55 protein-coding genes, 1 pseudogene and 1 other annotated feature (2 of these 57 cut by a window edge) are annotated in these 57,671 nt (G+C 36.7%); of the genes and pseudogenes, 36 read left to right on the plus strand and 20 right to left on the minus strand.

What is annotated here, in order from left to right; translation table 11 throughout:
* Both ACFSCX_RS01840 and ACFSCX_RS01845 read left to right on the plus strand, forming a co-directional pair.
* Positions 1–52 carry the end of a BMP family ABC transporter substrate-binding protein gene (locus ACFSCX_RS01840; RefSeq protein ID WP_377926398.1) on the plus strand. 905 nt of this gene lie to the left of the window's left edge, so 52 of the gene's 957 nt are visible here — the last part of the coding sequence; the start codon falls outside the window, past its left edge; it ends in the stop codon at positions 50–52.
* 11 nt (positions 53–63) lie between these two features.
* Positions 64–246, plus strand: coding sequence for a ComZ family protein (locus ACFSCX_RS01845; RefSeq protein WP_377926399.1), 183 nt, complete (start codon positions 64–66; stop codon positions 244–246).
* Between the two features lie 22 nt (positions 247–268).
* Here ACFSCX_RS01845 and ACFSCX_RS01850 read toward each other — a convergent pair whose 3' ends face one another.
* Complete coding sequence (locus ACFSCX_RS01850; protein ID WP_377926400.1) at positions 269–529, minus strand: hypothetical protein; 261 nt, start codon at positions 527–529, stop codon at positions 269–271.
* A 293-nt stretch (positions 530–822) separates the two neighbouring features.
* Here ACFSCX_RS01850 and ACFSCX_RS01855 point away from each other — a divergent pair, with 293 nt between their 5' ends.
* From ACFSCX_RS01855 to ACFSCX_RS01900, 10 genes are all read left to right on the plus strand, one after another.
* Positions 823–1,755 carry a beta-ketoacyl-ACP synthase III gene (locus ACFSCX_RS01855; protein ID WP_377926401.1) on the plus strand — a complete coding sequence of 311 codons (933 nt, stop codon included), beginning with the start codon at positions 823–825 and terminating at the stop codon, positions 1,753–1,755.
* Between the two features lie 51 nt (positions 1,756–1,806).
* Positions 1,807–3,045 carry a beta-ketoacyl-ACP synthase II gene (fabF, locus tag ACFSCX_RS01860; protein ID WP_377926402.1) on the plus strand — a complete coding sequence of 413 codons (1,239 nt, stop codon included), beginning with the start codon at positions 1,807–1,809 and terminating at the stop codon, positions 3,043–3,045.
* 104 nt (positions 3,046–3,149) lie between these two features.
* Positions 3,150–3,935, plus strand: coding sequence for a DUF2268 domain-containing putative Zn-dependent protease (locus ACFSCX_RS01865; RefSeq protein WP_377926403.1), 786 nt, complete (start codon positions 3,150–3,152; stop codon positions 3,933–3,935).
* Between the two features lie 255 nt (positions 3,936–4,190).
* Positions 4,191–5,219, plus strand: coding sequence for an ABC transporter ATP-binding protein (locus ACFSCX_RS01870; protein ID WP_377926404.1), 1,029 nt, complete (start codon positions 4,191–4,193; stop codon positions 5,217–5,219).
* Complete coding sequence (locus tag ACFSCX_RS01875; protein WP_377926405.1) at positions 5,216–6,208, plus strand: ABC transporter ATP-binding protein; 993 nt, start codon at positions 5,216–5,218, stop codon at positions 6,206–6,208. The genes ACFSCX_RS01870 and ACFSCX_RS01875 overlap by 4 nt, the downstream gene beginning before the upstream one ends.
* 77 nt (positions 6,209–6,285) lie before the next feature.
* Positions 6,286–8,052: an oligopeptide ABC transporter substrate-binding protein gene (opp4A, locus tag ACFSCX_RS01880; protein ID WP_377926406.1), complete on the plus strand. Its 1,767-nt coding sequence runs from the start codon at positions 6,286–6,288 to the stop codon at positions 8,050–8,052.
* Positions 8,053–8,087: 35 nt separating this feature from the next.
* Entirely contained in the window at positions 8,088–9,053 is a 966-nt protein-coding gene (gene opp4B, locus ACFSCX_RS01885; RefSeq protein ID WP_377926407.1) for an oligopeptide ABC transporter permease, read from the plus strand.
* 10 nt (positions 9,054–9,063) lie between these two features.
* Entirely contained in the window at positions 9,064–9,984 is a 921-nt protein-coding gene (gene opp4C, locus ACFSCX_RS01890) for an oligopeptide ABC transporter permease (protein WP_377926408.1), read from the plus strand.
* Between the two features lie 403 nt (positions 9,985–10,387).
* The gene (locus ACFSCX_RS01895) at positions 10,388–10,597 is read left to right on the plus strand and encodes a hypothetical protein (protein WP_377926409.1); all 210 of its coding nucleotides are present in this window, start codon (positions 10,388–10,390) and stop codon (positions 10,595–10,597) included.
* A 116-nt stretch (positions 10,598–10,713) separates the two neighbouring features.
* On the plus strand, positions 10,714–11,469 hold the full coding sequence (locus tag ACFSCX_RS01900) for a YjbA family protein (RefSeq protein WP_377926410.1): 756 nt from the start codon (positions 10,714–10,716) through the stop codon (positions 11,467–11,469).
* Positions 11,470–11,499: 30 nt separating this feature from the next.
* Here the strand turns inward: ACFSCX_RS01900 and ACFSCX_RS01905 are convergent, their stop codons facing one another.
* From ACFSCX_RS01905 to ACFSCX_RS01920, 4 genes and pseudogenes are all read right to left on the minus strand, one after another.
* Positions 11,500–12,456: a methyl-accepting chemotaxis protein gene (locus ACFSCX_RS01905; protein WP_377927051.1), complete on the minus strand. Its 957-nt coding sequence runs from the start codon at positions 12,454–12,456 to the stop codon at positions 11,500–11,502.
* Positions 12,451–13,431 (minus strand): annotated as a pseudogene (locus ACFSCX_RS01910) (cache domain-containing sensor histidine kinase); the annotation flags it as partial. The gene ACFSCX_RS01905 and the pseudogene ACFSCX_RS01910, both read right to left, overlap by 6 nt.
* Before the next feature lie 435 nt (positions 13,432–13,866).
* Positions 13,867–14,853, minus strand: coding sequence for a tryptophan--tRNA ligase (trpS, locus tag ACFSCX_RS01915; RefSeq protein ID WP_377926411.1), 987 nt, complete (start codon positions 14,851–14,853; stop codon positions 13,867–13,869).
* A gap of 56 nt (positions 14,854–14,909) precedes the next feature.
* Positions 14,910–15,153: a binding site (T-box leader), on the minus strand.
* A 41-nt stretch (positions 15,154–15,194) separates the two neighbouring features.
* Entirely contained in the window at positions 15,195–15,578 is a 384-nt protein-coding gene (locus ACFSCX_RS01920; protein ID WP_377926412.1) for a DUF3899 domain-containing protein, read from the minus strand.
* A gap of 392 nt (positions 15,579–15,970) precedes the next feature.
* On the opposite strand from ACFSCX_RS01920, the gene ACFSCX_RS01925 reads away from it, so the two are divergent.
* The 5 genes from ACFSCX_RS01925 to ACFSCX_RS01945 all read left to right on the plus strand — a co-directional run bounded on the left by ACFSCX_RS01925 (position 15,971) and on the right by ACFSCX_RS01945 (position 21,765).
* Positions 15,971–17,656, plus strand: a complete 1,686-nt coding sequence (locus ACFSCX_RS01925; protein ID WP_377926413.1) for a peptide ABC transporter substrate-binding protein — start codon at positions 15,971–15,973, stop codon at positions 17,654–17,656.
* 138 nt (positions 17,657–17,794) lie between these two features.
* The gene (gene opp3b / locus ACFSCX_RS01930) at positions 17,795–18,724 is read left to right on the plus strand and encodes an oligopeptide ABC transporter permease (protein ID WP_377926414.1); all 930 of its coding nucleotides are present in this window, start codon (positions 17,795–17,797) and stop codon (positions 18,722–18,724) included.
* On the plus strand, positions 18,724–19,740 hold the full coding sequence (gene opp3C / locus ACFSCX_RS01935) for an oligopeptide ABC transporter permease (protein WP_377926415.1): 1,017 nt from the start codon (positions 18,724–18,726) through the stop codon (positions 19,738–19,740). The genes opp3b and opp3C overlap by 1 nt, the downstream gene beginning before the upstream one ends.
* A 20-nt stretch (positions 19,741–19,760) precedes the next feature.
* A complete protein-coding gene (locus ACFSCX_RS01940) occupies positions 19,761–20,837 on the plus strand; it encodes an ABC transporter ATP-binding protein (protein ID WP_377926416.1) in 1,077 nt (358 codons plus the stop codon).
* Positions 20,830–21,765, plus strand: coding sequence for an ABC transporter ATP-binding protein (locus ACFSCX_RS01945; RefSeq protein ID WP_377926417.1), 936 nt, complete (start codon positions 20,830–20,832; stop codon positions 21,763–21,765). Before ACFSCX_RS01940 ends, ACFSCX_RS01945 begins: the two co-directional genes overlap by 8 nt.
* On the opposite strand, the gene ACFSCX_RS01950 is transcribed toward ACFSCX_RS01945, so the two are convergent.
* On the minus strand, positions 21,757–21,999 hold the full coding sequence (locus ACFSCX_RS01950; protein WP_377926418.1) for a hypothetical protein: 243 nt from the start codon (positions 21,997–21,999) through the stop codon (positions 21,757–21,759). The genes ACFSCX_RS01945 and ACFSCX_RS01950 overlap by 9 nt on opposite strands.
* 120 nt (positions 22,000–22,119) lie before the next feature.
* Positions 22,120–22,581, minus strand: a complete 462-nt coding sequence (locus tag ACFSCX_RS01955) for a PilZ domain-containing protein (protein WP_377926419.1) — start codon at positions 22,579–22,581, stop codon at positions 22,120–22,122.
* Positions 22,582–22,998: 417 nt separating this feature from the next.
* Here ACFSCX_RS01955 and ACFSCX_RS01960 point away from each other — a divergent pair, with 417 nt between their 5' ends.
* Positions 22,999–24,207 (plus strand): putative glycoside hydrolase, encoded by a 1,209-nt coding sequence (locus ACFSCX_RS01960; protein WP_377926420.1) that lies wholly within the window; start codon positions 22,999–23,001, stop codon positions 24,205–24,207.
* A 518-nt stretch (positions 24,208–24,725) separates the two neighbouring features.
* Here ACFSCX_RS01960 and ACFSCX_RS01965 read toward each other — a convergent pair.
* Positions 24,726–24,920 (minus strand): hypothetical protein, encoded by a 195-nt coding sequence (locus ACFSCX_RS01965; RefSeq protein WP_377926421.1) that lies wholly within the window; start codon positions 24,918–24,920, stop codon positions 24,726–24,728.
* A gap of 185 nt (positions 24,921–25,105) precedes the next feature.
* Between ACFSCX_RS01965 and ACFSCX_RS01970 the strand changes: the two genes are divergently transcribed.
* A complete protein-coding gene (locus tag ACFSCX_RS01970) occupies positions 25,106–25,684 on the plus strand; it encodes a GNAT family N-acetyltransferase (protein ID WP_377926422.1) in 579 nt (192 codons plus the stop codon).
* Positions 25,685–25,923: 239 nt separating this feature from the next.
* On the opposite strand, the gene ACFSCX_RS01975 is transcribed toward ACFSCX_RS01970, so the two are convergent.
* Together ACFSCX_RS01975 and ACFSCX_RS01980 are read right to left on the minus strand one after the other, a co-directional pair.
* A complete protein-coding gene (locus ACFSCX_RS01975) occupies positions 25,924–28,977 on the minus strand; it encodes an efflux RND transporter permease subunit (protein WP_377926423.1) in 3,054 nt (1,017 codons plus the stop codon).
* A 6-nt stretch (positions 28,978–28,983) separates the two neighbouring features.
* A complete protein-coding gene (locus tag ACFSCX_RS01980; RefSeq protein WP_377926424.1) occupies positions 28,984–30,201 on the minus strand; it encodes an efflux RND transporter periplasmic adaptor subunit in 1,218 nt (405 codons plus the stop codon).
* Between the two features lie 397 nt (positions 30,202–30,598).
* On the opposite strand from ACFSCX_RS01980, the gene spxA reads away from it, so the two are divergent.
* Positions 30,599–30,997 carry a transcriptional regulator SpxA gene (gene spxA, locus ACFSCX_RS01985; RefSeq protein WP_377926425.1) on the plus strand — a complete coding sequence of 133 codons (399 nt, stop codon included), beginning with the start codon at positions 30,599–30,601 and terminating at the stop codon, positions 30,995–30,997.
* A gap of 33 nt (positions 30,998–31,030) precedes the next feature.
* Here spxA and ACFSCX_RS01990 read toward each other — a convergent pair whose 3' ends face one another.
* Positions 31,031–31,705, minus strand: a complete 675-nt coding sequence (locus ACFSCX_RS01990; protein WP_377926426.1) for a TerC family protein — start codon at positions 31,703–31,705, stop codon at positions 31,031–31,033.
* 392 nt (positions 31,706–32,097) lie between these two features.
* Between ACFSCX_RS01990 and mecA the strand changes: the two genes are divergently transcribed.
* Both mecA and cls read left to right on the plus strand, forming a co-directional pair.
* Positions 32,098–32,781 (plus strand): adaptor protein MecA, encoded by a 684-nt coding sequence (mecA, locus tag ACFSCX_RS01995; protein ID WP_377926427.1) that lies wholly within the window; start codon positions 32,098–32,100, stop codon positions 32,779–32,781.
* Positions 32,782–32,963: 182 nt separating this feature from the next.
* Positions 32,964–34,472, plus strand: coding sequence for a cardiolipin synthase (gene cls, locus ACFSCX_RS02000; RefSeq protein WP_377926428.1), 1,509 nt, complete (start codon positions 32,964–32,966; stop codon positions 34,470–34,472).
* A gap of 107 nt (positions 34,473–34,579) precedes the next feature.
* Here cls and ACFSCX_RS02005 read toward each other — a convergent pair whose 3' ends face one another.
* Positions 34,580–35,050: a DinB family protein gene (locus ACFSCX_RS02005; RefSeq protein WP_377926429.1), complete on the minus strand. Its 471-nt coding sequence runs from the start codon at positions 35,048–35,050 to the stop codon at positions 34,580–34,582.
* A 126-nt stretch (positions 35,051–35,176) separates the two neighbouring features.
* On the opposite strand from ACFSCX_RS02005, the gene ACFSCX_RS02010 reads away from it, so the two are divergent.
* Positions 35,177–36,370 (plus strand): competence protein CoiA, encoded by a 1,194-nt coding sequence (locus ACFSCX_RS02010; protein WP_377926430.1) that lies wholly within the window; start codon positions 35,177–35,179, stop codon positions 36,368–36,370.
* Positions 36,371–36,386: 16 nt separating this feature from the next.
* Here ACFSCX_RS02010 and map read toward each other — a convergent pair whose 3' ends face one another.
* Positions 36,387–37,136 carry a type I methionyl aminopeptidase gene (gene map / locus ACFSCX_RS02015; RefSeq protein ID WP_377926431.1) on the minus strand — a complete coding sequence of 250 codons (750 nt, stop codon included), beginning with the start codon at positions 37,134–37,136 and terminating at the stop codon, positions 36,387–36,389.
* Between the two features lie 219 nt (positions 37,137–37,355).
* Here map and pepF point away from each other — a divergent pair, with 219 nt between their 5' ends.
* Positions 37,356–39,179 (plus strand): oligoendopeptidase F, encoded by a 1,824-nt coding sequence (gene pepF / locus ACFSCX_RS02020; protein ID WP_377926432.1) that lies wholly within the window; start codon positions 37,356–37,358, stop codon positions 39,177–39,179.
* 152 nt (positions 39,180–39,331) lie between these two features.
* Here the strand turns inward: pepF and ACFSCX_RS02025 are convergent, their stop codons facing one another.
* The 5 genes from ACFSCX_RS02025 to ACFSCX_RS02045 form a co-directional block, all read right to left on the minus strand.
* Entirely contained in the window at positions 39,332–39,511 is a 180-nt protein-coding gene (locus ACFSCX_RS02025) for a hypothetical protein (protein ID WP_377926433.1), read from the minus strand.
* 351 nt (positions 39,512–39,862) lie between these two features.
* Entirely contained in the window at positions 39,863–40,723 is an 861-nt protein-coding gene (locus ACFSCX_RS02030) for a ClpXP adapter SpxH family protein (protein WP_377927052.1), read from the minus strand.
* A 3-nt stretch (positions 40,724–40,726) separates the two neighbouring features.
* A complete protein-coding gene (locus ACFSCX_RS02035) occupies positions 40,727–41,125 on the minus strand; it encodes a globin domain-containing protein (RefSeq protein ID WP_377926434.1) in 399 nt (132 codons plus the stop codon).
* Between the two features lie 378 nt (positions 41,126–41,503).
* Positions 41,504–42,109: a lytic transglycosylase domain-containing protein gene (locus ACFSCX_RS02040; protein ID WP_377926435.1), complete on the minus strand. Its 606-nt coding sequence runs from the start codon at positions 42,107–42,109 to the stop codon at positions 41,504–41,506.
* 16 nt (positions 42,110–42,125) lie between these two features.
* Positions 42,126–42,716, minus strand: coding sequence for a CYTH domain-containing protein (locus tag ACFSCX_RS02045; protein ID WP_377926436.1), 591 nt, complete (start codon positions 42,714–42,716; stop codon positions 42,126–42,128).
* A gap of 149 nt (positions 42,717–42,865) precedes the next feature.
* On the opposite strand from ACFSCX_RS02045, the gene ACFSCX_RS02050 reads away from it, so the two are divergent.
* From ACFSCX_RS02050 to ACFSCX_RS02070, 5 genes are all read left to right on the plus strand, one after another.
* Positions 42,866–43,252: a UPF0738 family protein gene (locus tag ACFSCX_RS02050; RefSeq protein WP_377926437.1), complete on the plus strand. Its 387-nt coding sequence runs from the start codon at positions 42,866–42,868 to the stop codon at positions 43,250–43,252.
* A gap of 56 nt (positions 43,253–43,308) precedes the next feature.
* Positions 43,309–43,971: a GTP diphosphokinase gene (yjbM, locus tag ACFSCX_RS02055; protein WP_377927053.1), complete on the plus strand. Its 663-nt coding sequence runs from the start codon at positions 43,309–43,311 to the stop codon at positions 43,969–43,971.
* A 24-nt stretch (positions 43,972–43,995) separates the two neighbouring features.
* Complete coding sequence (locus ACFSCX_RS02060) at positions 43,996–44,793, plus strand: NAD kinase (protein WP_377926438.1); 798 nt, start codon at positions 43,996–43,998, stop codon at positions 44,791–44,793.
* 14 nt (positions 44,794–44,807) lie between these two features.
* Positions 44,808–45,701, plus strand: a complete 894-nt coding sequence (locus ACFSCX_RS02065; protein WP_377926439.1) for an RluA family pseudouridine synthase — start codon at positions 44,808–44,810, stop codon at positions 45,699–45,701.
* Between the two features lie 2,256 nt (positions 45,702–47,957).
* Positions 47,958–48,914 (plus strand): NERD domain-containing protein, encoded by a 957-nt coding sequence (locus tag ACFSCX_RS02070; protein ID WP_377926440.1) that lies wholly within the window; start codon positions 47,958–47,960, stop codon positions 48,912–48,914.
* 405 nt (positions 48,915–49,319) lie between these two features.
* On the opposite strand, the gene prpE is transcribed toward ACFSCX_RS02070, so the two are convergent.
* Both prpE and ACFSCX_RS02080 read right to left on the minus strand, forming a co-directional pair.
* Positions 49,320–50,060: a bis(5'-nucleosyl)-tetraphosphatase PrpE gene (gene prpE, locus ACFSCX_RS02075; RefSeq protein WP_377926441.1), complete on the minus strand. Its 741-nt coding sequence runs from the start codon at positions 50,058–50,060 to the stop codon at positions 49,320–49,322.
* A 113-nt stretch (positions 50,061–50,173) separates the two neighbouring features.
* Positions 50,174–51,346: an FtsW/RodA/SpoVE family cell cycle protein gene (locus ACFSCX_RS02080; protein WP_377926442.1), complete on the minus strand. Its 1,173-nt coding sequence runs from the start codon at positions 51,344–51,346 to the stop codon at positions 50,174–50,176.
* A gap of 302 nt (positions 51,347–51,648) precedes the next feature.
* Between ACFSCX_RS02080 and mgtE the strand changes: the two genes are divergently transcribed.
* The 7 genes from mgtE to ACFSCX_RS02115 all read left to right on the plus strand — a co-directional run.
* Positions 51,649–53,007: a magnesium transporter gene (gene mgtE, locus ACFSCX_RS02085; protein WP_377926443.1), complete on the plus strand. Its 1,359-nt coding sequence runs from the start codon at positions 51,649–51,651 to the stop codon at positions 53,005–53,007.
* 78 nt (positions 53,008–53,085) lie between these two features.
* Positions 53,086–54,972, plus strand: coding sequence for a monovalent cation:proton antiporter family protein (locus tag ACFSCX_RS02090; protein WP_377926444.1), 1,887 nt, complete (start codon positions 53,086–53,088; stop codon positions 54,970–54,972).
* A gap of 220 nt (positions 54,973–55,192) precedes the next feature.
* A complete protein-coding gene (gene fabI / locus ACFSCX_RS02095) occupies positions 55,193–55,969 on the plus strand; it encodes an enoyl-ACP reductase FabI (protein ID WP_377926445.1) in 777 nt (258 codons plus the stop codon).
* A gap of 255 nt (positions 55,970–56,224) precedes the next feature.
* Complete coding sequence (locus ACFSCX_RS02100; protein WP_377926446.1) at positions 56,225–56,497, plus strand: hypothetical protein; 273 nt, start codon at positions 56,225–56,227, stop codon at positions 56,495–56,497.
* Between the two features lie 88 nt (positions 56,498–56,585).
* Positions 56,586–56,882: a hypothetical protein gene (locus ACFSCX_RS02105; RefSeq protein WP_377926447.1), complete on the plus strand. Its 297-nt coding sequence runs from the start codon at positions 56,586–56,588 to the stop codon at positions 56,880–56,882.
* An 85-nt stretch (positions 56,883–56,967) separates the two neighbouring features.
* Positions 56,968–57,327: a hypothetical protein gene (locus ACFSCX_RS02110; protein WP_377926448.1), complete on the plus strand. Its 360-nt coding sequence runs from the start codon at positions 56,968–56,970 to the stop codon at positions 57,325–57,327.
* Between the two features lie 145 nt (positions 57,328–57,472).
* Positions 57,473–57,671, plus strand: partial view of a CotO family spore coat protein gene (locus ACFSCX_RS02115; RefSeq protein WP_377926449.1) — the start only. It continues 389 nt past the right edge of the window; only the first 199 of its 588 coding nucleotides appear in the window; the start codon lies at positions 57,473–57,475; its stop codon lies off the right edge, out of view.

Below are 57,671 nucleotides of genomic sequence, written 5' to 3' on the forward strand. Positions count from 1 at the left end.
GGCTGTAACGAATTATATTGAAACTGGTAAGCTACCAAACCAATATGAATAGAGGTGAGTAGGATGAATACAGAAAAGCAAATGGAATTTATGCAGATTGCCCTTAAATATCTACCCGAAGCAAAAGCACTTTTAGATGAGTCTGGGATAGAACTAGATATGTCAAAGCTTCAGCCAGTAATTGACTTGTTATCTAAAGTAATGTCTGATGCCTATGAACTTGGAGTGAAGGATGCTCAAAAATAAAAAACGCTGAACTCAGCGTTTTTTATTTTTTGGATTTAAACAAATCAAGTAAAGGAGAAAATTGTTTCATTAGTGGCTTAAACTGACGAAAAGATGTCATAATCTGATCAACGTTTTGCATCATCGACGTGATATCATAATTTTGGCTTGAAGTAGGTTGTTCCTCAGTTGGTTGATTGGTTTCAATCTGAGCTGCTTCTTGATTTCTAGGTCTTCTATCACCAAACATCATTCGATCAAAGGGATGTTCTCTCTGAGTTTGGTCATTATGTTGTTCACTCATGGAATTTCTCCACCTCCTTCTCAAACATGACACTTATAAATGTTCTTTTTAATAGGTTATGAAATGAAATGAATTCCGACATGGACATTTGTCATCAATTATTAAAAGATACTTTTTTTTGAGATTAAAGAAGATTAAGCTTATATCATATCTTCTATCGTTGCCTTTCGTCATGACTCCAGTGGTCTATTGTTAATCAAAGACAATCGAGAGTAAAAAGATTGTCAAATGGGATTTTTTGATTTAAAATTAGTACCAAGTCATAATATTTGATAATAAAAAGGGGTTTTTATATGAATGCAGGAATTATTGGAATGGGACGATATCTTCCTGAAAGAATAGTGACAAACCATGATCTTGAAAAAATGGTTGATACATCAGATGAATGGATTCGAACAAGAACAGGGATAGAGGAAAGAAGAATTGCAAGTGATGATATTGATACCTCTGATATGGCTTATTTTTCGGCTCTAGAAGCGTTGAAAGATGCAGGGATTACAGCAGAAGAGCTAGATTTAATCATCGTTGCAACGGTTACTCCTGACCATCCATTCCCATCAGTGGCATGTTTACTGCAGGAAAGGTTAGGAGCAACCAAGGCAGCAGCCTTTGATTGTAGTGCAGCCTGTGCAGGATTTATGTATGGAGTGGTTATGGCAAAACAGTTTATCGACACAAATACGTACAAACATGTTCTCGTGATTGGTGTTGAAAAATTATCAAGGATAACGGATTGGAGCGACCGAAATACGGCTGTCTTATTCGGTGATGCTGCTGGTGCAGCAGTAATTGGACCTGTTTCTGAAGGAAGAGGTATCCTATCTTTTGAATTAGGTGCTGATGGAACTGGAGCAAAGCATCTATACCAAGACGAATATATTATCATGAATGGTAGAGAGGTATTCAAGTTTGCTGTCAGGCAAATGGGCGAATCTTGTATAAATGTTTTGGAGAAAGCTGGCTTGAAAAAAGAGGACGTCGACTTTCTCGTACCTCATCAAGCAAACATTCGGATCATGGAAGCTGCTAGAGAGCGGTTGGAGCTTCCGGAAGAAAAGATGTCAAAGGTTGTCCATAAATACGGAAATACATCAGCTTCATCCATACCGGTTGCGATAGTGGAAGAGCTTCAAAATGGAAGGATCAAAGACGACGATTTAATTGTTATGGTTGGCTTTGGTGGTGGATTAACGTGGGGAGCCATTGCTCTCAGATGGGGTCGCTAAAATCTTATATGGTATGTAGTTGAATATAACAATATTAAGGAGTGTTTATTCATGAATAAGAAACGTGTTGTTGTGACAGGATTAGGAATTGTTTCACCACTAGGAAATAATCTAGAAACAACCTGGACGAACCTTTTAAATGGTGTATCTGGAATCGGTCCGTTAACAAGAGTAAATTCAGATAATTTCCCTGCCAAGGTAGCTGCTGAATTAAAGGATTTTAACCCGGAAGATTATATGGAACGTAAAGAAGCGAAAAAAATGGACCGCTTTACTCAATACGCAATGGCAGCATCATTAATGGCAATGAAGGATGCTAATTTAACGATAACGGATGAATTAGCACCACGAGCTGGAGTTTGGATAGGTTCAGGCATTGGTGGAATGGAAACACACGAGGAACAATATAAACAATATCAAGAAAAAGGGTACCGCCGGGTTAGCCCATTTTATGTCCCAATGATGATACCGGATATGGCAGCTGGACAAGTATCCATTGCCATTGGTGCAAGAGGAATCAACTCGTGTACCGTAACGGCGTGTGCTTCGGGTGCCAATTCTATCGGGGATGCCTTCAAGGTCATCCAACGCGGTGATGCGGATGTTATGGTTACTGGGGGAACAGAAGCACCTCTAACAAATATGTCATTTGCCGGTTTTAGTTCAATGAAGGCTTTATCTTTTAATCCAGACCCAAAAACAGCAAGTCGACCTTTTGATTTAAACCGTGACGGATTTGTAATGGGTGAAGGTGCGGGGATTCTTATTTTAGAAGAACTTGAACACGCCAAAGCTCGAGGTGCAAAAATTTATGCCGAAATTGTCGGGTATGGCGCAACTGGAGACGCATATCACATTACACAGCCAGCACCAGCCGGTGAAGGCGGGGTCCGTGCCATGAAGCAAGCTATCGAGGATGCAGAGCTACGTCCAGAAGATATCACCTATATGAATGCTCACGGAACAAGTACTCCTTATAATGATAAATACGAAACGATGGCAGTAAAAGAAGTATTTGGGGAGCATGCCTACAAAATGGCAGTTGGTTCTACAAAGTCCATGACAGGTCATTTACTTGGTGCTGCAGGCGGGATAGAAGCAGTTTTCTCTGTAATGGCTATTAAAGATGGGGTCATCCCACCTACAATTAATATCGAAACACCTGATCCTGAGTGTGACCTTGACTATGTTCCAAACAAAGCAAGAAAACAAGAGGTATTTGCTGTATTAAGCAACTCACTAGGGTTTGGTGGGCATAACGCATCACTAATATTTAAAAAATATGAATAACTAATATAACAGAGATCTGGCTTTAGTGTTTTTAACACATAGAGCCGGGTCTCTTTTTGTTTTGATGACATACCATAAAGTAAAACTTACGAGGAGGAGAGAAGGTGGGAGTGATTGATACGAAAACTTGGCTAAAGGAATATGGTGAAAAGCCAATAAAGGTATGTGAACAGTTAAAAAGTTATTTCAAGAAAATGAGTGCAAAGGAAATTTATGATCTTCTATCGATAAATGGGATGTACAGACCTTCAATATTTAACCGAAACCATCAGTTAGAGCCATTTTTAGAAATGGATTATTGGAAAGTTGTTCAAAAATATTATACAAAACTTAGAAAGACCTGGAATGGACCCGATGTACCCATCTTTATTTTTCCAGTGAATGAAAGACAGCAACAAATTATGAACGAGTTTAATGGAAAGTCAGGTCTAGCATTTCCCGATAAGCTGTTTTTATTTTTAAAGTCTAGGGTTGATGAACGTGAAATCATGGCCTTATTAACACACGAATATCATCATGTTTGTCGTTTAAAATACGTTTCTAAAAACGAAAGAGATGTAACACTATTAGACACAATTCTGCTTGAAGGCTTAGCAGAGCAGGCGGTAAGGAAATATTGCGGAAGCCAGTATAATGCGAGCTGGACGGCTTACTACACTGATGATGAATTACAAACATTTTATAATGAATTCATGAAACCAAACAAATCCCTCCGTATATCAGATGAACAATACTTTGATTTGCTGTATGGCTTAAAAAGGTATCCTAAAATGCTTGGGTACTGTGTGGGTTTTTATATTGTTGATCAATGTATTAGGAAACATAATCTACCTTTTTCAAAAATGGAGCAGCTATCAAGTGAAGAAATTCTCAATTACTTTCTTTCCTAATTTTTTTCGACATGTTTCTATAAACGCAGCAATCAGAATTATATTGAAAATCTGCAGCACCCAAGTGTATGAGTATAGAAAAAAATTTTCAAATAAATTTCGCCTCTCTAAATAGTGAAATGCCAGTTCTGATTCGGCTTATCTTAAAATAGAATATTACAAATATACAAAATTATCTTGCAATTGTAATAATTCTGTCATAACATACAAAGTAACGTTATTCTTTTTGAAATATTTGACTATTCGAGGTGTGATATGAACCCAAACGGTAATGCAAAAACTGGATCACCATTATTACAAGTAAATAACCTTAAAACTGGCTTTAGAATTGGTGGGCAATATTACAATGCGGTAGATGGTATTTCATTCTCGCTTAAGCCTAAACAGGTAATCGGAATTGTTGGTGAATCAGGCTGCGGGAAAAGTGTCATGTCTCTATCGATAATGGGGCTTCTTCCGAAGGAGAATGGCAAAATTAGAGAAGGTGAAATTCTGTTTGAAGGACAGGATTTAGCAAAGTTAAAAGAAAAAGAGCTTAATAATGTTCGAGGAAAAGATATCGGTATGATTTTCCAAGAACCGATGACCTCTTTGAATCCTGTATTTACAATAGGGTTTCAAATTGAAGAAGCATTGTTAAACCATACGAAATTATCCAAACAAGAAGCAAGGCTGAAAAGTATTGCTTTGCTTACTAGTGTCGGTATTTCTAGACCTGAAAAAATTGTAGATGAATACCCTCACCAGCTGTCTGGTGGGATGAGACAAAGGGTAATGATTGCAATGGCTATAGCCTGTCAGCCAAAAGTATTAATAGCGGATGAGCCGACGACTGCACTAGATGTTACGGTACAAGCCCAAATACTAGAGCTGTTAAAGGAAATTCAAGGTGTAAATGACATGGCAGTTTTATTGATTACCCACGACCTCGGAGTTGTGGCCGAGATGTGTGATGAAGTCATTGTCATGTATGCAGGGAAAATTGTGGAAAAAACAGATGTTGATACGTTGTTTTATGATCCAAAACACCCGTATACAAAACTTTTAATGGGTGCTATACCAAGAATGGATGAAGAAGTGAAAGAGTTAAGTTCAATAAAAGGAATTGTTCCTTCACTTGTTAATATGCCTCAAGTGGGATGTCGGTTTGCAGGTCGTTGTCCAGAAGCAACGGAAGAGTGTATGGCCGTTACACCAGAGCTAGCTGAAGTATCGGCAGGACATGAAGTCTCTTGCTTATTATATGAAACGAGTTATCCGAAAGAGGTGAAAGGTACGGTATGAGTCAACTAGCAGATATGTCGCCTATTAAGGATGTTCTTTTAGAGGTTAAAAATCTTAAAACCTATTATCCAATTAAAGGCGGTTTCCTAAGAAAAGAAATTGGTGCAGTAAAAGCTGTAGACGATATATCATTTGAGATTCGAAAAGGTGAAACATTAGGCTTAGTTGGAGAATCAGGGTGCGGAAAATCTACTGCTGGTAGAACGATTCTCCGCTTACTTGAACCAACAGACGGACAAATTATCTTTGATGGAAAAGATATTACAAACGTAAGAGGCACCTCGCTTCGAAAAATTAGACAAGATTTTCAAATGGTTTTTCAAGACCCATATGCTTCCTTAAACCCAATGATGATGGTCGGAAATTTAGTTTCTGAGCCGATTCGTAATTACTTTAAGCGCAATGAAAATGAGCTTAAAACAGAGGTTATGGAGCTTCTAACGAAAGTTGGATTACCAGAAGATGCTTATTACAAATATCCTCATGAGTTTTCAGGTGGTCAGCGCCAAAGAATTGGAATTGCTCGTTCCCTTGCTTTACGCCCTAAATTGATTATTGCTGACGAGCCTGTATCCGCACTTGATGTTTCAGTACAGTCACAAGTTTTAAATTTATTAAAAGATCTACAAGAAGAATTTGAACTAACCTTTTTATTCATAGCTCATGATTTAAGTGTTGTGAAACATATGAGTGATCGAATTGGTGTCATGTACTTAGGAGGATTAGTAGAAGTTGCTGATAAAAAAGATATTTATAGTGAACCACTACATCCATATACCCAAGCGTTAATCTCAGCAATTCCGGAGCCAGATCCAAGAAAGAAAAAAGAAAGAATTATCCTTGAAGGGGATGTGCCTAGTCCCATCAATCCACCTTCAGGATGTACATTCCATCCACGTTGTCGTCATGCAATGCCTGAATGTCAGCAAGTTAAGCCTGCTTTAAAGGAGGTGAAGCCAGGACACCGAGTTGCTTGTCATCTTTATTAATGACAGCAATCAAGCGTTCTTGCTGCATTTATATTGCCTTTAAAGTAGTATTTTTAATAATCATAGGGGGGAAACCGATGAAAAAGTCAGCTTTATGGCTAGTTGCTATGCTTCTAGTGCTATCAATGTTCTTAGCTGCTTGTAATGGCGGTGGGGACGAAGTTGCAAAAAAGGATGAAAAAGACACCACAGAGCAAACTGACACAAGTACTGATGACAAAGAAGAACCTGCTTCAGATGAGCCAGTTTCTGGTGGAGTTGTAACATACGCTTACTCTCAACCATTTAAAGGTCTTTTAGAAATGGGGCTTTACCAAGGTGAAGATGATTCAATTGCTCTTGGATTTATGATGGAGAGTTTAATTGGAACTGGTGATGATTTACTACCAGAAGAAAACATCGCTACTTGGGAATTTAGTGATGATTACACTCAATTAACATTCAAGCTTCAGTCAGGTGTAAAATGGCATGATGGTCATGAGCTGACAGCTGAAGATATGGAATATGCATGGTACGTTCTAGCTGATAAGGATTATACTGGTCCTCGTTATTCAAACGTATCCATGATTAAAGGTGCAGAAGCATATAAGAAGGGTGAAGCAACAACAATCGAAGGTATTGAAGTAATCGATGACTATACAATTCGTGTAACGGTTACAGAGCCTGTTGTAAACCTATTAGATAACATTTGGGTTACTCCAATGCCAAAGCATTACTATGAAGGCATCCCTGTTGTTGAATTAGAAAATTCAGATAAAGTTCGTAAAAATCCGATTGGTCTTGGACCATTCAAAGTGAAGAATATTGTTCCAGGTGAAATGATTGAATTCGAACGCTTTGATGATTACTGGAAAGGTAAGCCTTATTTAGATGGTGTTGTGTATAAGATTGTTGATGCAACACTTGCTACAGGTTTATTAGAAAATGGCGAAATTGATATTATGGGGGCACCAGCAAGCCAATACCAAGAAATTAAAGCTTTAGATAATCTGCTTCTTCATGAAGAACCAAGCTTAGGATATAGCTATATCGGATTTGATATGGGTCACTATGATGCTGAAGCTGGAAAAATCGTGATGGATAATCCAAAATTCCAAAACAAAGCATTACGTCATGCAATGGCACATGCTTTAGATCGTCAAGGTATTTTAGACGCATTCTCTAACGGATTAGGTCAAGTGATCAACGTACCATTCCCATCTGTCTCCTGGGCAAAGATTCCAGATGATCAAATTAAAGGGTATGAGTTTGATCCAGAAAAAGCAAAGCAACTTCTTGATGAAGCTGGATATAAAGATATTGACGGTGATGGATTCCGTGAAGATCCAGATGGTAACCAATTAACGATCAACTTTGATGCAATGAGTGGGTCTGACATTTCTGAGCCACGTGCACAATTTATCCTGCAATCTTGGCAAGAGGTTGGTTTAAATGCTCAACTTAATGGTGGAGCGTTAAAAGAATTTAACCTATTCTATGACACCATTCAAGCAGATGATCCATCTGTTGAAACATTCATGGGTGCATGGGGTCTTGCATCAGATCCAGACCCAACAGGATTATGGACTAGTAGCGATGCTTGGAACTTCCCAAGATGGTACACAGACAAGTCTGATGAGCTCATTAAGAAGGGTATTTCATTCCCTGAAGATACATCAAAGGATGTAATTGAACATCGTAAAGAGGTTTACTATGAGTGGCAAAAAATTGTTAACGAAGAGCTTCCTATGATCTTCCTAAGCCAACCACTTGATGTATATGCAGTAAACAAGCGTGTACAAGGAACAGATGCGAACGCATTTACAGTACAAAAAGATGTTCACTTATGGTGGATTAAACAATAACAAGTAATGAATCTAACTGATAAGGGGAAATCATAATGCTAGTTTACTCACTTCGTAGAATACTAGGAATGATTCCAATTATTTTCCTTATCTCAGTCGTGTGCTTTACCCTGGCAAAGTTAATGCCAGGGGATGCACTTACTGGTAAAGTAGATCCTCTAAATTCTGATCCCGCGTATATCGAAGAAATGCGTGAAAGAATGGGGTGGAATGATCCAGTCCATATTCAATACTTAAACTGGGTTGGGGGACTATTAAAAGGGGATTTTGGGCAATCATTCAACCATAAATTACCGGTATTAGAGCTTATTGGCTCTCGTTTACCGAATACCATTTTTCTTGCGTTGTTTGCACTCCTCATAACCTATGTCCTCGCATTTTTAATGGGTCGTTATGCAGGACGTCACCCGTATAGTATTGGTGACTATGCAATTTCGTTTTATAACTATTTAGGATTAGCAATTCCTAGCTTTATCGCAGCATTAGTAGCCATTTTTATTTTTTCATTTCAGTTAAAATGGGTACCTGCAACAGGAAGTATTGGTGTAGGAGTAGATCCAGGAACATTAGATTTTTACTTAAGTAAATTAAAGCATGCCGTTCTCCCAGCGTTTGTTCTAGGAGCCTTTGCAACTGCAAGTTATACTCAATTTTTACGAAATGATATGATTGAAAGCTCTCGTAAAGATTTCGTCAGAACAGCCCGTGCAAAAGGAACAAAGGAAAGTACGATTTATAATAAGCATATACTACGAAATTCATTGATTCCAATCGTAACATTAGTTGGTTTTGATTTTGCAGGATTAATTGGTGGTGCTGTTATTATAGAAACAATCTTTACGTACCCTGGCATTGGAAATCTATTTGTTGAGTCAATTAATTCACGTGACTACTCAGTTGTCTTAGCCATTACACTAATGTTAACGCTATTTACATTACTCGGAAACTTACTAGCGGATATTTTACTAGGATTAGTTGATCCGCGGATAAGATTAGATTAGAGGTGAAACCATGGAACCAGTAACGGAACAGCAGACAACGATAATCGTGAAAGATAAAAAACTGGTATCAAAGGGGAAATCTCCATGGGCAATAGCGAGGCGGAAGTTTTTACGTAACATTCCTGCGATGATAAGCTTAGGATTTCTTGTCTTTATTGGGTTAGTAACGATATTTGCCCCTTTCTTAACGATTCCTTACGATCAAGCCCTTAAAGTAAATCTTCTTCAGATGGCAAAGGAACCTTCGACAGAGTTTTGGTTTGGGACTGACAAAGCGGGCCGTGATGTATATGCTCGAATTCTTTATGGCGGTAGAGTCTCTTTAACTTTAGCTGTCTCGATTACAATCTCAGTATCAATCATCGGTACTGTAATTGGTGCAACTGCTGGTTTTTTCGGTGGAGCGATCGATAATGCACTAATGAGGTTTACAGATTTCATTTTAACGTTCCCTTTTCTAGTATTTGTTATCGTTTTAAGTTCAATCTTTCAAGGCTCTGGATTATTAACATTAATAGTCGTCATAAGTTTGTTAGCATGGGGTGGAATCGCCCGTCTTGTCAGAAGTAAAGTGTTATCAGAAAAAGAAAACGAATACACACTTAGTGCCATCTCGATTGGCTGTTCTCCATTGAAAGTTATTATGAAGCACATTTTGCCGAATGTAATGTCTACCATCATCGTTCAGGCGACACTAGTATTAGCTGTCATGATTGTAGTAGAAACGGGATTAAGCTTCCTAGGGTTCGGTGTCTCTGCTAATACTCCAACATGGGGGAACATGCTTCAAGAGGCACGCAATCCAGATGTATTAAAAAATAAATGGTGGATATGGATGCCACCAGCAGCTGTCATTACATTAACCATTCTATCCATAAACTTTGTAGGTGAAGGATTAAAGGATGCATTTAATCCAAAATCACACCGTTAAAAAATCTATCACAAATCGTGATAGATTTTTTTTATTAAGTGAAAAAAATATAAGTTTCTGCCGTTTAGTTTATTCAATGTTACGGGTAAATCTATCTCCAGCACCCAGCCAAGATGAAATGGCGACGATCTTTGCCATTATATCCTAGTCAAGGTCAAATGCTTTGTCTCAATCTAAACGGAGAGCCCTGAGCCTTTTGTTCTGTTAACCGGAGAAGAAGATGAATACTAAACTAACAGCTAAACTGTCGCAATCAAGGAAATCGTAAGGCGATAGGCTAGTTTTTTATTTTTTTTATAGGGCATGTACATATTTATCAGCATCACTATCATATATTTAAACAAGGAAATTGGACGAGTATGGGGTGGTTTATTTTGAGAAAATGCATTAGAGGTAGGGTGCTATGATTTTTCGATTATTTCTATTTTTATTAGGCTTTGGGATATCGGTTGCTGGAGGAATATCTACGATTGCCTATTTAAATTTACTCGCAACAGGACATGGGTATATAGAATATTTTTTGTTTATTTCAAAACGAATTGAATGTTACTTGCTTCCTTTAGGTGTGTTCACGATATGGGGGAGTATTTATTTACCAGGTAATAAAGACTAGAATATCGGTCTAATGAAAAGATAATAGTGAAAGAAATTCCACTCATGGAATATTTTAGCTACAGTTTGCCAATACTGATTGTTAACAAACAACAGATATAAAGTGAGGGGTAATATATGTTGTATCTGCATGATGTATGGGTAAATTGGTTTGAAGGTGAAGAAAATGGCTACAATGTATGTCATTTCCATGAATGGCGAAAAGATGATAGTGTTGAGCTATTGGACCAAGTCCCACTAATAAAGATCGATTCAACGTTGTTCCATTACATAGAGAACGATTTAATGGAATTACCCGGACAACTTCTAAATGATGTTTTTCAAAAATCGTACTTACGAAAAAATCATGAGCGTATACAACTCGATTATTGTTTTGTCGTAACTGATGGTACCGGAATATTGGCGGTAGACACAATCGGATATAATATTCCGATTCGTAAGAGTCGATTAATTCCCAGACAAGAACAACTTGTCTATGATATGGTATCTGATCAAGCACCTACTCCGTATAAATTTCAGCAGTCAGATAAACTTCATGCAAGCAAGGAGTATCATATTTTATCGCCATCACCAGTTTTTATGAGTGGATTGACTCGTAAGGAGAGACAATTAAAGCAACTTCTTTTCATGGCGTTAGACCAGCTTTATTCCACAAAAAATGTAGCTGAAATTAGATATTGGTACACAGATTGGGATCCAGCTAAATATAAAGAAATCCAGCATATGAACTTTGAAGAAGCTTGGAAAGGTTTATATGAAGAAATACAATATGGCTGGAGTAAACGACATGTTGATTTCTGTGAAAATTTAATAAAAGGACAACCATTCTTTGAAAAATTATGGGAGTTAGAGCAAGAAACTCGTGTGAATTAATAAAGGAGCCAATTATTGGCTCCTTTATTATTATTTTTCTTCAACTTTGAAGCGTTTAACTGACTCATTCAGTTGTTCTGCCATTGATAGTAATGATTCAATATTAGTGATTACACCGTTCATATTATCCGTAGCTTGTATAGATGATGCGGCAACTTCTTCAGTTGATGAACTTGCTTGAACTGCGTAAGACAATCCTTCTCTAGAGTGATCTTGAATACTCGTAATGTATTCCTTCTGTTCAATTAGTAATTGATCCATCGTACCAACTGATTGAAGAACCTTATCCATTGAATGAACGATTTCAGTTAGAGCATCTTTTGCCAACTCTGCCGAATTACTTTCTTCTTTCGCTTTCTCAATGCTACTCATCATCTTATTCCCTACAACTTCAATAGATCCAAGGATTAGTTTAATAATCGTTTCAATTTCTACAGTTGCTTTATTACTTTCTACAGCAAGCTTTCTCACTTCATCGGCAACAACGGCAAACCCTTTTCCATGCTCTCCAGCACGTGCTGCTTCAATACTAGCATTTAAGGCTAGTAAATTTGTTTGGCTTGCAATTTCATTAGAGCGTTCGATGATTTTTCTAATCTGTCTTGTTTGATTTTCAAGATTTTTTACTTCATTAGAAGAATCAGATGTAGCTTCTGCTAAGCTATGAACTCCAGCAATTAACTTTTCCAGTATTTTTTGATTAGAGTAAATACTATCTTGTGTTTGTTTTGCTGTATCTATCACAGTATGACTTTGTTCTTCTAAGTGAGCGGCTACACCCATAAACTGATTCACTTTTTCATCTGTTTCCTGACTGATTGCTGCTTGTTGTTCTGCACCCTTTGCAACTTCGTCAATAGCTGCTGTAATTTGTTCTGATGTAGCGGCAGCTTCCTTAGCGGCTTCTCTTAAATCGTAAGATGTTTTAAAGGTTGTTTGTGAAGCATCCTGTGTATTCTTAACGATACTTTGGAGATTATCAATCATTTCGTCAAAAGAGGTAGCTAGCTCACCAACTTCATCTTTTCTTTTTAATGAGATGCGCTTTGTCAAATCACCTTGTGCAACTTCTTTTGTAATAGCGATTAGCTGCTTTAAAGGTGCAACAATTCGTTGTGAGAAGATAAAGCTAAATATTCCGATCCCAATTACTGAAAGAACGATTACTATAAGGATAATTCGCTGAATCTTGGTTATTGAACTAAATGCTACATCAACTGGTGTTTCAACAAAAATGGCTAAACCTAGATCATTGTTATAAAAATAGGAAGTAACTTGATCTTCTCCAATTTCATTAGCGTACGTACCATTTCCAGGTAACGTAGGAGTTTCTTGGAAATTTGTATTTTCAATTTCTTTCATAAAATGTTGGATACCTTTGTGGTTAGATAAAGGAGTAATGCTCCCATCAGAGTCCTTAAAATTTTTCACCCATTCAAGATCGTCAGCTGCCACAACGTATCCTTCTTTTGACACAAGGAACATTCTTTGGTTAGCATTTTCACTAGCTTCTCCTCTAGTTTCTTTCCAAATCGTGAATGTATCTAAATATGTACCAATAATTCCAATTGGCCTATTTAATAAATCCGTAACAGGTGCTGCTACTTCAATTGAAAAGCTAGGACCACCCATATTACTTGTTTGAACAGCTAATGGACCGACATAATGAGAACCTGATTGGGTTTCAGTAAATGCGAGATCATTCGTTCGATCACTTAATACAGTTGAATAACCTTTCCTCATAACCTCCTTGCCATCTACATCAATGTGGTAAATATCAAGGAATTTCGTATTAGAACCTCTCATCTTAGAGTAACCGTCACTAATCGCTGTAACCTCTTGGTTAACAAGAATATCAGCCATTAAGTTTAGTTCTTCCACAGTAGTATTTACATAGTTTTCAATCGTTTTCATTTGTGTTTGTGCCATAGATAAGGACTGATCTTCGATAGATTTTTCCATATTTGATCCAATAATAGGTGTAATAATAACACTTAACACAATACCGAAAACAATAAGAGATGAAATAAACGCAAGATTAAGCTTAAAGCTAATCCCATTCACGTTTACTTTCAATCGTTTACCTTGCTTCTTTTGACCTTGTCTCTTCTTAATGTTCTTAAATAAAGTAAACGGCTTTTTCTCTTTCTCAAATTTAATCTTCTTTGGTTTTCGAGGAAAAAGTTTTTTCAACCTTTGCACTAGAAGCCCCCCTTGATGGCAAAATATTAAAACTATTATAGCATGAATGATAGTAGAAAGGTTCTAATTTTTTTTACAGATCATAGGATACTAGAATGACAGTTGTTAAAATCCGAATAGTCTTTACGAAAAGTATATAATATAGAAGAAAAGTGGAACTAATCAAAAAAAAGCGCACCGATTCCGGTGCACCTTTTACCTTTTTCTACCAAGTCCCATAGCGTTTTCAATTTTGCGCAGCATTTTATTTGCCACGATGGTTGCTTTTTCAGCTCCTTGATCTAAATAGTCATCCAGTTTTGCTGAATCAATTAACTGATAGTACTTCTCTTGAATAGGCATTAACGCATCTATCACTACGTTTGCCACACTAGCTTTAAATTCACCATAACCCTTTCCATCAAATTCTTTCTCTAGTTGTTTGATAGGTTTTCCAGATAGAACAGACATAATAGTTAAGAGATTTGAAACGCCTGGTTTATTTTCCTTATCGAAAGAAACAATTCCTTCAGAGTCCGTCACAGCACTTTTAATTTTTTTCTCGATTTGTTTATGATCGTCTAAAATAAATATTGTAGCTTTTTTATTTTCATCAGACTTACTCATTTTTTTCGTAGGCTCTTGAAGTGACATGATCCTTGCACCAACCTCTGAGATTCTGGGCTCAGGAATTGTAAAGATGTCGTTATACTTTTTGTTAAAGCGATCAGCTAAATCTCTTGTTAATTCAAGGTGTTGTTTCTGATCATCTCCAACTGGAACAATATCTGTATTATATAGGAGAATATCAGCTGCCATTAAAGGAGGATATGTGAATAAAGCTGCTGAAACTCCTTCTTTTCCATGTGATTTATCTTTAAATTGTGTCATTCTTTCTAATTCTCCGATATAAGAAATACATTGCATAATCCATCCACCTTGCGCATGTGCAGCAACTTCTGATTGAATAAATAAGGTGGATTTATTAGGATCGATACCTGCTGCAATATAAAGAGCAGCTAAACTCTTTATATTTTTTCTAAGCTCTGATCGATCCTGTGGTACGGTAATAGCATGCTGGTCCACGATACAGAAATAACATTTGTATTCGTCTTGTAGTGGTGGGAAATGTCTCAATGCTCCTAAGTAATTCCCCAGTGTCAATGATCCACTAGGCTGTATGCCTGAAAATATTGTTTTCATGTTAAATACCTCCTAAAAAATTTAAGAAACTAAAAAAAGGCCATTCATCCCATAAAGATAGGGACGAATGACCGTGGTGCCACCCTAATTAATTCACATCATACGTGAATTCACTTAGCTACCATACTAACATATGGTATCCAATGTAACGTTTGGAAAACGTTAAAGCCTACTAAGCGAAACGGCTGTTCGGTCTAAATGCTCAAAAGCCCATTCTATATTGCGATCATACCTGTTTCCAGCATCTCAGGCTCTCTGAAAAGATCTGACAATATGTACTATCTTCATCATTGCATAACACTGTAAATTTTTTCTTATTATAGTAAATATACATGACAAAATCAAGCGCTTAAATAAAAAATCGTTAACAATATCAGCATTAATAATAACGTCATTATACTTGATAGAAATAATGGTTTTAACATGGGATAGTTTAATTGAGAGGGCAATGCCATCTGATCTAGATCATTTCCTAATTGTTGACCTGTTTTTGAGAATAATTTGTAAAAACGTCTGAAACTATATGTCATTGTATCAAAAAAGCCGCTTCTTAATATATAGAATGCACCACTTAAAATGAATAGCAGTAACCCAACCATGAATAATCCATTAATTAAAGATAGAATCGTAATTTCTTTATAATAGAAGTAAGAGAATAAGATTGCTACTAGAATTGAGATGATAAATGATATAGTGATGGCTTTATACTCCTTAGTTTTGTACATAGGTACCTCCTAAAATATGCATATTTCTACTGGATTTAACTATTTCTTAATTTATCTGAAAAATTATTTATTAATAAAATGTGTATATAAACACAAAGCTAATAATATAAGAAGGACGAAAAACTATCAACTAAATACGAAAATAGAAAATAAAAATACATATCTAAACATAAATAAGCAAATTTTGGATGGTTAGATAAAATTAAATACATTACATATAATAGTTCTAAAGACCTATTTTTTGTAATGAAAACGTAAATATATTAAGGGAATCTGTTAACAATGTAAAAAAAATAAATGCAAAATAGTTAGAAAACTTGTATAATGTTTTTTGTAGATGCAAAACATCTATTAGGAAAAGGAAATTTATTTTAAGGGGAGGTTACCTATCCATGAGAAATTCAAAATGGATGATGTTACTAGTACTATCACTAGTACTAAGCTTGTTCCTTGCTGCTTGTGGTGGCGGAAAGACAGATGATGCTACTAAGGGCGACACAGGTTCAAAAGATGACAATGGTACAAATGAAGAAAAACCAGCAGCTGAGCAAGTATTAAACGTACTTGAGTCAGCAGAAATCCCAACAATGGATTCTGTACAAGGAACAGACGCTGTTGCTTTTAACGTAATGAACCAAGTTTTTGAAGGTCTATACAGACTTGGAGAAAACAACCAACCAGTTCCTGGTATGGCTGAAAGCCATGAAGTTAGCGAAGATGGATTAGTTTACACGTTCAAGCTTCGTGACGCACAGTGGTCTAACGGTACGCCAGTTACTGCTAATGATTTCGTATACTCATGGCAAAAAGCAGTTGATCCTGCAAGTGCTTCTCAATACGCTTTCATCTTAGGTGATATTAAGAACGCGAACAAGATTAACGCTGGTGAAATTACAGACTTAAACGAACTAGGAGTAAAAGCTCTTGATGAAAAAACTCTTGAGGTTACTCTAGAGCAACCAGTTCCTTATTTCCTATCTTTAACAACTTTCGCAACATTCTTACCACAAAACCAAGAGTTCCGTGAGTCTCAAGGTGCAAACTATGGTTTAGAAGTTGAAAACCTAATCTATAATGGTCCATTCACGTTAACTGAGTGGAAGCATGAAGAAGGTTGGGTAATGACTAAGAACGAAAACTACTGGGAGAAGGACGTAGTTCAACTTTCAAAGGTTAACGTTAAAGTAGTAAAAGATACAGCTACTGCTGTAAGTTTATATGAAACTGGTCAAATCGACCGTGTAGGTTTATCTGCTGAATTCGTTGATAAGTATAAGGCTGACCCTAACTTCTCAACATTAGGTGAGCCAACATTATTCTACTTCAAGTTTAACCAATCTAGAGGTGGAGCATTAGCTAATGTTGATGTTCGTAAAGCGATCTCTATGGCAATCGACAAGCAAGGTCTTGCTGATGTAATTCTTAATAACGGTTCAATCCCAGCATACTATGCTGTACCAGCAGAATTTGTAACACACCCAGAAACTGGTGAAGATTTCCGTGCGAAGCATGGTGACTTCAACACTTACGATGTAGCAAAAGCACAAGAACACTGGCAAGCAGCACTAGCAGCTCTAGGAACTGACACAGTTGAGTTAGAAATCCTAGGTGGAGACACTGAAACAGCTGTTAAGATGCAAGAATATTTCAAGAACCAATTAGAAACAAACCTTCAAGGTTTAAAAATCAAACTATTAAACGTACCATTTAAGCAACGTTTAGAGCTTGATGAAAAAATGGAATACGATTTACAATTCGCAGGTTGGGGTCCAGACTACCTTGATGCAATGACATTTGCGGATCTATGGGTAACTGGTGGTGGTCACAACATGATGGGTTATTCAAATCCTAAGTATGACCAACTAATTCAAGATGCAAAAACAACTCTTGCAGGTGACCCAGTAGCACGTTTCGAAGCAATGCAAGAAGCAGAGCGTATCCTTCTTGAGGAAGATGCTGCACTTGCACCACTATACCAACGTGGAGCTGCAAGATTAATTCAACCTTACGTAACTAACGTATTAGAGCATTCATTTGGACCTGATTTCAGCTACAAGTGGGCTTCTATTCAAAAGTAATATTTTGCAACAAGAACTGAAGGGGTTGAGAGTATGTGTAAGACATACTCTCTTTTCCCTTGTTAAAAAATTGTCGAACATTCTCGAATAGACTGACGATTCAGGCTAATTCACTTATACTTAGGAGGTGCACATATAATGACAAAGTATTTACTTCAACGTATTTTCTACATGGTTTTCACATTATTTATTATTGCCTCTGCTACTTTCTTCTTAATGAAGCTCATGCCGGGTACACCTCTTACCATGGAAGAAAAACTAACTCCAGAACAAAGAATTATTATTCTTGAGAAGTATGGTCTTAATGATCCGGTTCCTGTTCAATATGTAAAGTATATTGGCAATTTAGTGCAAGGGGACTTAGGGATTTCCTTCCAATTCGATAACCGTGGTGTAACTGGATTGATTCTTGACCGTATCGGACCATCTGCACATCTTGGATTCCAGGCTATGTTAATTGGTACTATTTTAGGAATCTTACTTGGTATTGTTTCAGCGGTTAATCAAAATGGTACACTTGACTATATCTCTACGATAGTTGCGGTATTTGGTATAGCAATTCCGTCTTTCGTATTTGCGGGACTTCTGCAATACTGGGTTGGGGTAAAATTAATGTGGTTCCCTGTTGCATTCTGGGATGGGCCAATGTACACCGTTTTACCAACAATTGCATTATTAATTGGACCACTCGCAGTATCTGCCCGTTTTATTAGAACTGAAATGATCGAAGTATTACACTCAGATTATATTGTTATGGCAAGAGCGAAAGGTGTTTCAAAAACAGCTGTTGTATTTAAACACGCACTAAGGAACTCATTAATTCCATTAATTACTGTAATCGGACCAATGGCTGTTAATATTATGACAGGTACCCTAGTTATTGAGAGGATTTTTTCAATACCTGGTTTAGGGGAGCAATTCGTACGTTCTATCAATACAAATGATTACCCTATGATCATGGGGACAACGATTTTCTTTGCAGGACTGTTTATCTTTATCGTATTCGTGGTTGACGTATTATACGGCATTATCGATCCACGTATTCGATTAGCTGGAGGTAAGAGCTAATGACTGTACAAAATGAAAAATTACCAAAAGAACTTTTTCAACCAGCTGAAGTTGATGTTACGAAAAGTGAAAAAATCGCAAAACCAAGTTTAACGTATTGGCAAGATGCTTGGTTACGTTTACGAAAGAATAAAGCAGCGATTGTAGGAATCTTCTTTATTTTCGTCATTATTTTCCTTTGTATTTTTGGACCAATGTTTAATCATCATGGAATTGACGACCAAAACCTTCGTCATGCAAAATTGCCACCAAAAGTGCCAGTTTTAGAGAATGTTAGCTGGCTTGGATTAAATGGTGTGGATACTATGGGGAATGACGCTTATGAAATGAAAGGCGTAGATGAGTACTATTGGTTTGGTACAGATGGTTTAGGACGTGACTTATGGACACGTACATGGGAAGGTACACGTATTTCCTTATACATTGCGTTAGTAGCTGCAGCCATCGATATGTTAATAGGGGTTGCCTATGGCGGAATCTCCGCATATTATGGTGGGCGTGTAGATAATGTCATGCAGCGTATAGTTGAAATTTTAGTAGGAATACCAAATCTAGTTGTTGTTATCTTAATGATTCTAATATTAGATCCTGGTTTAACTTCTATTATTATAGCGTTAACAATAACTGGATGGATCGGGATGTCCCGTATTGTCCGTGGACAGGTCTTGAAACTTAAAAATCAAGAGTTCGTATTGGCATCACGTACACTTGGTGCAATTGATAGCCGTATCTTAACAAAACACTTAATTCCTAACGTGGCTGGAGTTATCATTATTAACTCAATGTTTACAATCCCAGGAGCAATCTTTTTTGAAGCGTTCTTAAGCTTCATCGGTTTAGGATTACAGCCTCCATTATCTTCATTAGGTATTTTAATTGAGGATGGATATAAATCATTACAGACATACCCACATATGATGGCGTTTCCATCAATTATCATGTGCGTATTAATGATAGCGTTTAACTTGGTAGCTGACGGTCTTCGAGATGCATTAGATCCGAAGATGCGTGATTAAACAAGGTAGGTGAGAGAGAGATGGAAAAAGTACTAGAAGTTAAAGACTTGCAAATCGCCTTTGACACGTATGCTGGTGAAGTCAATGCTGTTCGTAGCGTAAGCTTTGACCTTTATAAGGGTGAAACACTGGCGATTGTAGGGGAATCTGGTTCAGGGAAATCAGTTACTTCAAAGTCTATTATGAAGCTAATTCCAACTCCACCAGGGAAATATAAAGGTGGACAAATATTATTTGATGGTAAAGACATCGTAAAATTAAATGAAAAGCAAATGCAGCAAATCCGTGGTTCTGAAATTTCGATGATTTTCCAAGATCCAATGACATCATTAAATCCTACGATGAAAATTGGGAATCAAATAATGGAAGGGATTATAAAACACCAAAAAATTAGTCGTGCAGCGGCAAAAGAACGTGCACTAGAACTTTTACGTCTAGTTGGGATTCCGCAACCTGAGGTTCGTCTAAAGCAATACCCGCACCAATTCTCTGGTGGTATGCGTCAACGTGTCGTAATCGCGATTGCCCTTGCTTGTAATCCAAAGATATTAATTGCTGACGAGCCAACAACAGCATTAGACGTAACCATCCAAGCACAAATCCTAGAATTAATGAAGGATCTGCAGCAAAAGACAGAGTCGTCCATTATCTTTATTACCCATGACCTTGGGGTTGTAGCAAACATGGCGGACCGTGTTGCCGTTATGTATGGTGGTAAAATTGTTGAAATCGGTAAAGCAGAAGAAATCTTCTATAATCCTAAACACCCATATACTTGGGGTCTGTTAAGCTCGATGCCAAGTTTAGAATCTGGCGACAGTGAATTATATGCAATTCCTGGTTCACCACCTGATTTATTAGATCCTCCAAAAGGGGATGCATTTGCAGCGCGTAACGAATTTGCGATGAAGATTGATTTAGAAAAGGAACCTCCAATGTTTAAAGTATCTGATACTCACTATGCAGCAACTTGGTTATTACACCCTGATGCTCCTAAAGTTGAGCCGCCAGCTACTGTACAACGTATGATGGAAAAGAGAAGACTCACTTCTTCAAAATCAGCAGTTGCGGTAAAGGAAGGTGACCGTAATGAGTAATCAAACGCTATTAGAAATCAAAAACCTTCAGCAGCATTTTAGACTTGGAAAAGGAAATACGCTGAAAGCTGTTGATGGTATTACTTTTGATATTAAAAAAGGTGAAACGTTTGGACTTGTTGGTGAATCTGGTTGTGGTAAATCTACAACAGGTAGAACGATTATTCGACTCTATGATGCTACTGGTGGAGAAGTAATTTATGATGGTGTGGACGTACACGGAAGAAAATCGAAAGCAGAGTTAAAGAAATTTAACCGCAAAATGCAAATGATTTTCCAAGATCCTTATGCATCATTAAATCCACGTATGACAGTGGCTGATATCATTGCTGAAGGTATCGACATTCACGGACTTGCGAAAAATAGAGAAGAGCGTATGTCGAAGGTTTATGAACTGCTTGAAACGGTTGGATTAAATAAAGAGCATGCGAACCGTTACCCACATGAATTCTCAGGTGGTCAGCGTCAACGTATCGGAATTGCTCGTGCTCTAGCAGTTGATCCAGATTTCATCATTGCTGATGAGCCGATTTCAGCTCTTGACGTATCCATTCAAGCGCAGGTTGTTAACCTATTAAAGAAATTACAAAAAGAAAAAGGCTTAACCTACCTGTTTATTGCCCATGACTTATCCATGGTAAAATACATTAGTGATCGGATCGCTGTAATGTACCGTGGGAAGATTGTAGAGCTTGCGACAAGTGAAGAGTTATACAATAATCCCGTTCACCCTTACACGCGTTCCTTATTATCTGCGATCCCACTTCCAGATCCAGATACAGAAAAAACAAGAAAACGTATCATGTATGATCCTGATCAACATAACTACGATGAAGAAGAACCGACAATGCGCGAAATCACACCAGGACACTTTGTATATTGTTCTGAATCTGAATTCAAGCAATACACATCAAAGGTATCAAAATAAAAGCAATTGGCTTATGCCAGTTGCTTTTTTCTGTAAGTTAAGAAAGTGAAAATTTTTGGTGTTTAGTTTATACAATGCCACTGCTAAATCAAGCCCCAGCGCCAGGCCAAGATGAAATGGCGACAATCTTTGCCATTCATCCTGCTCGAGGGAAAAAGAAAAATCACTTTTTCCTTGTTCAAATAACCAGTCATGAATAATAGGGAAAACCACCCTTTTTTCTTGAAAGAACATGTACTCTGCCTTAGGCAAAAACTGGCGCACTGACCCATTTGTTCATTCTAACTTTGAATGATGAGATAAAAATGAGTATCAAAACATCGCTTGAGGAAAGGACTCGGCGATGTATTTCTTCTATTTTAACTCGTTAAATTTCAAAAGCATTTTTTCTAAATGATCGTTTAATTTTTCCTTTTCTTCTTCTGTAATATTGATAAACTTAATTGAAGTATAACTTTCTGTTTTATGGGTGATTTCTCCAATAAGAAAAAATGCATTGTTCGTAATCGGAAAGCCTATTTCAATTTGGACGATTGAATGTGTTACTGAAAGCTCTGAATTAGAAATTCTGACTCCCCCAGCACTAATATCCAACAATTGAACTTTTGACCATTTGTCCATTTTTTCAGTTGGTTTAAAGGCACGAATTGAGATTAAAGCAATACTACTTATTAAATTTTGGATAGAATAACGTCTGTATTGTCGTTTATTATTTTGAAGGATGTTAGTTTTTGGAGTGATAAAGAAGTAAATTTCATCACCAAATTGTGAAACACTATGTAATGTACCTTCAAGAATAAAATGTCTGTGTTTCATCTTCAATTAAGATTCTAAGTGAACCTTCCTTGATATTATTATTCTTTGGTATGGGAGTGAGCATTTGAAAAACAAGCTTATTGTTGCTTATTTTTTTAACTCTAGATAAGTATGAGGTATTTGACCCAATATGCGTAATCGTTGATATTTTTGTTAGTAAACGCTCACATTCATTCATTGTTATACCTCCGTAATAATAATTGATAGTAAATTAAATGTATAAAAAAAATGCATGAATATAGCTTTCCTTTTCATAAGTATAGAAAGAAGAAGCTTTGTTTTTAAACCGTATTGTCACAAAGTGTTATTATCCTTTCACATGATAAGCAGAAGTTTAAAATTTGTGTCAAAAAATGCTTCTTCTAGTCGGATTTTGTCTTATAATAAGAGTAACAATATAGATAGGAGACTGCAATAATGGGGAAATTTATCAAGACATCATTAGTAGCAATTATTATAAGTGGGTTACTATTTTCTGGAGTAACTTATGCTGAGAAGGTTGAAACAACAACAGTTCAGAATCACATTCACAAAGAAATATCATTAGAAAAGCGTGAATTACCAGAAAGGATTGCAAGATTTACTTTTGATTCAGGCTTAACATTCGAGTATCCGGATGCTATAAGAGGAGTGTATGTTACTGGGCATTCAACTGGAGGCAGCCGTTTTGAGAAGTTAGTGCACTTGATGGACACTACTGAGCTTAACGCAATGGTTATCGACATAAAAGATGACTGGGGAAATATCACGTATGTACCAGAAGAAACATCGCCTCTACATTCAATTGGAAAACCATATATAAAGAATGTGCGAGAAAAACTAGAAGTATTAGAAGAACATAAAATTTATCCAATTGCCCGCGTTGTTGTATTTAAGGACAGTGTGTGGTCAAAGGAAAGACCAGATTTATCCTTTACAGAGAATGGGCAAGTATGGAAAAATGGACGTGATGAATCTTTTGTTAATCCATTTTTAAAGGAAGTATGGGATCATAATGTGGCAATTGCGATTGAGGCCGCAAAGCTTGGTTTCCAGGAGATACAGTTTGATTATGTCCGTTTTCCAGAGGGTTTTGAAAAGAGAGACGAGGTCTTAACCTATAACATGGGAGAATATAAGAATGCAGAATTGGACAATGTTCAAAAGCGAGTCCAAGCTGTTACAGACTTTGTCAAATATGCGAAAGAGCAACTGGAACCTTACGGTGTGAAGGTTTCTGTAGATATTTTTGGCTACACGGCTACTCTACCGGAAGCTCCAGGGATAGGTCAAAATTTCTCCAAAATCTCAGAACATGTTGATGTGATTTCGTCCATGATCTATCCAAGTCACTGGACAGCCTACTTCGGTATTTCAAAGCCTGATTTAGAGCCATATCGATTAGTTTCTGAATATGCAAAGGTGGAAAATAAAAAGCTAAGTGAATTAGCAAATCCTCCAATCTCGAGACCTTGGATTCAAGATTTTACGGCATCTTATTTAGGAAAAGGTAATTACATTAAATACGGAAAAGCAGAGGTAGAGGCACAAATTAAAGCACTTAATGAAAATGGTATTAAAGAATTTTTACTGTGGAACGCAGGGAACACGTACACTGAAAGTGTTGATTATACCCCATTAAATTAATATAAAATAAGAACTACATCAAATTCCTATGTAGTTCTCAGACTGTAGACAAACTCCCTGTAATATCGAGTTTGCTACAGTCTTTTTATTTTAAACAAGGTGATCTTCGCTCCACGGCACTCGCTTTCCGCAGGTGGGCGGTGAGCCTCCTCGGCGTGAACGCCAGCGGGGTCTCACCGGTCCCACCTACTCCCGCAGGAGTCGAGTGCCATTCCGCTACAAAGATACAGACTTGTTTGGACAGATTTTCTATCGGATATTAAAAGAAGCAGCTGATAAAACGTCTTTGTTGATTCTTACACGTTAAGGCATGTGCTAATAGAAAAGAAAGTTGTAACGGAAAGAAAACTCGTGCTTATCGCATGGCAAAGTCCAGAAATGGTAAAAAAAAATTAGAGGTCTGAAAATAAACTTGAAAACACTTATTATACAAAAAAGGCATCCGAATGAGAGCAATTCGGATGCCTTTTATCGTCACTCTGAGAACTACATTCAATTACGATGTGGTTCTTTTTAAATCACTTATTTCTTTTCTTTCCACCAACTTGATTCCAGCCGTTTTGTGTTTGAGCAGAATGATTAAAGCTCTCTGGGTCTCCTTTTCCACCTCCAAAAACCTTTTCACCAATACCATTTGTAAGAACACCTAATATGGCTGTAATTCCTATCACTAAAAGAGCAACTAATGTAAAATCAACAATATATTCAAACATTATATGTACCTCCACCTCGTTCCTTTAAAAGGGAATAAGAATAATTCCCTCTATTATTATTGTATTAAATGTTTAGTGAAATGAAAAGAGGGGTAAAGTACTTTTAGATATATACTATCATAAATCGAGTTTTTTTGAAATATTTTGTGTTTATAGAATTCATTATGAAAAAGAGGAGAAGATTCATGAATTGGTATGAGAAACTCAGTCAATATTTTCCTGTGGAGGAAATGAAGTCAAAAGAACACATGGACGTATTGTTACAAGAAAGAGCTGATATTTATCATAAAGATGAGGGTCCTCATCATGTGTTAATGTATGCAGAGTTTGATGAGTTTATCTTCATTGATTATTTATTCGTATCAAAGGATGCACGCGGGCAAGGCCTTGGACATAAACTTCTCGAGAAGTTAAAAGCAAAGGGAAAACCAGTTATTCTTGAGGTTGAACCTGTTAATTATGAGGATACGGATACGGAGAAGAGGCTTAAATTTTATAAAAGAGAAGGGTTTGTGCATGCACATTCAATAGGTTATAGTAGACGTTCACTCGCAACAAAGGAGATAAATGAAATGGAGATTTTATACTGGTCACCAACTTCTGAAAATGAAGAAGCGATCTTTGAAGCAATGAAAAAAGCGTATGAAATGATCCATACGTATAAAGATAAACAAATATATGGAGAATCCTATCAAGATGTAGAGGAAGTATTAACATTTAAAGATGATCTCGATGATACAACCAATATATTAAAGGATATTTAAAGGGACCCCATGTTGGGTCCCTTTTTATACGTTATGAAAGTATAAGTTTCTGGTGTTAAGTTTGTTACGGCTAAGTCCAACTTCAGCTCCCAGTCAAGATGAAATGGCGACGAACTTTGCCATTTCATCCTAATCGAGGTCAAATAACCCTAAATGAGTATAAGGGAAAAAGCACGCTTTTTCTCATTTAGGAACTTTTGCTCTGCCTTAGCCTAAACGGGGCGCCATGAGCCTTTTGTTCAAGACTGCTCTGTTACCTGAACCTGTTTTTTCTTGTCAAATAGATAATAAACAACAGGGATTACGATCAAGGTGATCATAGTTGAAACACTCAATCCAAACACAATGACAATCGCCATAGGTTGCTGAATTTCAGTCCCCTCTCCAAACCCTAATGTTAGGGGGATGAGTCCTAATATGGTTGTTAATGATGTCATAAAAATCGGCCTTAGTCTTGTAGGTGCTGCCTGTAGTATTGCCTCCACTGTATCCATCCCACGTTTTTTTAATAAGTTAATCGTATCGACTAGCACTATTGCATTATTAACAACAATTCCAGCTAAAATGAGCATCCCAACAAGCGAACCTACGCCAAAGGGTTGGTTTGTTATGATCAATCCTACAATAATTCCTATAATAGTAAGTGGAATAGAGAACATGATAATAAATGGATACTTAAACGATTCAAATTGTCCTGCCATTACCATATAAACAAGAACAACCGCAAGAGAAAGAGCAAGTGATAATTTGAAAAATGCATCATTCATTTGCTCATCTTGTCCTCCAAACGTTATTTTATATTGGTTCGAAGGGAACACAATTTGATCACGAAGTGTATTCTCAATATCTTTTGTTACACTTCCTAAATCTCGATCTACGATGGATGCATTGATTGTGATTTCACGTAACCTGTTGGTTCTTGTAATTTGGCTCGGTCCTTGACTTCGCTCCACTTTTGCAATGGCATGTAATGGAACTTTTGCACCTATTGGAGATGATACTAATAGCTTAGACAAGTTTTCAACAGAGGAAGTATATGTTTCATCAACAACAAGCCTAATGTCTAGTTCACTTCCATCTCTAGCAAGGCGACTTGCAACGACTCCCTTTGTTGCATTAGTAATAACAGAAGCGATTTGCGCACTACCAATTCCATAATGACTTGCTCTTTCTCGGTCAATATTTACTGTGATTTGAGGGTTTCCTTTTGTGTAATTCGTACTTGGTTCCCTAACACCTTTAACATTTGAGATTAGTCTCATCGTATCATCAGCTAGTTGTTCAAGAACAGCAAGATTTGGCCCAGTTATTTTTAGAGAAATGGGATCAGCTGAGAATCCGGACTCACTAGCCGACACAGACACTTCAGCGTATGGTAAATCCTTTACTTTGGACCTAATTACTTCTGCAATTTCTTGATCGGAACGAGAACGTTCGCCTATAGGAACTAGCAAGATGGTATAATTTGCTTGATTTGTTTGTGTTCCTGTAGCTAATGAAAAATTATTACCTCCACCAACTGTGACGAAGGTTAAGTCAATTTCTTTTACATCAATAATCTGTTCATTTATTCTTTCAGTTACATTATACGTAGCATCTAGTGAGCTTCCTTCTGGTAGTTTCACTGACATGTTTATATAACTTTGATCTTGGGCAGGTAAATATTCTGTACCTATAAAGGGAATTCCAACCAAAGACACCAGTAAGATCGAAAATGTAATGACGACAACCTTTTTAGGGTGATTAAGCGCCTGTGTCAAAATGGATTTATAATGAACAATGAATGATGTATATCTTGGGTTAATTACTTTTTCCTTCGAATTAAGTTTTAAAAATTGAGATGAGAACAATGGAACGATAATCAAGGCAGTAAATAATGATGCAAACAAAGAAAACGATACAACAATAGCAAGCGGCTTAAATAATTGAGCTGCTAGACCTTCCACAAACACGATTGGTAAAAACACGATAATGGTCGTAAGAGTAGAGGCAATGATTGCCGGACCAACTTCCTTTGTTCCTAGAATGGATGCGTCTTTTTTATTGTATCCTTCCTGACGGAGCCTATATATATTCTCAAGTATAACGATGGCATTATCGACCATCATTCCTATTCCGAGCGCTAGTCCGCCCATTGTGATTAGATTTAGTGAATGTCCACTAAAATACATAAAAACAAAGGTTGTTACAATCGATATCGGTATAGAAAAACCAATTATTAACGTACTTCTAATATTTCGTAAAAATAAATACAGGACAAGAGCAGCCAATATACTCCCAATAATCATATTAGAGGTTACAGCAGATATAGATTGGTTTATAAATTTACTTTGATCAAATACTGTTTTAATTTCGATACCTTCCGGCAAATTCTTATGAAATGACTCTATTTCACGATGAATGGCTTCTGCAACTTGAACTGTATTTGTGCCAGATTGCTTCAATATTGATATACCTACACTTGGCTCACCATCTAAAAAGCTCAATTGCCCGACTGGCTTTAACGTTTCTTGAATGTGAACGAGCTCTTTTAACGGAACAATACCTTCTTTTGTAGGAATTGGAAGTGTTTCGATGTCATATATGGTTTCAAACTGACCTGTTATTCGAATAGGGAGTTGTTGATTTTGATCTAGTAGAGAACCTGCTGGGAGATTTATGTTCTCTGAACCAATCATTTGTTGTAAGTTTTCAAGCGTAACTCCATAGGAAGATAGATGAGTAGGATTTGCAATTAGCCTGATCTCCGGTTCAGTTCCTCCTTCGATAGTTACCGAGGCAATACCTTCCACGGAATCAAGAAGTGGTTTTATTTGATCCTCAGCTAACCGTTTTGCTTCTGTCATCTCATTACTTACATCTTTAACCGCAAGTTGAATGATCGGTAAATCACTAGGATCAAAACGAACGACTCGAGGTGATTGTACACCTGAAGGTAAATAATCCCGAACTACATCTAATTTTTCTCGCATTTTCAATGCAGCAAAATCCATATCAGTTCCCCAATTAAATGATACGACAATAAGAGCACCTCCATTTTGAGAGTAGGAGGTGATAGATTCAACATTAGGAATCGTACCCATTGCATTTTCAATAGGTTCTGCTAGTAACTTTTCAATTTCCTGTGGACCTGCCCCATCATAGGTTGCGGTTACAGCCGCAATAGGAAAGGTGAGATCAGGAAAGAGATCAACCGTCATATTTTTAACACTTACTCCCCCTAAAATAAGAAGAAGTAGAATGACCATTGACATGGCTACGGGACGTAATACTGAAAGTTTGGATAGGTTCATTGGACATCAACTCTCTTTATTGGATACATGTATGGAATCTCCATTTGTTAAGCGTTCCTTCCCCTCAACAATTACAAATTCTCCTTCTTTCAAACCAGAAGAAACTTGAACTACATCAGATTGTCTAATGCCAATTGTGATTTCTTTGCGTATGGCTACCCCTTCTTGAGCAACATAGACATACGGCCGATCTTCTTCAAACAGGATTGAATGAATAGGGATTACCAGTGTATCATTGACTGAATTCGTTATTACCGTGGCAGTGGCTTTCATACCGCCCTTTATATGCTGATCGGTATTTTCAATAGGAATTGTTACAGTAAATAAATTAGTTTCAGGATCAATGCTAGGTGAAATGGATTTTAATTCTCCCTTATAGATCTTATCTATTCCTGCAAAGGTAACATCGACAATCTCTCCTTGTTTCAGCTTTACCACATCAAAGCTATTTACATGGAAGGTTGCATTGATTTGATCTAGTTGGATCACAGTTACTAGTGGTATGCTTGGAGCAGCCGTCATTTGTTCTGTTACATTAATTGATGATACAACCCCATCAACAGGGGAAGTTATTTCAGTTTGTTCCACTAATCGCTTTGCTTGTTCTACGTTTTGTTTTGCCTGGGATAGTTGAGTTTCTAGTTGCATGATTGTACCTGACGGCGACTGCTGCATTTGATTTGTAAAAGTCGAGATCTCTGCCTGCTTTAATGTTATTTGTACTGAACTTTCAATGACTTGTTCGAGAGTTACATTTTCATTATCATTTTGAAGTTGCTGCAATAAGTCTCTTGTTTCTTCTAATGCATGTTTTACTTCATTTTGTAGATTGTTCAATTGAGTTAGTTGTTCAGTTGTAGGTAAAGCCTTTTTTGCCGCTGTAATTGCATCTTGTATCTTTGTAACGGCTTCTTTTGCCGCTTGCAGTTGCTTCTTCGCAGCTTCATCATTTAGTGATACTAGGATGTCTCCCTTGCTTACTTGCTCACCGACCTGTACATGAACACTTTTAACCTCAAAGGGTTGAATTGTGAAGAAAGGTATCTGAACATGAGGAATTGCAACTCCAGAGATATCAATCGATTCATTGATTGACTTCTTTTGAACGGAAGCTGTTGTCACGGGTGCTACTTCATTTCGTGAATTTTGTTTTGTAATTTCTTTCGTAGAGCAGCTACTTAATAAAAAGGAAAGTATAATTAGGAAGAAAAGTTTTTTTCTCAAGGATCTTCACCTCTAAAGATTAGGATGTCTAAAGATAAAATTAACATGTATGGTTTGAAAAAACCAAAAGTTAATCTGCTATTAGAATGAGAAACCTAAAAAATATAGCAAAATTGTGACAAACGTTGGTTTTCTGTTCAGTTTTTTTGGGTATAGAGTAAAATATCTGAAACTTTTTACGAGGTAGCTCGTCTTATATGTATACATATCATTTTTATGTTTGTTGGAAGGAGGACGACACTTCACCAATACGTCAAAAAAAGTCAAGAATATGCCCTATGTTTATTTTGTATTTTAGTTTATAATAATAATGTAAATATTTTAATTTTGTAGTTATTGTAATATAAGTATGAAAATCATTTTCAATAAGGAATTTATATAAAGGAGTGAAGTATAAATGGTTACATTATATACATCACCAAGTTGTACATCATGTCGTAAGGCAAAGTCATGGTTAGAGGAACACGAAATACCATATACAGAACGAAATATTCTATCTGAACCATTATCAATCCAGGAAATTAAAGAAATACTTCGAATGACAGAGGATGGTACGGATGAAATCATTTCAACTCGATCGAAAATTTTTCAAAAGTTGAATATTAATTTAGAATCTCTACCTCTTCAAGATTTATATTCACTTATTCAAAAGAATCCAGGTTTATTACGTAGACCGATTATCATTGATGAAAAGCGCTTGCAGGTTGGGTATAATGAAGATGAAATTAGAAGATTCTTACCAAGAAGAGTTAGAACCTTCCAACTTCGTGAAGCACAAAGACTTGTTAACTTATAGAAAAACTTCTACACATTTGTGTAGAAGTTTTTTTTATGCAGCTTTATTACGATTGAAGTACGTATTTCTAGAATATCCCGCGATCAAGACCAATATGATAATGACAATAGGAAGTGCTACCTTCATCATTTCATTTCCATGAAAGAAGTCAATCAACCGAGTTTCATGTGTAATCATTTTTCCAGCGGTAAACGCTAAAATACCTGCACCAACGTAAACTAAAGCAGTGAATCGTTCCATTAAGTAAAGAATTATTTTACTCCCCCAAATAATTATTGGGACTGAGACTAGTAAGCCAATTATCACTAAAAAGATGTTACCATGTGCAGCTCCAGCAACAGCAATGACATTATCAAAGCCCATGACAATATCTGCGAATACAATCGTCTTTACAGCAGCAGATAGAGTAACACCAGCTCTTATCTTTGAAGTATCATCTTCATCATCAACTAATAACTTATAAGCAATAAATATTAAAAGAACACCACCGACTAATTGGAGAAATGGGATTTTTAGTAAATATACAGCTAAAATCGTCAATAAAATCCGTACAACGATGGCTAATCCAGTTCCAAGAAAAATGGCTTTGTTCCTTTGTGATTCAGGTAAGTTCCTACTTGCTAATGCGATCACAATGGCATTATCTCCGCCTAGAACGATATCAATTCCAATAATTATGAAAAGTGCTGTCAAAAATTCTACATCCACGTTGAACACCCTTATCTTTTTTTTTTCATACACACTGCTAGTATTATTAGAAAACCAATAAGTAATGACAAATTCATTATCAAAAATAAGCCAAGACAAATCATAGTTACTAATGTAGAAAAAACAAGCCTATGGACTTACTAAATAGGCATATGTTTGTTTTTTGAGAAAAAGAAGTATTTTATTTCCCTAAATCATAAATTTATCATAAAATAGAAGTACAAGGTTTTATCTAAAACAGCACAAAATGCTAAAACTTAACACTCGATTTAGAAACTTTGTTATGTTACGATTGATGTTACATTAAAATGGGAACATTGTAATAAAAGAGCAAACCGCTCTGGGGGTTAGAAGTCCCTTCAATAGTTCAGAACAGAAGGGAGAGGTGAATAATGGAAATTGAACGCATTAACGAACATACGGTAAAGTTTTATATTACGTATGGTGATATTGAAGAACGAGGCTTTGATCGTGAAGAAATTTGGTACAATAGAGAGAGAAGTGAAGAACTTTTTTGGGAAATGATGGATGAAGTTCATAACCAAGAAGAGTTCTCTGTTGAAGGGCCACTATGGATTCAAGTTCAAGCTATGGAAAAAGGAATAGAAGTAGTGGTGACAAAGGCACAATTATCGAAGGACGGTCAAAAGTTCGAACTTCCATTAGCAGATGATAAAACCATGGACCTCCCAGTAGACGATAAAATTGAGTCATTGTTAGATCAACACTTCCATTCAAAACAAACCGATCACGAAATAATTGAAGTGGATGATATCGATGATTCCTTGCAGTTTATGCTTCGATTTAACGACTTTGAAGATGTCATTTCAATGAGTCATGCAGTAAAAATAACAGATATAGCCAATAGCTTATATTTATATGAAAATAAGTATTATTTATACGTGGAATTTATGGATGATGTGGAAGAAGAAGACCTTGATAATATTCTTAGTCTTATGCTTGAATTCGGAATTGAGAGTCAATTAACGATACACCGTTTATTGGAATATGGTAAAGAGATTGCCATTGAGGATGCATTAGGTGTAATTAGAAAGCATTTTCCACTAAGAAAATAAACGAAACTATTTCGCTATTCATTCAAAGTGAACATAACTGGGCAAAAGTTCTATTGTCAACTTTAAGCATAAATAGTAAAACCGGTTCCATTAGTAGGAATCGGTTTTTTAGATAACAGGTAAATCTACTTTGGTATTTCCAATTCTAACTAGTAAGAAATAAAGGGTTAGGAGTTAAAACAATGAAACATACGATACAAGTTCTGTTGTTTTTGACAATTGTTTTTTCCTCTCTATTTTTTCTGCAGACGTTTGTTGGGCAGCAAGTACTAGGGATATTGAGTATTGTATTTACAACTTTAGCAATTTTGATTGGTCTAGTAATCTTTCTTGAAAATAGACATCCGACGAAAACGATAACTTGGTTAATTGTATTAGGGGCGTTTCCAGTAATTGGATTTATTTTTTATATTATTTTTGGACGGAATTTCAGGAAGAAGAGGATGTTTAAGAAGAAAGCGATGGTTGATGAACAAACCTTCTCAGTAATAGAAGATATACAAAATACATATACGATCCCAAGGTTTTTAAGAGAGCATCAAATAAGATTGTATAATCTTGCTCATCGACTTGGTAAAAGTCCTGTTACCACTCATACTTTTTCAGAAATCTTAACAAATGGAGAGCATACCTATTCGAAAATAATCGAGGAGTTATCCAAAGCGAAACACCACATTCATCTAGAATATTATATTGTCCGTGATGACCAAATTGGAAATGTCATCAAGAACTTATTAATACAGAAAGCAAATGAAGGGGTTGAGGTTCGGTTTCTATACGATTCTGTAGGAAGCTGGAAACTTTCTAAAGCGTACAAAGAGGACTTGCGAGATGCGGGCATTGAAATGGTCCCCTTCTTCCCGGTAAAGTTGCCATTTTTAAATCATAAAGTTAACTTCAGAAATCACCGGAAAATTATTGTCATCGATGGCACAAAGGGGTTTATTGGCGGTTTAAATATTGGTGATGAATACTTAGGTCGTAACCCCAGTTTTGGTTTTTGGCGTGATACGCACTTGTTCATAGAAGGGGAAGCTGTTAGAAGCCTTCAATTAATATTCCTCCAAGATTGGTATTATATAACAAATAAATCCTTATTAACAAAAGAATATCTAACACCAGACCATAAGTTTGAGGATAAATTTGGCGGAGTACAGCTTGTTGCAGGTGGACCAGATAACGAATGGGAAATTATTAAAAGCTTGTTTTTTGAAATGATCTCATCTGCTAAACGATCTATATGTATAGCTACTCCATACTTCATCCCGGATGTTGATATTTTAACCGCAATCAAGATTGCTTCCTTAAGTGGGGTAGATGTAAAAATTTTAATTCCGAAGCGCCCAGATAAACGTATTGTTTTCTACGCATCAAGATCATATATACCTGAGTTATTAGAGGCAGGAGTAAAGGTATATGAGTATGAAAAGGGGTTTATGCACAGTAAATATTTAACGATTGATGGTGAATTGGCGTCTATTGGAACATCAAACATGGACATGAGAAGCTTCCATTTAAATTTTGAAGTGAATGCATTTCTTTATAAAACAAAAAGTACGGCTAACTTAGTTAAAGAATTTGAGAATGATATAGAAAATTCTAATGAAATTAAGCTTGAAATCTTTAATAAAAGACCTGTTAAGCAAAGAATCATTGAATCATTAGCTAGACTACTCTCACCTTTATTATGAACACAACGATTGTATAAGGTATGATTTGAAAGATGACAATTAGCTAGTTTTTCTTTTGTAAAAAGCGAAGCAACCCCGAAGATCCCATCGGTGTTTGCTTCGCTTTTTTAATCCCATATATTAATGCGATTGACTCCAGCTGTGCGTAAGTAATCAAGTAATTGCCCGGTGTGAATACTTTCATGATAAGCAATTCTAAGTAGCATATCACCAAGCTTTCTAACATAACCAACATCTGATCGATCAATATGGATGTTGCTCAAATCCGACTCATTAAATGAATGTATCGTTTGAAGGAATTCCTCTCGATAAGGTTGACTAAATTCTAGAAGTTCTTCTACATATTGAAAGACCCTATTTTCATAAGGGGAATGATAGTCTTTAAGACTTCCTCTGTTTAGGATGGCTAAGTGGTAATAATGCTCAGCTTCTAATGTGTGTCTAATCATCTCAATAATAGATAGTGCTTCTTGATCAGGCTTCCAATGTAAATATTCGTTTGGAACACTTCTCCAAAGTTTACAGCTTCGTCTCCTTACTTCTTCTAAATTTAAAGTAATCAGTTCAATCGAATTCATGTTTTCATCACCCCGAAGGAAAATTTGTCCATTTTATTATAGAACAAATGTTCTTGTTTCACAAGCAGGAATTTCTCGTATTGTAACGAATGTATTTGGTGAAGTTTATGTAAGGAGTTGATAAGAGTGTTAGTTGCACTAATGGACAATGGAGAGATGATAAGTCTAGGGAGAGAATATTCAAAGAAAGAGCTGGAGGGCTTGCGAATGGCACATGCATTTTTTTGTCCTTCATGCAGGGAGAAGGTTCATCTTAAACTAGGAGAGGTCAGAATCCCACATTTTGCGCATCAATTAAATGCTAATTGTGATGCTTTTTCTGACCAAGAGTCAATGTATCATCTAAATGGAAAGCTTCAGCTTTTCCAATGGTTAAAAAAGCAACAGTATCAACCAATTCTTGAACCTTATTTTCAAGAACTGAAACAAAGACCTGATATCTGTTTTGAGGAACAAAGTACAAAAAACGTTATTGAATACCAATGCTCATCCATTTCTGCTTCATTATTTAAAACTCGTTCACATGGCTATATTAAGCATGGTATTTGTCCCCTTTGGATATTAGGAGGGAAGAGAATAAAAAGACTATCAAAGGATATCTATAAGTTATCATTAATGGATTGGCTAGCAGCTAGTTTCATCCATAATAGTCCAGCCATCATGTATTATTGTAGCGATACAAAGCAATTTGTCATTCTTCAAAATATCATTCCGCTTTCCACAAACCGTATTTTTGCTTCCACTAAAACCTTTCCACTATCACAAACTTCTATTAAAAATTTAGTATCTCCCCAGCCTAATAATCTCGAAGCCTTTTTACCATGTTGGATTCAAATGAAGCAAAAATGGAGAGTAACGTGCACACAATATCCATCTACAAGCATGAAAAAACTGTTATCCCTCTATTATTCAAAAAACGTTTATCCATCATTACTTCCTCCTGAAATTGGTATTCCACTTCCATCCATGTATTGGATTCATACTTCACCTATGGTTTGGCAATCGTGGATTCTCCTAGATTTTATCCTTTCTTTTCCTTTACACCAAACATTTTCGCTTCAAAATGTTTACAATTATTTTAATAAGAAAATAAAAATGAGTCTTTTTTCTGTGAGGGAACTTCCTCTTGTTCATCAGACTGATTATACATTTGCTATAAAAGAGTATATACATCAACTTTGCTCAATTGGTACCCTTCAAAGGGTAGGCCAACATCACTATCACAGGGTGCAATGTATGGTCTATCCATCTAGTTTAGAGGAAGCCTTTCATAGAGATCGATTACTTCTACATTTTCTTACTAGGAAGGTCAATGCCTGAGGCACTGAGCTAGTAATTATAGCTGCTCCGTTAATAAGATAGGTCCTTTTTTTGTAATAGCAATTGTATGTTCATATTGTGCTGAAAGAGAGCCATCCATTGTACGTACAGTCCAGCCGTTCGAATCCATTTTTGACTCCCATGAACCAATATTAACCATAGGTTCTATGGTAATAACCATTCCTTCCTTTATTCTTGGTCCACGGTTCGGTAATCCGAAATGAGGAATTTGAGGAGCTTCGTGAATTTTTGCTCCAATACCATGTCCGACAAAATCACGGACAATAGAAAATCCATGACCTTCAACATATTCCTGAATGGCATGGCCGATATCGCCTATTCTATTTCCGGCAACAGCCTTTTCAATTCCTTTATAAAGTGCCTCTCTTGATATGTCCATAAGCTTTTTGGCTTCTTTTGTAATGTTCCCAACAGGGTACGTCCAAGCAGAATCAGCCAGCCCACCATCAAGGTCTACAACCATATCAATTGTAACGATATCTCCATCCTTTAACGGTTCATTTCTTGGAAAACCATGGCAGATTTCATCATTAATTGAGGCACAAGTAACATATTCGTAGCCATAATAACCTTTTTGAGCAGAAGTAGCACCATGTTTATGGAGATAATGCTCCACAAATTGATCAATCTCAATGGTTGTAATACCAGGCTTTATTATCTTTGCTAACTCTTTATGGCAAGAGGCAACTACCCTTCCAGCAGCATGCATTAACTTAATTTGCTCGTCTGTTTTTAATGTAATCATGCATACCCCTCCTATTTATGTTTTTGTTCTATATCATATATCTAAGAAGCTGTAAAAGTGATAAGTAATTATTGCATAAAGTCATAAAAAAAAATTGAGTGCAAACAATATAAGATGTTAAAAAAAAGAGGGAATAAACGAAAAATAATAGAATAACTATTATGAGACCGTTTATTTCGCGTTTCTAATGAATTTATTTTTTTGAGTGGGGTGTATGATATGACTGAACAAGCAGTAGTGAAATCTCTTCCTTCACGTAGTGAAGTAGCAGTTGAAGACACATGGAGACTTGAGGATATTTTTGCAACCGATAAAGACTGGGAGAATGAATTTAAAGAAGTTAAGGCATTGATCCCTAAAGCTGAAGAATTCCAAGGAAAACTTGGTGAGTCCTCGGATATTTTTTTACAACTACTTACATATCAAGATGAACTTTTAATGAGAATTAGTAAATTGTATACGTATGCTCACATGAGATATGATCAAGATACAACGAATTCGTTTTATCAAGGTTTAAATGATCGAGCATCTAATTTGTATACTCAAATTTCAAGTGCATTAGCATTTGTCGTACCCGAAATACTTGCGCTAGATGAAAGCATTTTAAAGTCCTTTCTTGAGGAAAAAGAAGAGCTTAAGGTGTATGAGCATGCATTAGACGAGATTAATCGCACAAGACCACATGTATTAAGTGCAAAGGAAGAAGCCCTTTTAGCACAAGCTTCTGAGGTTACAAGCTCATCTAGTAATACATTCGGTATGTTAAATAACGCAGATTTAAAATTCCCTACAATCAAAGATGAGAATGGGGAAGAAGTAGAGATTACTCACGGTCGCTATATCCGCTTTTTAGAAAGCAGTGACGGACGCGTTCGTAAGGAAGCCTTTAAAGCGGTTTATGAGACATATGGAAATTATAAAAATACATTTGCAAGTACTTTATCCGGTGCGGTGAAAAAGGATAATTTTTATGCGCGTGTTCGTAACTATAAAACAGCTCGTGAGGCTGCATTAAGTACAAATAATATTCCAGAACAAGTGTATGACAACCTAGTAAACACGGTAAACGATCACCTACATTTATTACACCGATATGTGTCACTACGTAAGAAGGTGTTAGGGCTGTCAGAGCTACATATGTATGACTTGTATACTCCATTAGTAAAGGATATTAAGATGGAGGTTTCATACGAAGAGGCGAAGGATTATGTACTAAAAGGACTAAAACCACTTGGGGAAGAGTATCAATCCATTTTAAAAGAAGCATATGAAAATCGTTGGGTTGACGTTCATGAGAATAAAGGAAAACGAAGTGGTGCCTACTCATCAGGTGTTTATGGAACAAATCCATACATCCTTATGAACTGGCAAGATAATGTAAATAACTTGTTTACATTAGCTCATGAATTTGGTCACTCTGTTCATAGCTATTACACTAGAAAATCGCAACCATTTGTATATGGAAACTACTCCATTTTCGTAGCAGAGGTTGCATCTACTTGTAATGAAAACTTGTTGAATGATTATTTATTGAATACGATTGACGACGAGAAGAAACGTCTTTACCTTTTAAACCATTACTTAGAAGGTTTCAGAGGAACCGTATTCCGTCAAACCATGTTTGCTGAGTTTGAACATAATGTTCATATGAAAGCGCAGGAAGGTGAAGCATTAACACCTGATATGCTTACGGAAATGTACTATGATTTAAACAAGAAATATTTCGGTTCAGATATTGTGGTGGACGAAGAAATTGGGCTAGAGTGGTCACGTATTCCACATTTCTATTACAATTACTATGTGTATCAATATGCAACTGGATTTAGTGCCGCTGCTGCCTTATCGAAGCAAATTTTAGAAGAGGGTGAGCCAGCTGTTGAACGCTACATAGAGTTTTTAAAAGCTGGAAGCTCAGACTACCCAATTGAAGTATTAAAAAAAGCAGGAGTAGATATGACATCTCCTGAACCAATGAAGCAAGCATTAAAGGTATTTGAAGAAAAACTTACTGAAATGGAACAGCTGCTTGAAGGAATAAAATAAAAAACTCGACCCAAATAAAACCCTGTAAAGTAGTCTCAAACATTGAGCTTCTCTACAGGGCTTATTATTTGGGTTGCTTATCTATTTTGAAGGTGGCTTGAAAAAAACAATTATTAACCCATGTAACCTTTTTGGCACAATGGGTCATTTGATCAAAATCCTTTAAACCCTTTAAAGCGTTTTTTATTGATAATCATCGATAATGTTATAAGAATGATAATAAAGAAAAGTGGAGTAGAAACATATATAGGAATTAGATTCATCATCCCAAGAATCTGAAGATAAAATGCCACCACATATAAAATGATACAGACAATGAGTTTCCAATTCACAGTTATAACCTCCAAGTATAGTATAGGATGCTATATTGTATTCATGTGGTGGACAAAATAGAAGAATATAATAGTTGTGACATATTTGTGAAAAAATACACAAAGTAGTTGTCAAGTAACAGCAATTCTGTTAGCCTAATGCTGTAAGATAAATTTGTATACTCACATCCCCTTATAATAAAAAAGATTTGGCTATCATGCCAAATCTTTTTTCCGTTGTTTAGGAAATTATAAATGCTCACTATTAGTGGATAACTGAGTGATGTGCGTAGTAATCCGGCTCTAGCGCCCAGCCACTCAAGGGTTATTTGCTATGCCTGAGGCTAAACGGGGCGCTTGCGCCTTTTGTTCTTAGTCAATATATTTCCAAAACGTTCCGTACTTTACAGGCACAAGCTCAACTTTCCGTTTAAACAGTAGCTTTTTCATTTCTTTTTCCACTTCATTAATTGGCATATTGTAAACGACCGATATCTCTTTAGAGGCAACAAATTTAAAATAGCTCAAGAATTTCTCTAGACTTGGGGGAGACGACGGATCAGGAGTGTCCTGCAACAAATCTTGTATGATGTTCACATACACATCATATGGGTAGCATCCAGTCACCTTCATTCCTGCTTCATCTATGTTTTCATTAAAGAATACAAGAGTCGGAATTTCCTCAACCTCCATGTCAGATGTCAGCTTCAAATCGCATTGAAAGGCTCTTTGGGCATTTTCAGAATGCATATCTGTCTGAAATTCTTCGACATCCAAACCAACTTTCGTAGCAAAATCAATTAAATTGGATTCATCAGAAATATCTTTTTTATGCAAGAAAAGCTGTTCCTGCAGTTCTCTTAAATATTTTAGTCCAACACGTCGTCCCTGAAACTCTGCCGCTTTAATCGCAATTGAAGCAGTAGAAGGGGAGGAAATCGGGTTTTCAAACCATATATCTCCATCACATGACATTCCAGACCGGCTCCCCGTTCGTTCCCATACACTCGCAAGGTTCTCTGGCTTTTGTCTTGATCGTAAATTCAAGGAAGCTAGTTTTCCACTTAATATATGACGAATAGAAAAAAATCTTCCATACTCGATTTGTAGCTTTTTTAGATTTGGCTCAAGTGCCCAGCAATCTGGACAAAGTGGGTCAATAAATACATAGATTTCAAGAGGCTTTTTCACACATTCGGACGACCAGGATGATGCTGGCTCATGATGATGCATCACTCATTCTCCTCCTTCGGCATCAGGAGTGTTAATCATATGCTGTGCGGTTAATACGAGTCGTCCATAAAAGTCGTCTCGTAAAGGTCCTTCTAGTCCAACCTCATCCATCGCTTCACTCATACAGTGAATCCAAGCCTTTGCTCGTTTCGGTGTCACTTCAAACGGCATGTGTCTTGCCCTAAGCATAGGATGGCCATGCTCATCTGTATAAAGAGATGGACCACCTAAATATTGTGTTAAAAATTGCTTTTGTTTCCTAGCAGTTTCTGTTAAATCTTCAGGGAAAATGGGAGCCAGATCAGGATGAGCTCCAACTCTTCTATAAAAGGCATCTACTAGTTTTGAGATAACCTCTACGCCTCCAATTGCATCAAATGGCGCTTGAAATTGCTCTCTCATATAAATAACTCCTTTAGCTTTAAAAAAATATCAATTTTTCTCTTTTGAGGCTGTTTTATTGTTAGAAAAAGTTTCAACAAGTTGACGCCAAGATTTCCACTCTATAACTGAATAGGTACTCCTATCCAAGCCCCAAAAAGACATGCAAGTAAAAAATCTATAATGGAACACCAGTCAACTGACTGTACTATTTAACCTTTATGAAAAAAAAGACTGATTTCAAGTAATAGTATTGTTAGTAATTGTAACAACACATTCTCTATTCATCAAATAAAGTGCTTTATGAAAACATTACCTATATTATCTCTTGATGTACGTTAAATCTAGTTAGTAATAGATGGAAAAAAAAACACCTACTTTGTTAGTAGGTGGAAGGTTTTATACGAGCGATTTATTGTAGGTATTAGTAACTTTTGTAACGTAATTTTGTGTCTCCTTAAATGGAGGAATTCCCTTATATTTATCTACATTTCCTGGACCAGCATTATATGCAGCTAAAGCGAGACGAACATCACCATCATAACGGTCAAGCATTTGCCTTAAATACTTAGCTCCACCCTCGATGTTTTGTGCCGGATCAAAAATATTTTTAACTCCAAGACCACGTGCAGTAGATGGCATAAGTTGCATTAACCCACTTGCACCCGCATGGCTTACTGCATTCGGATTAAAGTTGGATTCATGCTTTATAACGGACCTTATCAGCGATGGATCGAGTTGATATTTTTGGGCAGCTTGATTAATCATATTATCAATCGTACCTGATTGAATCGGGGGTAGCGATGTCGTAACTGACTGCAATGCTTGGTATTGGACAGGTTGTTTTACCTTATCACTAGTTTCTAATAACCCTGCATTCTGTGATATTAACTCAGCAAACATTTCCTGAAAAAGATTTGAATCAGACGTTTCATTTGTATTGTTAGTAGAAAAACCTCTTAGGGCTTGAAGTTCTAATAACATTTTCATTTGGTCAATTTTCATGAGTTTACCACCTTGATTAGTCTATAGTTTGTTGTCTATTTTTCTCATTAAAGAAACGCTTAATTTTGTTATCTGTTTTACGGACTGGAATATGATGAACGCTCAGTAGCTCTTTAAAGTCATGCTGACCTTTCGAATAGTCAGATGCCTCAAATTCTAATTCATAATCCTCTTTCCCTAAATAGAAGCTATGATCAAACACTAGTGTTCCTTGCTTGAACATCGTTTCGGCTCTATTTGTACGGAGTGATCCCAAATATATTACTTCTTTCGGATCTATTCCTAACACTTCAATTCGTTTATATATATCACCTTGTATAAATGGACCATTTTGAAGCATCATTTCTGCTTCTGTTTTGGATATATCTTGATGTGTTTCTAATAGTCCTTCTCGTAGTGGTTCTTTAAGGGTTAATGTATATGTACCCTTTTTATATCGGATACGCAAGGCACTTCCTTTATTCTTAAGAGAAAACTTCGTTGTATCGAAATAATAGTTTACTTGCGATACGAACATCTCTTCACTTATGGAAAAGGCAATCAGTAATTGCTCAAATTCACCCTTTGTCACAACATTTTTGAACTCAATTTCGATTTCTTGGTTCATCGTTATAAATTCCTCCGCACCAATTGTTCAGTTCTGATAAAATACGTGGTTTTATACTTCTAAACCATTATACTATATTCTACTAGTTAATGTTGCTAGGTTTTGTATGGTAAAATGAATATTGGATTCTGATTTGGAGGGGTAATAAAATGAGCAATAAAATAAAGATCAATCATATAGAATGGAAGAGCGATCAATTATTAATGTATTCTGATGATAAGAGTGGCACCCAGAAGTCACTAACTGCTACGGGAAGAGTACTTGCTGATTCGGACGACCTAGCGTTTATCTACATCTTGGAAACAGAGCAAGAATATGTGTACATTTCAATCCCGTCTGATTATTGGATTGACTTAAAAAAAGTAATGGAAGGAAATCATGAGGTTATTTTACATATACATAATGAGACTATTATTCTTGAGGGTATTCTAGAAGAGCTTCAATACTTAATTAGTAACATCGAAGGAAATTCAAATTATGGAACCGAAATGGTAGATAAGGTGGAACAAATCTTTTTAGCTCCTAAGAATGTTTAATGTAAAAGGTACGTTTATGAAAGCATCGCTAATAAAGAAATAGAGAATCATTAGTGATGATATTAGAATTTTTACATATAACTGGTGGTGTCATTGTGATTGAAAATTGGGATGTGTTTTTAGGACCTTATGAACAGGCCATTGATGAATTGAAGATCAAGTTCAAAGGAATTCGTACACAGTTTGAACAGCAAGCTTTACATTCACCAATTGAATTTGTGACCGGTCGAGTAAAGCCTATACCTAGTATTCTAGATAAGGCGATAAGAAAGAATATAGACATGAAAAAGGTTGAAACGGAGATGCAGGATATTGCAGGTATCCGAATGATGTGCCAATTCGTAGAGGATATAGAAACTGTAGTCAAGCTTTTGAGAAAAAGGAAAGACTTCGATATTATAGAAGAAAGAGATTACATTAATCATAAAAAAGATAGTGGATATCGTTCATATCATTTGGTGATACGCTATCCCGTTGAAATTGTGGATGGCTCAAAGGATATCCTAGTCGAGATTCAAATTAGAACACTATCCATGAACTTTTGGGCGACAATTGAACACTCATTAAATTATAAATATAGTGGACAAATTCCAGCAAATATTCAAAAAAGACTACAAAGTGCAGCAGAGGCAGCGTTTCGATTAGATGAAGAAATGTCACTGATTCGCGATGAAATTCAAGAAGCACAGGCTATTTTTTCAAGAAAGAACGAAATATAAAGTCACCGATAAGGGGGGAATAAGATGAAGTTCGCGATTACATCAAAAGGGGATAATGTTTCAAACACCCTCATGTTAAAAATGAGGAATTATCTTCAAGACTTTGATTTAATTTATGACGAGGACCAACCTGATATTGTCATCTCAGTGGGTGGCGATGGAACATTACTGTATGCTTTTCACCGCTATTGCAAACGCTTAGACAAAACTGCTTTTGTAGGTGTACATACAGGACATCTCGGTTTCTACGCGGATTGGGTACCAGAAGAGGTGGAAAAACTAGTCATCGCAATAGCCAAAACGCCTTACCAAGTGATTGAGTATCCTTTATTAGAGGTTATCATTCGGTATATTAACGGTAATAAAGAATCTCGTTATTTAGCCCTTAACGAATGTACGGTAAAAGCAGTTGAAGGCTCACTTGTAATGGACGTCGAAATAAAAGGTCAGTCATTTGAAACCTTTCGAGGAGATGGTCTTTGTATTTCAACGCCATCAGGAAGTACAGCTTACAATAAAGCCCTAGGCGGAGCCATCTTACACCCATCCCTTGAAGTCATTCAGGTAGCTGAAATGGCCTCTATTAACAATCGTGTCTTTAGAACGATTGGCTCACCGCTTGTATTACCAAATCATCATACTTGTATGTTAAAACCAGTCAATGATGTAGATTTTCAGATTACTGTTGATCATCTTACACTCTTACACAAGGATGTAAAATCAATCCAATACCGAGTAGCAAAAGAAAAAATTCGTTTTGCACGATTCAGACCATTCCCATTCTGGAAACGTGTTCGTGATTCGTTCGTAGCGGACTCATAAAAGGAAGGTTTTTCGTGAAATTATATACACTTGCCTGGTCGATTCCAAATGATAAGAATGGCATTTTAGTAAGAGAGTTTTTGAAGGAAAAACAAATTTCCAAGGCCGCCTTGACTGATATTAAGTTTAGAGGTGGATTCATTATGGTTAATAATGAACCCGTGACTGTCCGGCACATACTAAAGGAACAAGATATCCTAGAGATTGGATTTCCAAAGGAGATTCCAAGTGAGGATATGAAAGCAGAGAATATTCCTCTCTCCATTGTTTACGAGGATGAAGTCCTGCTCGTTATCAATAAGCCAGCGGGTATGTCAACCATCCCATCACGAGAGCACCCAACTGGCTCGCTAGCGAATGCTCTTCTCTATTATTACAAACTAAACGATATAGCAAGCACGATTCATATTGTAAATCGATTAGATCGAGACACTTCTGGGTTATTACTTGTAGCGAAGCATCGCTATATCCATCATTTAATGTCTTCTCAGCAGAAAAATGGAGACATTAGAAGAAGGTATGAGGCATTGGTGCATGGCACAATGAAGCTAGATCAAGGAGTGGTTGATGCACCTATCGGGCGTGCTTCTCACAGTATCATTGAACGTGAAGTAAGGAGTGATGGTCAACGAGCAGTCACACATTTTAACGTTCTTCAGAGGAGTATCGGCTTTTCCCATGTGTCATTAAACTTGGAAACTGGTCGGACCCATCAGATTAGAGTTCATATGGCCTACTTAGGTCATCCTCTCCTCGGGGATACTCTGTATGGCGGTGAACGAACCATTTTAGAACGCCAAGCGTTACATAGCTGCGAGCTTTCCTTTTTCCATCCAACTCGTCACGTATGGATGAAGCATCGTGTCGATTTACCAGCAGATATGAAGAAGTTAGTAGAAGACAAGTGATAGAGCTTGTCTTTTTTGTTTTCAAAAAATAAATATTAATTTCGTAAAAGAACAGTATTTGTACGAAAAAAGCGAGGAGGTGAGTAAATCAAGAAACGAGGTAAGTAAATTAGGAAACGGGTTAAGTAAATGAGCATCACAGGTAAGAAAACAGGCGAGGAGGAAAGTAAATCGAGAAACGAGGTAAGTAAATGAGCAAACGAGTTAAGTAAACGCGCAGCACAGGTAAGAAAACAGACAAGGAGGTAAGTAAATCGAGAAACGAGGTAAGTAAATGAGCAAACGGGTTAAGTAAATGATCAGCACAGGTAAGAAACCAGGCGAGGAGGAAAGTAAATCGAGAAACGAGGTAAGTAAATTAGGAAACGGGTTAAGTAAATGAGCAGCACAGGTAAGAAACCAGGGGAGGAGGTAAGTAAATCGAGAAACGAGGTAAGTAAATGAGCAAACGGGTTAAGTAAACGGCAGCACAGGTAAGAAACCAAGCGAGGAGGTAAGTAAATTGAGAAACGAGGTAAGTAAATGAGCAAACGGGTTAAGTAAACGCGCAGCACAGGTAAGAAAACAGGCGACGAGGTAAGTAAATCGAGAAACGAGGTAAATAAATGAGAAAACGGGTTAAGTAAACGCGCAGCACAGGTAAGAAACCAAGCGAGGAGGTAAGTAAATCAAGAAACGAAGTAAGTAAACAAGCAAACGGGTTAAGTAAATGAGCAGTACAGGTAAGAAACCAAGCGAGGAGGTAAGTAAATCGAGAAACGAAGTAAGTAAACAAGCAAACGAATTAAGTAAATGATCAGCACAGATAAGAAACCAGGCGAGGAGGTAAGTAAATCAAGAAACGAAGTAAATAAACAAGCAAACGGGTTAAGTAAATGATCAGCACAGGTAAGAAACCAGGCGAGAAGGTAAGTAAATCGAGAAACGAGGTAAGTAAATGAGGAAACGGGTTAAGTAAACGAGCAGCACAGGTAAGAAACCAGGCGAGGAGGAAAGTAAATTGAGAAACGAGGTAAGTAAATGAGCAAACGAGTTAAGTAAATGATCAGCACAGGTAGAAAACAGACAAGGAGGAAAGTAAATCGAGAAACGAGGTAAGTAAACAAGCAAACGGGTTAAGTAAATGAGCAGCACAGGTAAGAAAACAGGCGAGGAGGAAAGTAAATCGAGAAACGAGGTAAGTAAATGAGCAAACGGGTTAAGTAAACGCGCAGCACAGGTAAGAAAACAGGCGAGGAGGAAAGTAATCAGAGAAACGAGGTAAGTAAACAAGCAAACGGGTTAAGTAAATGAGCAGCACAGGTAAGAAAACAGGCGACGAGGAAAGTAAATCGAGAAACGAGGTAAGTAAATGGGCAAACGAGTTAAGTAAACGCGCAGCACAGGTAAGAAACCAAGCGAGGAGGTAAGTAAATCGAGAAACGAGGTAAGTAAATGAGCAAACGGGTTAAGTAAACGCGCAGCACAGGTAAGAAACCAAGCGAGGAGGTAAGTAAATCAAGAAACGAAGTAAGTAAACAAGCAAACGGGTTAAGTAAACGCGCAGCACAGGTAAGAAACCAAGCGAGGAGGTAAGTAAATCGAGAAACGAGGTAAGTAAATGAGCAAACGGGTTAAGTAAACGCGCAGCACAGGTAAGAAACCAAGCGAGGAGGTAAGTAAATCGAGAAACGAGGTAAGTAAATCAGCAAACGGGTTAAGTAAATGAGCAGCACAGGTAAGAAACCAAGCGAGGAGGTAAGTAAATCGAGAAACCAGGTAAGTAAATGAGCAAACGAGTTAAGTAAACGCGCAGCACAGGTAAGAAACCAAGAGAGGAGGTAAGTAAATCGAGAAACGAAGTAAGTAAACAAGCAAACGAGTTAAGTAAATGATCAGCACAGGTAAGAAACCAAGCGAGGAGGAAAGTAAATCGAGAAACGAGGTAAGTAAATCAGGAAACGGGTTAAGTAAATGATCAGCACAGGTAAGAAACCAAGCGAGGAGGTAAGTAAATCGAGAAACGAAGTAAGTAAACAAGCAAGCGAGTTAAGTAAATGATCAGCACAGGTAAGAAACCAGGCGAGGAGGAAAGTAAATCGAGATACGAGGTAAGTAAACAAGCATCAGCAAGAAAGAAAGTTGCAAATACTAACAACTAATACACATCTAAATCAAGTAGTAATAAGAAAACATATCATATTCTAATTTTATTTAGAAGGAAAACAATTGTAAATGTCGAACTAATTCAAAAATAAAAAGTATAGGAGTGGTGACTTGATTTTTAAAAAACGTTCTATCCCTATTAGGATACTTCAGCTTGAAGCATTATTAAGAAGGCTGCCCATAACTCATCCACAGCGAAAACGGATTGAAGAAGAGTTACAAAGACGAATGATAGGCTACCGAGGTGAACAGTCCATTGATTATTATCTCCAGCCCTATTTACAAGAGAACTATTCCATTTTGCATGGTCTTAGGCTTATGGATGTTCATGGCCAGTATTTTCAAATTGATACATTACTCATCTCTCCAAGCTTTATCCTCTTAATTGAAGTGAAGAACCTCTCAGGAACTTTATTATTCGACCAACCGAATCATCAGCTAATTCGTATCCTACATGATAAGGAAGAACGATTCCTTGACCCGGTTTATCAAGTGAATAGACAAATGAGAAGCTTACAAGCATTACTGGACAATCAAAGTATTGGTTCTATACCATTACTATCAATTGTTGTGATCAGTAATCCGTCTACTATTCTGAAGTCAGCTAACCCTCAAAAGCTAATCCATGCTGAAATTTTACCAACGAAATTAAAAAGCTTTGAAGCAGTTCACAAACAGACGTACCTCTCCGGGAAAGAGATAAAAAGAATTTCTAGGTGGTTGAATAGAAAACATGAACCATTCATTACCAACATCCTACCTAGCTTTCAAATTGATCCTTCAGAAATTCTTCCAGGAGTCCACTGCCCAAAATGCCACAAGCTTGCAATGACGCGGATTAGAGGTCCTTGGAAATGCTCACATTGTTATTTTACTGACAAAGATGCTCATTTACTCACTTTACAGGATTATGTTCTTCTAAACGATAGATATATTACGAATCAGCAAGCTAGAGAATTTCTACTAATAACAGCATCAGTACCTGTATCAAAAATATTTTCCTCCATGATCCTCCCTTATACTGGAACCTTCAGAAACAGAAAATATATCCTTCCTTTTCCGGATTAAATAGAGACTAACGGTGCAATCTTCTAATCAAAACTCCCAAATTTCTCGTCCACATTTGGCATTTTATGATGGAACGGACACTGTCTCCATTTCCGGGTATTGTAAAGCTGTAACTTTCCCCAAATACCGCGCCCGTATCAATGACTGGAACCTTCAGAAACAGAAAATATATCCTTCCTTTTCCGGATTAAATAGAGACAAATGGTGCAGTCTTCTAATCAAAAATACCAAATTTCTCGTCCACATATGGCATTGATGATGGAACGGACACTGTCTCCATTTCCGGGTATTGTAAAGCTGTAGCTTTCCCCCAAATACCGCGCCCATATCAATGACTGGAACCTTCAGAAACAGAAAATATATCCTTCCTTTTCCGGATTAAATAGCGACAAACGGTGCAATCTTCTAATCAAAACTCCCAAATTTCTCGTCCACATATGGCATTGATGATGGAACGGACACTGTCTCCATTTCCGGGTATTGTAAAGCTGTTAGCTTTCCCCCAAATACTGCGCCCGTATCAATGTTTATCGTTCTGTTTACGATTCTGGGCTCCCTGACAGGGGTATGTCCATACACAATCCAAGCTTTTCCATTATAGTGCTGTGCCCAGTCTCTTCTGATTGGTCTGCCATCTGGGTGAGTGGCACCTGTAATATCACCATAGAGAACAAACGTCTGAACCTTTTTGTCAAATCTCCCGATGTAATCTTCTCGGATGCCAGCGTGGGCAATAACCAGCTTATGATGATCTACTATTTGATATAACGGTGCTTTTTCATATAGCTCTATGAAATGTTTTTTAATCATTTTTTGATCTTTCGTAGAAAGAGCTTCGTACTCTGCAACAGTTGTTTCAAGTCCGTGTGTGACTTGAACCTTCCGCCCTAAAAAGAATCGATACAATTTATTGCAATGGTTTCCTGGGGAATAGAAGGCTATTTCTTGTTCAACCACTAGTCGGAATACCGTCTCGATTACTTGAAGTGAGTTTGGACCTCTGTCGGTTAGATCGCCAACAAAGGCAAGTTTTCTGTTAGAAGGGTGTATAGGTATTCCATTCCTCCATTCATAGCCGAGCTTCTCAGTTAGTTGGACAAATTCTTCGTAACAGCCGTGAATATCTCCGATAATATCGAGGTTCATCATATAGGCTCCTCTCTTTTTTGATATATAGTATTTTCTAACAATAAAAAAAGAAACAGAAGAAGCTGTTTCTTTTTAGGCTCATATAAATGTATCAATTCATCATCTTTGGCTTAGTCAAACATGTACTTTCTTGTTCGGGAACGAACATTTAATACAATCCCAATGGCGAGCATGTATGTTGCTAGAGAGCTTCCACCATAACTTATAAATGGAAGCGGAAGTCCTGTAATAGGAAGCAGACCAATGGTCATCCCAATATTTTGAAAAACCTGGAAAGTAATCATTCCAATGACTCCCGTACATAAATAGCTGCCGTATGGGTCATTACATTCAAGTGCAATATGAATCATGCGATAAATTAAGATGAAAAATAGTGAGATGACAATACTAGCACCTATAAAACCAAATTGTTCACCAATAACAGCGAATATAAAATCTGTGTGAGGCTCGGGAAGGAATACATCTGTGTTCATAAAGCCTTTTCCACTTAGTTCACCAGATCCAATCGCTAAGAGTGATTTGATTAACTGAAAGCCTTCGTCACTTGAGTACTCATAGGGTGCAAGCCAGCCGTAGAATCGAGCAAGTTGGTAATCATCAAGTAGGTGCTCTTTAAAAAAGGCTGGAAAGGCAAAATATATATAAACAAATGTCACTATAGCCAGAATAAAGCTAAAAAGTAAGACAAATAAAATTCTCCATTTAATCCCTGAAACAAGTAAGAAAGAGCCGAATATCGACATAAACACCATCGACATTCCCATATCTGGTTGCTTTACTAATAAAAGAAGCGGAGCGATCGTGGTAACTGATAGCTTAATAAGTAAAAAGAGGTCTAACTTTACAGAGCTTTCTACATATTTTTCACGATGAGACACAATAATTTGGGCTAATACTAGGATAAGGAAAATTTTCATAAGTTCTGACGGCTGAATATTTCCAAAGCCAGGTATCCTATACCAACTTGTTGCTCCTTTAATTGTTTGAACAAAGCTACTTGGGACATTAAATTCTAAACCTAAAAGTAATAACATACCGAATCCATATAAATACCATGCAACTTGCTTAAAACGGTCATAGTCTACAAGCATGGTAACACCAATTGCTACGAGACCAATGACATACCATTGCCATTGCTGTGCAACAAAGTTTATATGCTTTAATTTTTCAGGGAGTACTGGTTGGGCACTCAATATCGCGAATGTACTAGCAATCGCAAGAAGAAACAAAATAAACAGTAATGTATAATCAATCCGTTGCTCGGTCTTTTTATCTGATACCATTTCAATATTTACTCCATTCTATCAGTTGTTTTCCTCTATTTCATGATACTTTATTTTACTATGAATGCAACTAAACATGATTAATTTTAGTGTATAAGGGTATAAGAAATTTATTCTATGTTGTAGGACATGCATGATAAACACGTATTTAATAAACACCAAAAGATTTATCGATATAATTCGCGGTTTTTTGCAGATAAAATGAGGACGTAACTTACGTATCATGCTACTATAATGGATAGAAAAACATTTTTGTTTGAACAAGAACGTTCTACAAAGTATCTAAAAGGGGGGGAGACACCATGACGGAATTGAGAGAGGAACAAGCAGAGCAGCTTTTAAATCAGTTGCTTCGAGATAATGAAATCATTCGATTTCGCGAAGAATTTTTAGAGCTACATCCTTATGATCAAGCAAAATTTTTCGCAAACCAAGAAAAGGATGCTAGAATTCTTTTATATAGCTACTTGTCACCGGAAGAAATGGCACCTATTGTAGAAAATTTAAGAGCTGAGGAAACGTATGAGGAACTCATATCTGAAATGGAGCCCTCTTATGTTGCAGAAATTCTTACTGAGATGTATGCGGATGATGCTGCTGACGTGTTAAATGAGCTTAACAAGGATCAAGCCGCTAGCTATTTAACGATGATGGATAATGAAGCAGCACAGGAAATAAAAGAGCTTCTTCACTATGATGAATATACAGCGGGTAGTATCATGACTACGGAGTTTATTGCCATCCATTCGAATCAAACCGTTCGATCGGCCATGCAAATCCTTCGTAGAGAGGCACCAGAGGCTGAAACCATTTACTATTTATATGTAATTGATGAAGGAAAACACCTGATCGGAGTTATTAGTATTCGTGATTTAATTATTGCCGACGATGAAACGATGATTATTGATATAACAAATGAACGCGTTGTTTCCGTTTCCGTTGGAGATGATCAAGAAGAAGTAGCAAGAAAGATGAAGGACTATAATTTCTTGGCACTACCGGTAGTTGATTTTCAAAATCATCTTTTAGGTATTATTACGGTTGATGACATTATCGATGTTATTGATGAAGAGGCATCTGATGATTACTCAAAGCTTGCTGCGATTGTTGAAGGAGATACAACAGATAAAAGCCCTTTATCAAATGCCAAAAGTCGTCTTCCATGGCTCATTATTCTATTATTTCTCGGAATGTTTACCGCAAGTCTTATTGGACGCTTTGAAGATACGTTAGATCAAGTTGCTATTTTAGCTGTGTTTATTCCATTAATTGCAGGGATGGCAGGAAATACTGGTACACAAGCACTTGCTGTTGCTGTTCGAAATATTGCCACTGGAGATATCCATAAAGAAGAAAAATGGCGGATTGTTATCAGAGAAGCGGGGACGGGATTAATAACTGGTCTTACTTGTGGAATATTAATAACGATCGTTGTCTTTGTTTGGAAGGAAAATTTCTTTTTAGGGCTCCTTGTAGGAACATCGGTCATTATCACACTTATCATTGCTACATTAGCTGGGGCATTTATCCCACTACTCATGCATCATTTTAAAATTGACCCGGCAGTTGCGTCTGGTCCATTTATTACTACCGTAAATGACATCATTAGCATTTTAGTCTATTTTGGCCTAGCAACCATTTTTATGCAGTACTTAATTTAAGGTTTTAAGAATACATGTATTGACATAGCATAGCTTTAGTCAATTTTTCTCTAACCTTTTAATAAAGGGGGAAACTATATGGATCATCATGCATCTGTCACGTCCTTATTAATTGTGGTTACCGTTGCATTTTTAACACCATTACTCATTCATCGATTTAAATTAAATATCATTCCAGTTGTTGTTGCAGAAATTATTATGGGTCTTATTATTGGAAAAACTGGATTTGATATTATTCATCCCGACATGTGGATCGACACGCTTTCTACATTAGGGTTCATCTTTTTAATGTTTTTGAGTGGACTAGAAATTGACTTTTCCGCTTTTGCGGGGAATAAGAAGAGGGAAAAGCTTCAAAATGGGAAGGATGCACCGAATTCTTTTCTGATCTCCACGGTTATTTTTATCGGAATCTTTTTGATTTCGTTATTTTTATCTTATTTATTTGTATGGTTTGGGTTTATAGAGAATGCATTCCTCATGACGTTGATTATTTCAACGATCTCGTTAGGTGTTGTTGTTCCAACCTTAAAAGATGCAAATTTAATGAAAAAAGGAATTGGTCAAACCATTCTTCTTGTAGCAGTTATTGCTGACTTGGTAACGATGATACTTTTAGCGGTGTTTGTATCACTATACAGTGAAGATCAAGGAAATATGTGGCTACTATTGATTCTATTTGCGGCAGGAATTGCATTTTACTTTGTAGGTAAATACTTTAGACATCGTACGTATCTTGAAACAATGTCAAAGGGAACAATTCAGATAGGAACTCGTGCTGTTTTTACTCTTATTATCATTTTAGTAGGGGTATCGGAATCTGTAGGGGCAGAAAATATTTTAGGGGCATTTTTAGCAGGAGTTCTCGTATCGCTTCTAGCTCCTAATGCTGATCTCGTTCACAAGCTAGATTCATTCGGGTATGGATTTTTAATCCCAATCTTCTTTGTAATGGTAGGTGTTAATTTGGATGTTTGGAGCTTGTTCGAAGATCCAAAAGTTCTTTACTTAATTCCATTACTATTAATTGCTTTATTCATTTCGAAAATTGTACCAGTTTATTTACTTAGGTTTTGGTATGATACGAAAACGGTATTAGCGTCCGGATTTTTATTAACGTCAACTCTATCTTTAGTTATAGCGGCAGCTACGATTGGTGAACGTGTCGGTGTAATTGATGGCCGAATGTCAGGAGCATTAATACTGGTTGCGGTTATTACAAGTATTATTACACCTATAGCATTTAAGAAGCTATTCCCAGAGAAGGAGACCGAAAATCCAAAGAAGAAAGTGGCGTTTATCGGTGCGAACCAGTTAACCCTGCCAGCTTCAATAGAGCTAAATAAAAGCCTTTATGAGACAACACTATACCATGTCAAACAGGAAAAACTAGAAAAACAAGTAACCGAATCATTATTTAACATCGTAGAACTTGAAAATTATTCTACTGAAGAATTAAAAAAGCATGATATTTTTGACTCAGATATATTAGTTGTAACGACTGGTGATGAAGAGATTAATGCTCATATCGCTACTTTTGCTAAAGAATACGGAGTTGAACGAGTGATTGCTCGTGCAGAGGATCCAGAAGTAGATGAAGCACTCAGAGGTAGAGGGATTGAAGTCTTTTCCGTTCTATTATCGACTAAATCCTTATTAAGAGCCTTAATTGAATCACCAAGTGTTATGAATATCTTAACGAATCAAGAAACGGCTTTATATCAAATTAATATGAAAAACCAATTTTATCACGAGATTAAGCTTCGTAATTTTCCGTTTACAGGAGATGTTATTTTTGTTCGTATTTTCCGTGGTAAGGATTCTATTGTTCCACACGGTGATACGGAATTACTAGTAGGAGACCGATTGATTGTAACCGGTTCTAGAGAATACGTAAATGAGTTGAAAATGGTGCTAGAGTTTGGAAAAGAGTATAATGCGGTATTAGTGAAGCCCTCATATTAATGAGGGTTTTTTCTTCAGCCAATTGGAAAAAATAATTTTTTAAGAACTACCACCTTATTTTTTTGTATTAATTATGACAGCGTTATAAGAATATCACTGTCGTCAATGGACTTAGCGCTAGTAAAGTTTTTCTACTATATTATATATAGCAAAGTTATGATTCAGTATGTTATACTATGACTAGGTACTAATAACTCGTATAAATACAGGAGGAACATTCATGAATTTTTCATTAAAAGGTCGTACATATGTAGTAATGGGAGTAGCCAATAAGAGAAGTATTGCATGGGGTATAGCACGTTCTTTACATGATGCGGGAGCACGGTTAGTGTTTACATTTGCTGGTGAGCGTTTAGAAGCTGGTGTTCGTGAGTTAGCAGAGTCTTTAGAAAGAAATGATTCTCTTGTATTACCCTGTGATGTGACAAGTGATGAAGACATTAAACAATGCTTCTCAAGTATTAAGGAACAGGTTGGTGTCATCCATGGAGTAGCACATTGTATTGCTTTTGCTAATAAGGAAGAGCTAAGTGGTGATTATATGAATACAACTAGAGAAGGTTTCCTTTTAGCTCATAATATCAGTTCATATTCATTAACAGCTGTTGCAAAGGAAGCAAAGGACTTAATGACTGAAGGCGGAAGCATCGTCACACTGACTTATTTAGGTGGTGAGCGCGTCGTGAAAAATTACAATGTTATGGGTGTAGCGAAAGCCTCATTAGATGCAAGTGTCATGTATTTAGCAAATGATTTAGGTAAGAATGGTATCCGTGTAAATGCTATTTCGGCAGGTCCAATTCGTACCTTATCTGCTAAAGGTGTAAGTGACTTTAATTCCATCCTAAAAGAAATTGAAGAACGAGCACCGCTTCGTCGCATTACGACTCAAGAGGAAGTTGGGGATACTGCACTATTCCTATTTAGTGATTTATCACGCGGGATTACAGGTGAAATGATTCACGTGGACTCTGGTTATCACATATTAGGAAATTAAGAACAAGACTAAAGTGAGTTCAGATAGTATGATTTAATGAAGAACATTTTCCGTAACGGAGGATGTTCTTTTTTTTGGTAAAAATTCGGTAGGTAGGAATCTATCATCTTTGTAGTCTACTATCTCGACTTCTAGTTAAATAGTCTAGTAATTCATACTTAACTAGAAAAATATGCATTTATACTAGTCCATTCGTTTATACATGCTGTAAAAATAGCAATATATTATAGCAAGAAGGAAAGGAGGTGTAAGGAAATGGCAAATCAACCTCTTAGTCAAGAAGAAGTTAGACAGCTCCTGGAAACAATTAATTCAGGATTAGGAACGATTGGTTCTACTGTTAATAATAGTATTCAAAGCATTTTAGGTACTCTAAATGTTGGTTCACTCTCATCCAACCTTAATGTACAAAATATGATGCCAACATTTGACACATCACAGGAAGGTAGATTAAAGGTTAATATGAATGGGTCACAGCTCCTTGATTTGAACTTAACAGATCTGATCAATCGAGCAAACAGCCAATAAAAAAACAAACTATTAACCTATTATATTAGCTGATACAAGATAGAAAAGAAAGAATAGGATAAAACATAAAGATGAGGAGGTGAAAGATATGTGTTACAGACCATGGGATCAATGTGGTGAACGTAATTCTCGTCGTAACCGTGCTGACGTCAGTCAAAGAACAGGTGATAATAGACTAGACGATCAAACAACAGCAACTGCTGTAGGTGCACAAATTGCAGCTGCCGGTGTTCAAGTACCTGTAAATGCAGCGGTTAATGTTCAATTATTAGCTATTCCAATTTTAAGCCCACAATTTGCTTATGCTGCTGATGCAAAAGCAATTGTTGCAAACGGTGTTAAACCAGAAAGTGAAGTTGAAACAGGTTCTAATTCCTCACGATAACTAATACTTCTAAAATAGAAGAGTTAATAGATAATAGAGTATAAAATGGTAGGTCAATTTGTCCAAATAGAAGGGAGTGAACAAGATGACAGAAAAAGATGAACTTGCAAAAAAGATAAACGATATTATGCAAAAAGGTTCGTACGGAGAAATGATAGCTGAATTAGCAGAATTAGATTTACCAATGGCTACGAATAATGTGCATGCAAAAGGTGGAATGGGTGGCCGTGCAATCAACTTAACGTATGTTGATAATTATTCATCTTTAATGCTCGTGTATACCTTCCTTCTAAGTCAAATGGATAAAAAGAGATTTAACGGAGACGCAAATTATGAGCTTAACAAATCCCTGTTAAAAGTCCTAAAACAAGCAATGGACGATCAAAAAAAATACCAATATGATTTTCTCCAAGCTGTTAACCTTCTAAATGAACAAAAAGACTAACAAAATCCCCCCGCCAAGTGGTGGGGGGATTTTAAAATAAAATGGGAGAATACTTCGCACCCTTTCAAAACTTATAGGCACATTCCCCAATAAGTTGCATATGAATGAAGTGAATGCAAATAAATACGTTTGTGGGGTGATATGTTTGTCACAGAAGGATTCAAGGGTTGATCGTAATGGTCCTCTTTACTATATTACTCAACCAAAACTAAAGCCTGTTGAAGTAAAAGCTCAAACAATCTTTTCTACAAAATCTTCACCTACTCAAAAACTGGCTAATACGGAAACAGAAGTTACAGAGATAAAGGCAAAGAAAGTTCCAAAGTATCTAGAGTCACTTGGAG

It is taken from the genome of Bacillus salitolerans (assembly GCF_042680805.1).
GTDB classification, from domain to species: domain Bacteria; phylum Bacillota; class Bacilli; order Bacillales; family SA4; genus Bacillus_CJ; species Bacillus_CJ salitolerans.

Bases quoted from the DNA above. Each gene is read 5' to 3' on its own strand.
- ACFSCX_RS01845 (WP_377926399.1), top strand. From the start codon at position 64: ATGAATACAGAAAAGCAAATGGAATTTATGCAGATTGCCCTTAAATAT.
- ACFSCX_RS01850 (WP_377926400.1), bottom strand. From the start codon at position 529: ATGAGTGAACAACATAATGACCAAACTCAGAGAGAACATCCCTTTGAT.
- ACFSCX_RS01855 (WP_377926401.1), top strand. From the start codon at position 823: ATGAATGCAGGAATTATTGGAATGGGACGATATCTTCCTGAAAGAATA.
- fabF (WP_377926402.1), top strand. From the start codon at position 1,807: ATGAATAAGAAACGTGTTGTTGTGACAGGATTAGGAATTGTTTCACCA.
- ACFSCX_RS01870 (WP_377926404.1), top strand. From the start codon at position 4,191: ATGAACCCAAACGGTAATGCAAAAACTGGATCACCATTATTACAAGTA.
- ACFSCX_RS01875 (WP_377926405.1), top strand. From the start codon at position 5,216: ATGAGTCAACTAGCAGATATGTCGCCTATTAAGGATGTTCTTTTAGAG.
- opp4A (WP_377926406.1), top strand. From the start codon at position 6,286: ATGAAAAAGTCAGCTTTATGGCTAGTTGCTATGCTTCTAGTGCTATCA.
- opp4B (WP_377926407.1), top strand. From the start codon at position 8,088: ATGCTAGTTTACTCACTTCGTAGAATACTAGGAATGATTCCAATTATT.
- opp4C (WP_377926408.1), top strand. From the start codon at position 9,064: ATGGAACCAGTAACGGAACAGCAGACAACGATAATCGTGAAAGATAAA.
- ACFSCX_RS01895 (WP_377926409.1), top strand. From the start codon at position 10,388: ATGATTTTTCGATTATTTCTATTTTTATTAGGCTTTGGGATATCGGTT.
- ACFSCX_RS01900 (WP_377926410.1), top strand. From the start codon at position 10,714: ATGTTGTATCTGCATGATGTATGGGTAAATTGGTTTGAAGGTGAAGAA.
- ACFSCX_RS01905 (WP_377927051.1), bottom strand. From the start codon at position 12,456: ATGATTGATAATCTCCAAAGTATCGTTAAGAATACACAGGATGCTTCA.
- trpS (WP_377926411.1), bottom strand. From the start codon at position 14,853: ATGAAAACAATATTTTCAGGCATACAGCCTAGTGGATCATTGACACTG.
- ACFSCX_RS01920 (WP_377926412.1), bottom strand. From the start codon at position 15,578: ATGTACAAAACTAAGGAGTATAAAGCCATCACTATATCATTTATCATC.
- ACFSCX_RS01925 (WP_377926413.1), top strand. From the start codon at position 15,971: ATGAGAAATTCAAAATGGATGATGTTACTAGTACTATCACTAGTACTA.
- opp3b (WP_377926414.1), top strand. From the start codon at position 17,795: ATGACAAAGTATTTACTTCAACGTATTTTCTACATGGTTTTCACATTA.
- opp3C (WP_377926415.1), top strand. From the start codon at position 18,724: ATGACTGTACAAAATGAAAAATTACCAAAAGAACTTTTTCAACCAGCT.
- ACFSCX_RS01940 (WP_377926416.1), top strand. From the start codon at position 19,761: ATGGAAAAAGTACTAGAAGTTAAAGACTTGCAAATCGCCTTTGACACG.
- ACFSCX_RS01945 (WP_377926417.1), top strand. From the start codon at position 20,830: ATGAGTAATCAAACGCTATTAGAAATCAAAAACCTTCAGCAGCATTTT.
- ACFSCX_RS01950 (WP_377926418.1), bottom strand. From the start codon at position 21,999: ATGTTCTTTCAAGAAAAAAGGGTGGTTTTCCCTATTATTCATGACTGG.
- ACFSCX_RS01955 (WP_377926419.1), bottom strand. From the start codon at position 22,581: ATGAAACACAGACATTTTATTCTTGAAGGTACATTACATAGTGTTTCA.
- ACFSCX_RS01960 (WP_377926420.1), top strand. From the start codon at position 22,999: ATGGGGAAATTTATCAAGACATCATTAGTAGCAATTATTATAAGTGGG.
- ACFSCX_RS01965 (WP_377926421.1), bottom strand. From the start codon at position 24,920: ATGTTTGAATATATTGTTGATTTTACATTAGTTGCTCTTTTAGTGATA.
- ACFSCX_RS01970 (WP_377926422.1), top strand. From the start codon at position 25,106: ATGAATTGGTATGAGAAACTCAGTCAATATTTTCCTGTGGAGGAAATG.
- ACFSCX_RS01975 (WP_377926423.1), bottom strand. From the start codon at position 28,977: ATGAACCTATCCAAACTTTCAGTATTACGTCCCGTAGCCATGTCAATG.
- spxA (WP_377926425.1), top strand. From the start codon at position 30,599: ATGGTTACATTATATACATCACCAAGTTGTACATCATGTCGTAAGGCA.
- mecA (WP_377926427.1), top strand. From the start codon at position 32,098: ATGGAAATTGAACGCATTAACGAACATACGGTAAAGTTTTATATTACG.
- cls (WP_377926428.1), top strand. From the start codon at position 32,964: ATGAAACATACGATACAAGTTCTGTTGTTTTTGACAATTGTTTTTTCC.
- ACFSCX_RS02005 (WP_377926429.1), bottom strand. From the start codon at position 35,050: ATGAATTCGATTGAACTGATTACTTTAAATTTAGAAGAAGTAAGGAGA.
- map (WP_377926431.1), bottom strand. From the start codon at position 37,136: ATGATTACATTAAAAACAGACGAGCAAATTAAGTTAATGCATGCTGCT.
- pepF (WP_377926432.1), top strand. From the start codon at position 37,356: ATGACTGAACAAGCAGTAGTGAAATCTCTTCCTTCACGTAGTGAAGTA.
- ACFSCX_RS02030 (WP_377927052.1), bottom strand. From the start codon at position 40,723: ATGCATCATCATGAGCCAGCATCATCCTGGTCGTCCGAATGTGTGAAA.
- ACFSCX_RS02035 (WP_377926434.1), bottom strand. From the start codon at position 41,125: ATGAGAGAGCAATTTCAAGCGCCATTTGATGCAATTGGAGGCGTAGAG.
- ACFSCX_RS02040 (WP_377926435.1), bottom strand. From the start codon at position 42,109: ATGAAAATTGACCAAATGAAAATGTTATTAGAACTTCAAGCCCTAAGA.
- ACFSCX_RS02045 (WP_377926436.1), bottom strand. From the start codon at position 42,716: ATGAACCAAGAAATCGAAATTGAGTTCAAAAATGTTGTGACAAAGGGT.
- ACFSCX_RS02050 (WP_377926437.1), top strand. From the start codon at position 42,866: ATGAGCAATAAAATAAAGATCAATCATATAGAATGGAAGAGCGATCAA.
- yjbM (WP_377927053.1), top strand. From the start codon at position 43,309: ATGATATTAGAATTTTTACATATAACTGGTGGTGTCATTGTGATTGAA.
- ACFSCX_RS02060 (WP_377926438.1), top strand. From the start codon at position 43,996: ATGAAGTTCGCGATTACATCAAAAGGGGATAATGTTTCAAACACCCTC.
- prpE (WP_377926441.1), bottom strand. From the start codon at position 50,060: ATGAACCTCGATATTATCGGAGATATTCACGGCTGTTACGAAGAATTT.
- ACFSCX_RS02080 (WP_377926442.1), bottom strand. From the start codon at position 51,346: ATGGTATCAGATAAAAAGACCGAGCAACGGATTGATTATACATTACTG.
- mgtE (WP_377926443.1), top strand. From the start codon at position 51,649: ATGACGGAATTGAGAGAGGAACAAGCAGAGCAGCTTTTAAATCAGTTG.
- ACFSCX_RS02090 (WP_377926444.1), top strand. From the start codon at position 53,086: ATGGATCATCATGCATCTGTCACGTCCTTATTAATTGTGGTTACCGTT.
- fabI (WP_377926445.1), top strand. From the start codon at position 55,193: ATGAATTTTTCATTAAAAGGTCGTACATATGTAGTAATGGGAGTAGCC.
- ACFSCX_RS02100 (WP_377926446.1), top strand. From the start codon at position 56,225: ATGGCAAATCAACCTCTTAGTCAAGAAGAAGTTAGACAGCTCCTGGAA.
- ACFSCX_RS02105 (WP_377926447.1), top strand. From the start codon at position 56,586: ATGTGTTACAGACCATGGGATCAATGTGGTGAACGTAATTCTCGTCGT.
- ACFSCX_RS02110 (WP_377926448.1), top strand. From the start codon at position 56,968: ATGACAGAAAAAGATGAACTTGCAAAAAAGATAAACGATATTATGCAA.